This window comes from Streptomyces sp. NPDC002232, from assembly GCF_042890295.1.
GTDB lineage: Bacteria > Actinomycetota > Actinomycetes > Streptomycetales > Streptomycetaceae > Streptomyces.
In genome coordinates this window covers 455288-511099 of record NZ_JBIARV010000003.1, presented here as the reverse complement: position 1 = coordinate 511099, position 55812 = coordinate 455288, and the positions used below count along the sequence as shown (strand labels likewise).

Annotated in this window: 50 protein-coding genes and 1 riboswitch (2 of these 51 only partly in view); of the genes, 28 read left to right on the top strand and 22 right to left on the bottom strand. The window is 73.7% G+C overall.

Going from position 1 to position 55812, the window contains the following annotated elements:
* From ACFYXU_RS14845 to ACFYXU_RS14835, 3 genes are all read right to left on the bottom strand, one after another.
* Positions 1 to 700: the 5' portion of a response regulator gene (locus ACFYXU_RS14845; RefSeq protein ID WP_389457914.1), read on the bottom strand. The gene continues 2 nt to the left of window position 1, outside the view; only the first 700 of its 702 coding nucleotides appear in the window; it begins with the start codon at positions 698 to 700; the stop codon is cut by the window's left edge — 1 of its three bases falls inside, at position 1.
* The gene (locus ACFYXU_RS14840; protein ID WP_384567117.1) at positions 697 to 1875 is read right to left on the bottom strand and encodes a sensor histidine kinase; all 1179 of its coding nucleotides are present in this window, start codon (positions 1873 to 1875) and stop codon (positions 697 to 699) included. Before ACFYXU_RS14840 ends, ACFYXU_RS14845 begins: the two co-directional genes overlap by 4 nt.
* A gap of 122 nt (positions 1876 to 1997) precedes the next feature.
* The gene (locus ACFYXU_RS14835) at positions 1998 to 2726 is read right to left on the bottom strand and encodes a hypothetical protein (protein ID WP_389457911.1); all 729 of its coding nucleotides are present in this window, start codon (positions 2724 to 2726) and stop codon (positions 1998 to 2000) included.
* A 244-nt stretch (positions 2727 to 2970) separates the two neighbouring features.
* Between ACFYXU_RS14835 and ACFYXU_RS14830 the strand changes: the two genes are divergently transcribed.
* Positions 2971 to 3507 (top strand): hypothetical protein, encoded by a 537-nt coding sequence (locus ACFYXU_RS14830; RefSeq protein ID WP_361405763.1) that lies wholly within the window; start codon positions 2971 to 2973, stop codon positions 3505 to 3507.
* Positions 3508 to 3681: 174 nt separating this feature from the next.
* Here the strand turns inward: ACFYXU_RS14830 and ACFYXU_RS14825 are convergent, their stop codons facing one another.
* On the bottom strand, positions 3682 to 4902 hold the full coding sequence (locus tag ACFYXU_RS14825) for a damage-control phosphatase ARMT1 family protein (protein ID WP_389458491.1): 1221 nt from the start codon (positions 4900 to 4902) through the stop codon (positions 3682 to 3684).
* 320 nt (positions 4903 to 5222) lie between these two features.
* A complete protein-coding gene (locus tag ACFYXU_RS14820) occupies positions 5223 to 5909 on the bottom strand; it encodes a hypothetical protein (RefSeq protein WP_389457909.1) in 687 nt (228 codons plus the stop codon).
* A gap of 285 nt (positions 5910 to 6194) precedes the next feature.
* Here ACFYXU_RS14820 and haaT point away from each other — a divergent pair, with 285 nt between their 5' ends.
* The 4 genes from haaT to haaN all read left to right on the top strand — a co-directional run bounded on the left by haaT (position 6195) and on the right by haaN (position 11018).
* Positions 6195 to 8966, top strand: a complete 2772-nt coding sequence (gene haaT / locus ACFYXU_RS14815; protein WP_389457907.1) for a cyclophane-containing RiPP biosynthesis TPR protein HaaT — start codon at positions 6195 to 6197, stop codon at positions 8964 to 8966.
* Positions 8967 to 9102: 136 nt separating this feature from the next.
* On the top strand, positions 9103 to 9282 hold the full coding sequence (haaA, locus tag ACFYXU_RS14810) for a HaaA family cyclophane-containing RiPP peptide (protein ID WP_389457905.1): 180 nt from the start codon (positions 9103 to 9105) through the stop codon (positions 9280 to 9282).
* A 13-nt stretch (positions 9283 to 9295) separates the two neighbouring features.
* The gene (locus ACFYXU_RS14805) at positions 9296 to 10456 is read left to right on the top strand and encodes an FxsB family cyclophane-forming radical SAM/SPASM peptide maturase (protein ID WP_389457903.1); all 1161 of its coding nucleotides are present in this window, start codon (positions 9296 to 9298) and stop codon (positions 10454 to 10456) included.
* Positions 10457 to 10541: 85 nt separating this feature from the next.
* Positions 10542 to 11018 carry a cyclophane-containing RiPP N-acetyltransferase HaaN gene (gene haaN / locus ACFYXU_RS14800; RefSeq protein WP_389457901.1) on the top strand — a complete coding sequence of 159 codons (477 nt, stop codon included), beginning with the start codon at positions 10542 to 10544 and terminating at the stop codon, positions 11016 to 11018.
* 118 nt (positions 11019 to 11136) lie between these two features.
* Here haaN and ACFYXU_RS14795 read toward each other — a convergent pair whose 3' ends face one another.
* Genes ACFYXU_RS14795 through ACFYXU_RS14785 form a run of 3 tightly spaced genes read right to left on the bottom strand, consistent with a single transcriptional unit; the run spans position 11137 to position 13516 of the window.
* Entirely contained in the window at positions 11137 to 11640 is a 504-nt protein-coding gene (locus tag ACFYXU_RS14795; protein ID WP_389458489.1) for a hypothetical protein, read from the bottom strand.
* Between the two features lie 2 nt (positions 11641 to 11642).
* Complete coding sequence (locus ACFYXU_RS14790) at positions 11643 to 13085, bottom strand: hypothetical protein (RefSeq protein ID WP_389457899.1); 1443 nt, start codon at positions 13083 to 13085, stop codon at positions 11643 to 11645.
* A gap of 50 nt (positions 13086 to 13135) precedes the next feature.
* Positions 13136 to 13516: a hypothetical protein gene (locus ACFYXU_RS14785; protein ID WP_384567088.1), complete on the bottom strand. Its 381-nt coding sequence runs from the start codon at positions 13514 to 13516 to the stop codon at positions 13136 to 13138.
* A gap of 612 nt (positions 13517 to 14128) precedes the next feature.
* Here ACFYXU_RS14785 and dhaK point away from each other — a divergent pair.
* The 10 genes from dhaK to ACFYXU_RS14735 all read left to right on the top strand — a co-directional run bounded on the left by dhaK (position 14129) and on the right by ACFYXU_RS14735 (position 23599).
* On the top strand, positions 14129 to 15121 hold the full coding sequence (gene dhaK, locus ACFYXU_RS14780) for a dihydroxyacetone kinase subunit DhaK (RefSeq protein WP_376516549.1): 993 nt from the start codon (positions 14129 to 14131) through the stop codon (positions 15119 to 15121).
* Positions 15122 to 15146: 25 nt separating this feature from the next.
* Positions 15147 to 15767, top strand: coding sequence for a dihydroxyacetone kinase subunit DhaL (dhaL, locus tag ACFYXU_RS14775; protein ID WP_389457896.1), 621 nt, complete (start codon positions 15147 to 15149; stop codon positions 15765 to 15767).
* The gene (locus ACFYXU_RS14770; RefSeq protein ID WP_389457894.1) at positions 15764 to 16186 is read left to right on the top strand and encodes a PTS-dependent dihydroxyacetone kinase phosphotransferase subunit DhaM; all 423 of its coding nucleotides are present in this window, start codon (positions 15764 to 15766) and stop codon (positions 16184 to 16186) included. Before dhaL ends, ACFYXU_RS14770 begins: the two co-directional genes overlap by 4 nt.
* 50 nt (positions 16187 to 16236) lie before the next feature.
* Positions 16237 to 16471: riboswitch (cobalamin riboswitch) on the top strand.
* 27 nt (positions 16472 to 16498) lie between these two features.
* Positions 16499 to 17197 carry an energy-coupling factor ABC transporter permease gene (locus ACFYXU_RS14765; RefSeq protein ID WP_329852795.1) on the top strand — a complete coding sequence of 233 codons (699 nt, stop codon included), beginning with the start codon at positions 16499 to 16501 and terminating at the stop codon, positions 17195 to 17197.
* A complete protein-coding gene (locus tag ACFYXU_RS14760; RefSeq protein ID WP_389406556.1) occupies positions 17194 to 17766 on the top strand; it encodes an energy-coupling factor ABC transporter substrate-binding protein in 573 nt (190 codons plus the stop codon). The genes ACFYXU_RS14765 and ACFYXU_RS14760 overlap by 4 nt, the downstream gene beginning before the upstream one ends.
* Before the next feature lie 6 nt (positions 17767 to 17772).
* The gene (cbiQ, locus tag ACFYXU_RS14755) at positions 17773 to 18522 is read left to right on the top strand and encodes a cobalt ECF transporter T component CbiQ (RefSeq protein ID WP_376516558.1); all 750 of its coding nucleotides are present in this window, start codon (positions 17773 to 17775) and stop codon (positions 18520 to 18522) included.
* Positions 18519 to 19382: an ATP-binding cassette domain-containing protein gene (locus tag ACFYXU_RS14750; protein ID WP_389457892.1), complete on the top strand. Its 864-nt coding sequence runs from the start codon at positions 18519 to 18521 to the stop codon at positions 19380 to 19382. The genes cbiQ and ACFYXU_RS14750 overlap by 4 nt, the downstream gene beginning before the upstream one ends.
* A gap of 173 nt (positions 19383 to 19555) precedes the next feature.
* Entirely contained in the window at positions 19556 to 21571 is a 2016-nt protein-coding gene (locus ACFYXU_RS14745) for an FAD-dependent oxidoreductase (protein WP_389457890.1), read from the top strand.
* 46 nt (positions 21572 to 21617) lie between these two features.
* Positions 21618 to 22190, top strand: a complete 573-nt coding sequence (locus ACFYXU_RS14740) for a PadR family transcriptional regulator (RefSeq protein ID WP_329852790.1) — start codon at positions 21618 to 21620, stop codon at positions 22188 to 22190.
* 23 nt (positions 22191 to 22213) lie between these two features.
* Entirely contained in the window at positions 22214 to 23599 is a 1386-nt protein-coding gene (locus ACFYXU_RS14735; RefSeq protein ID WP_389457888.1) for an NAD(P)/FAD-dependent oxidoreductase, read from the top strand.
* A 33-nt stretch (positions 23600 to 23632) separates the two neighbouring features.
* Here ACFYXU_RS14735 and ACFYXU_RS14730 read toward each other — a convergent pair whose 3' ends face one another.
* On the bottom strand, positions 23633 to 24973 hold the full coding sequence (locus ACFYXU_RS14730) for a DUF2252 domain-containing protein (protein WP_376516567.1): 1341 nt from the start codon (positions 24971 to 24973) through the stop codon (positions 23633 to 23635).
* A gap of 183 nt (positions 24974 to 25156) precedes the next feature.
* Between ACFYXU_RS14730 and ACFYXU_RS14725 the strand changes: the two genes are divergently transcribed.
* The gene (locus tag ACFYXU_RS14725; RefSeq protein WP_376516570.1) at positions 25157 to 25924 is read left to right on the top strand and encodes a GntR family transcriptional regulator; all 768 of its coding nucleotides are present in this window, start codon (positions 25157 to 25159) and stop codon (positions 25922 to 25924) included.
* A 54-nt stretch (positions 25925 to 25978) separates the two neighbouring features.
* On the opposite strand, the gene ACFYXU_RS14720 is transcribed toward ACFYXU_RS14725, so the two are convergent.
* A complete protein-coding gene (locus ACFYXU_RS14720) occupies positions 25979 to 27511 on the bottom strand; it encodes an amino acid permease (RefSeq protein ID WP_361405709.1) in 1533 nt (510 codons plus the stop codon).
* Between the two features lie 68 nt (positions 27512 to 27579).
* A complete protein-coding gene (locus ACFYXU_RS14715; protein ID WP_361405706.1) occupies positions 27580 to 28554 on the bottom strand; it encodes a hypothetical protein in 975 nt (324 codons plus the stop codon).
* Between the two features lie 302 nt (positions 28555 to 28856).
* Between ACFYXU_RS14715 and ACFYXU_RS14710 the strand changes: the two genes are divergently transcribed.
* The 5 genes from ACFYXU_RS14710 (at position 28857) to ACFYXU_RS14690 (ending at position 33990) form a co-directional block, all read left to right on the top strand.
* Positions 28857 to 30326 (top strand): FGGY family carbohydrate kinase, encoded by a 1470-nt coding sequence (locus tag ACFYXU_RS14710; protein WP_389458487.1) that lies wholly within the window; start codon positions 28857 to 28859, stop codon positions 30324 to 30326.
* Between the two features lie 206 nt (positions 30327 to 30532).
* Positions 30533 to 31900, top strand: coding sequence for an FAD-dependent oxidoreductase (locus ACFYXU_RS14705; protein ID WP_389458485.1), 1368 nt, complete (start codon positions 30533 to 30535; stop codon positions 31898 to 31900).
* Positions 31897 to 33102, top strand: a complete 1206-nt coding sequence (locus ACFYXU_RS14700) for an FAD-dependent oxidoreductase (protein WP_389457885.1) — start codon at positions 31897 to 31899, stop codon at positions 33100 to 33102. Before ACFYXU_RS14705 ends, ACFYXU_RS14700 begins: the two co-directional genes overlap by 4 nt.
* Positions 33103 to 33220: 118 nt before the next feature.
* Positions 33221 to 33697, top strand: a complete 477-nt coding sequence (locus ACFYXU_RS14695; RefSeq protein ID WP_376512106.1) for an NUDIX domain-containing protein — start codon at positions 33221 to 33223, stop codon at positions 33695 to 33697.
* Positions 33698 to 33759: 62 nt separating this feature from the next.
* Positions 33760 to 33990: a hypothetical protein gene (locus ACFYXU_RS14690; RefSeq protein WP_361401817.1), complete on the top strand. Its 231-nt coding sequence runs from the start codon at positions 33760 to 33762 to the stop codon at positions 33988 to 33990.
* Between the two features lie 10 nt (positions 33991 to 34000).
* Here the strand turns inward: ACFYXU_RS14690 and ACFYXU_RS14685 are convergent, their stop codons facing one another.
* A complete protein-coding gene (locus ACFYXU_RS14685; protein ID WP_389458483.1) occupies positions 34001 to 35206 on the bottom strand; it encodes a cytochrome P450 in 1206 nt (401 codons plus the stop codon).
* Between the two features lie 104 nt (positions 35207 to 35310).
* Positions 35311 to 37200: a potassium channel family protein gene (locus ACFYXU_RS14680; protein WP_376512176.1), complete on the bottom strand. Its 1890-nt coding sequence runs from the start codon at positions 37198 to 37200 to the stop codon at positions 35311 to 35313.
* A 341-nt stretch (positions 37201 to 37541) separates the two neighbouring features.
* Here ACFYXU_RS14680 and ACFYXU_RS14675 point away from each other — a divergent pair, with 341 nt between their 5' ends.
* Positions 37542 to 38807, top strand: a complete 1266-nt coding sequence (locus ACFYXU_RS14675) for a D-alanyl-D-alanine carboxypeptidase family protein (RefSeq protein WP_389457883.1) — start codon at positions 37542 to 37544, stop codon at positions 38805 to 38807.
* Between the two features lie 250 nt (positions 38808 to 39057).
* Positions 39058 to 39666: a DUF6058 family natural product biosynthesis protein gene (locus ACFYXU_RS14670; RefSeq protein WP_376512110.1), complete on the top strand. Its 609-nt coding sequence runs from the start codon at positions 39058 to 39060 to the stop codon at positions 39664 to 39666.
* Positions 39667 to 39919: 253 nt separating this feature from the next.
* Here ACFYXU_RS14670 and ACFYXU_RS14665 read toward each other — a convergent pair whose 3' ends face one another.
* A complete protein-coding gene (locus tag ACFYXU_RS14665; RefSeq protein ID WP_389457881.1) occupies positions 39920 to 42307 on the bottom strand; it encodes an ATP-binding cassette domain-containing protein in 2388 nt (795 codons plus the stop codon).
* A gap of 115 nt (positions 42308 to 42422) precedes the next feature.
* Positions 42423 to 42668 (bottom strand): DUF5133 domain-containing protein, encoded by a 246-nt coding sequence (locus ACFYXU_RS14660; RefSeq protein WP_376512113.1) that lies wholly within the window; start codon positions 42666 to 42668, stop codon positions 42423 to 42425.
* 144 nt (positions 42669 to 42812) lie between these two features.
* On the opposite strand from ACFYXU_RS14660, the gene ACFYXU_RS14655 reads away from it, so the two are divergent.
* Positions 42813 to 43850, top strand: coding sequence for an NAD-dependent epimerase/dehydratase family protein (locus ACFYXU_RS14655; protein WP_361401806.1), 1038 nt, complete (start codon positions 42813 to 42815; stop codon positions 43848 to 43850).
* A gap of 113 nt (positions 43851 to 43963) precedes the next feature.
* Here the strand turns inward: ACFYXU_RS14655 and ACFYXU_RS14650 are convergent, their stop codons facing one another.
* Positions 43964 to 44827 carry a glutathione S-transferase C-terminal domain-containing protein gene (locus ACFYXU_RS14650; protein WP_376512115.1) on the bottom strand — a complete coding sequence of 288 codons (864 nt, stop codon included), beginning with the start codon at positions 44825 to 44827 and terminating at the stop codon, positions 43964 to 43966.
* A gap of 157 nt (positions 44828 to 44984) precedes the next feature.
* On the bottom strand, positions 44985 to 45137 hold the full coding sequence (locus ACFYXU_RS14645; protein ID WP_361401804.1) for a hypothetical protein: 153 nt from the start codon (positions 45135 to 45137) through the stop codon (positions 44985 to 44987).
* Between the two features lie 140 nt (positions 45138 to 45277).
* Here ACFYXU_RS14645 and ACFYXU_RS14640 point away from each other — a divergent pair, with 140 nt between their 5' ends.
* The 4 genes from ACFYXU_RS14640 to ACFYXU_RS14625 all read left to right on the top strand — a co-directional run bounded on the left by ACFYXU_RS14640 (position 45278) and on the right by ACFYXU_RS14625 (position 49063).
* The gene (locus ACFYXU_RS14640; RefSeq protein WP_329852773.1) at positions 45278 to 45733 is read left to right on the top strand and encodes an Rrf2 family transcriptional regulator; all 456 of its coding nucleotides are present in this window, start codon (positions 45278 to 45280) and stop codon (positions 45731 to 45733) included.
* Positions 45734 to 45891: 158 nt separating this feature from the next.
* On the top strand, positions 45892 to 47253 hold the full coding sequence (locus tag ACFYXU_RS14635; protein ID WP_389457879.1) for an acyl-CoA dehydrogenase: 1362 nt from the start codon (positions 45892 to 45894) through the stop codon (positions 47251 to 47253).
* A 139-nt stretch (positions 47254 to 47392) separates the two neighbouring features.
* On the top strand, positions 47393 to 48265 hold the full coding sequence (locus tag ACFYXU_RS14630) for a universal stress protein (protein WP_329852771.1): 873 nt from the start codon (positions 47393 to 47395) through the stop codon (positions 48263 to 48265).
* A gap of 138 nt (positions 48266 to 48403) precedes the next feature.
* Positions 48404 to 49063: a CAP domain-containing protein gene (locus tag ACFYXU_RS14625; protein ID WP_389457877.1), complete on the top strand. Its 660-nt coding sequence runs from the start codon at positions 48404 to 48406 to the stop codon at positions 49061 to 49063.
* Positions 49064 to 49068: 5 nt separating this feature from the next.
* Here ACFYXU_RS14625 and ACFYXU_RS14620 read toward each other — a convergent pair whose 3' ends face one another.
* The 5 genes from ACFYXU_RS14620 to ACFYXU_RS14600 form a co-directional block, all read right to left on the bottom strand.
* Positions 49069 to 50553 carry a sigma-70 family RNA polymerase sigma factor gene (locus ACFYXU_RS14620; protein ID WP_376512121.1) on the bottom strand — a complete coding sequence of 495 codons (1485 nt, stop codon included), beginning with the start codon at positions 50551 to 50553 and terminating at the stop codon, positions 49069 to 49071.
* A gap of 87 nt (positions 50554 to 50640) precedes the next feature.
* Positions 50641 to 50934 (bottom strand): hypothetical protein, encoded by a 294-nt coding sequence (locus ACFYXU_RS14615; protein WP_329852768.1) that lies wholly within the window; start codon positions 50932 to 50934, stop codon positions 50641 to 50643.
* 118 nt (positions 50935 to 51052) lie between these two features.
* Complete coding sequence (locus tag ACFYXU_RS14610; protein WP_389457875.1) at positions 51053 to 53272, bottom strand: NADP-dependent isocitrate dehydrogenase; 2220 nt, start codon at positions 53270 to 53272, stop codon at positions 51053 to 51055.
* A gap of 43 nt (positions 53273 to 53315) precedes the next feature.
* Positions 53316 to 54389 carry a phosphatase PAP2 family protein gene (locus tag ACFYXU_RS14605; RefSeq protein WP_389406549.1) on the bottom strand — a complete coding sequence of 358 codons (1074 nt, stop codon included), beginning with the start codon at positions 54387 to 54389 and terminating at the stop codon, positions 53316 to 53318.
* A gap of 253 nt (positions 54390 to 54642) precedes the next feature.
* Positions 54643 to 55812, bottom strand: the 3' portion of a protein-coding gene (locus ACFYXU_RS14600; RefSeq protein WP_389457873.1) for a glycoside hydrolase family 15 protein. Its footprint extends 672 nt past the window's final position; 1170 of the gene's 1842 nt are visible here — the last part of the coding sequence; the start codon falls outside the window, past its right edge; its stop codon occupies positions 54643 to 54645.

Sequence of the window (55812 nt, the reverse complement as noted above, 5' to 3'; positions counted from 1 at the left end):
AGGACGAGGGGTCGGTCAGTCCGTGCCGCCGGGCGTAGTGGGCCGCCGCCACGCGGTCCCGGCAGCCGGTCTTCGCGAAGATCCGGTTGATGTGGGTCTTCACCGTGTTGTTGCTGAGGAACAGGGTCGCGCCGATCTCCCGGTTGCTGAGGCCACGGGCCATCAACGCCAGGACCTCGCTCTCCCGGGCGGTCAGCCCGTCCGGTGAGGGGCCCTCCCGCAGCCCGGCACGGGCGGCCCGCTCGCCGTCCGCACCGGCGAGCAGCGCCCCGCGCGCCCTCGGGTCGAGCACGGCGAGGCCGCTGCGCGCGGCGTGCAGGGCGGCGGCGATGTCCGCCCGGTCCGCGTCCTTGCTGAGGTACGACCTCGCCCCGGCCCGCAGCGCGGTCAGCACCGAGGTGTCGTCGACGTAGGTGGTCAGGACGACCACGGCGACACCCGGATGCTCGCGCGCCAGTCGACGGGTCGCCTCGACCCCGTCCAGTCGCGGCATGTGCAGGTCCATCAGCACGGCGTCCGGTTGGTGCCGCCCGACCTGGGCCAGGGCCTCCTCGCCGTCGGCGGCCGTGGCCACGACCTCGATCCCGGGCAGCAGGTCCAGCATGATGGCGAGCCCCTCGCGGATGCTCGCCTGGTCGTCGGCGACGACGATCCGCAGCGGGTCGGCCTCGGCCGGGCCGTGCGCGGGTCCGCCGGTCACCGGGGCACCTCCGCGGTGAGGGTCCAGGCGCCGTCCGCGCTGTCCGTACGCAGGCTGCCGCCCAGCAACGCCAGCCGCTCCCGGATGCCGGTGAGCCCGTAGCCCCCGTCGACGGTCACGACCGTCGGCCCGGCAGGCGGCGGGGCGTCGCCGGGCCGACGCAACGGGTTGGAGACGGTCAGCGCCACGTGGTGCTCCTGGTAGTCGAGGGTGACCGCGACCGGCTGGCCCGGGGCGTGCTTGGCCACGTTGATCAGGGCCTCCTGCGCGGTCCGCAGGAGGTGAAGGTTCTGCTCGGGATCGAGCGTGGCACCCACCTCGCCGCGCACCTCCAGCCGCGCGGGCGCTCCATGACGGGACCGGTACTCCGTCACGGCCGCCGCGAGCCCGTCCGGCAGCGGAACGTCGCCGCCGCGCAGCGCGTGCACGGCTCGGCGGGTCTCCACGAGCCCCTCGGAGGCCATCCGCTGCGCCCGTTCGAGCACCTCCGGCAGACGGGGGTCGACGGCCGGGCCGGATTCCTGGGCGGCCAGCGCCCGGGCGAGCTGGATCTGGATGCCGAGCGCCCCGAGCGAGTGCGCGAGCACGTCGTGGATCTCCCGGGCGATCCGGGCACGCTCGTCCAGGACCGCCGTGCGGCGCTGTTCCGCCCTCAGTTCCTCCGCCCGCTCCAGCAGCAGGTCCGCCTGCTCGGCGCGGATGCGATGGGTCCGTCTGTTGTGGCCCGCCAGCAGGGCCACGGCGAGCAGCAGCGGATAGCCCAGGAACACCCCGTGCCCCGCGCCCGACACCAGGGCGCCGACCTGGACGGCGAGCACCCCGACCGCGGCCACGGTCCAGCCCGCGGCGAGCGGCAGATCGCTTCCCGCGGCGATCACCACGAGAGCGGCCAGGCCCACCATCGTCCCGGCCCCGGGCTCCGCGCAGGCCACGCCGGAAGCGGCGGCCACCGTCGCCAGCAGCACCGGGACGGCCGGCCCCCGTACCGGCTCGTCCTCGGGCCGACGCAGGTCCAGCACCGCCCAGACCGCCAGGCAGGCGCCGCAGAGCAGGTACGCGCCGACGATCGCCGCCCGGCCCGTGCCCTCGGGAAGGCCGGTGGACCGCACGAAGGTGTCGAGGCCGATCAACGCGAAGGCCAGGCCGCGGATCGCCCAGGAGACGAGGCGGAGCACAGCTCCACGATAAGCCGCCGCACCGACCGGGGAGAGGCACCCCGGACCGGCCACCGGCGCGCCGTACACCCACCACGGGACGTCGGCCTGCTCCACCGGTCCCGGCACCTCGGCCACCCGCGTCACCGGGCACCACCGCGACGGCGCTCGCGACGGACGCCGGACGACGTCCGTCGTCCGCTCCCGCGTCCGGCTCGACGGTCGGGACCAGTGCCCGCTTCCCGACCGAGCCTCCGCCGCTCGCGCCCGCGCCCCGGGTCCGGCGATGCGGCAGCCGAGCGTCCATCCACCGGAGGGTGCCCGGACCGGGACCCGGACCAGCCCGTCCGCGCCGGTGCCCCGCGGCCTTGCGCCGTCGCAACGGCGTCAGCGGCCGGCACCCCGGTGGCACGCGCGCGCGGGACCAGCGCCACCGCCTGCCCGAGCCGGTTCACCCCGAGCAGCAGCACGACCGTCGCACTCGACGCGGCGACCGGCGCGCCCAGCCCGGGCCCCACCAGGGACATCGCTCCTCTCAGTCCGGCCAACAGCAGCCACCACCCGAGCCCGGCCGACGGCATACGCGTCCACAACACCCCGCCCCGGGTCTCCAGCCTCAAGGTGCGGCCCTGGCCCACACCGACCGCCGCCACGGCGGCGGCTCCCACCAGCAGCAGCGCCACGTCCGCCGGCCCCAGTGCGCGCACCGCCGCCAGGCCGCCGAGGCCCACCCCGGTGAAGAGGCCGATGCCGACCAGCGCAACCGGCGCCGACAGAACGCGCCGCAGACGCAGTGGACTCCCCCGCCCTTGCCGTACGACCACGGCGGCGACCACGGCCACCACCGTCAGCACACGCAACAGAGTCGGCATCAGTCGTTCCTGACTGTCGGGGCGACGCCGGAAGGCCGCCGGAGAAACAGCCACGCTAGGAACGCACCCCCCGGTGGGGCGTCACCCCGTGCGGCGACTTGGGGGTGACGTGTCGGGTGACCTGTCGGGTGACGTCGTGCCGGCCGCTTCCCTCACCCCGGAGCTCACCGCAAGGGGTGACGCCCCAGTGGGCCACCGCAGGGACCGTGGACGGCATCGACCACCCCGCCCCGGAAGGAAGCCCGTGTCTCCCACCACCCAGGCACTCGTCATCAACGCCGCCGTGCTGCTCGCCATCCTCGAGGCCGACCTCGGACCGCACCGCAAGATCGGGCCGTTCCGGATCCTGCGGCCGATCCTCGCGGCCGGAGCCATCGTCCCTCTCTTCGTGAAGAACCCCGCGACCTCCGGCGCCGGACTGTCCCTGGAGATCGCCGGAGTCGTCGCCGGACTGCTCGGGGGCGCGCTGGCCGCCTCGACCTTCCGCGTCTACCGCAGCCCCCGCACCGGCAGGCCCGTGACCCGCGCCGGCTGGGCGTACGCGGCCGTGTGGACCGTCATCATCGGCGCGCGGGCGGCCTTCTCCTACGGTTCGACGCACTGGTTCGCCGCCCCGCTCGGCGGCTGGATGCAGGAGAACCGCATCTCGGGCGACGCACTGACCGACGCCCTGCTCCTGATGGCCGTCGCCATGATGGTCACCCGCACCGCGGTCCTCGCCACCCGCACCCGGAACGTCCTCACCGCGGAAGGCGGCTCTCCCGCCCTCCAGCCGCGGTGAACCCGTTCGCGGCGGTACCGGCGGCGCCCCCCTCACCGCCGGGGACCGGCGCGAAAGCACCCGCTCGGAATCAGCTTCCATTGCAATGCCACTGAGGTGTTCACTGCCGGCCCGCGAGGCGCTGGGGGGTGTCCGCAATGTCGATCGGTCGTAGCTCCGTTCGTGGTGCGTGGTCTACGGGCGCGCTTGGATCAGCGCGTGGGTGCCGCTCGTGCGCCAGGCCTCCCCGGCCCGTTCGAGGGTGTCCAGCGTTCCCTGCTCCAGGCCGACGATGACGTCGGACTTCAGGGTCCGGAGTGCCGCGACGGGCCCAGGGAAATGGGCCGTGCGCTCAGCGAACGGCACGGTCGGGTGCCACAGCCGGTCGCCCACCAGGCGACGGTAGTTGAGGTCACCCTTCAGGATCGTGAGCGCGGCATCCGCGAACTCCTTCCGCAGGTCTTCGGGCATCTCCTCGTACGGCAGCGGAGCGCAGAAGAACGGGTGGGTGCGGGCCTCCAGGCTTCCGGCGGCCATGGCCTTCCAGAGTCGGCCGCCGATCCGGCCTGCTTCGCCGGGCGCCTCGGTGAGGCGGCGCAGGCAGTCGACCACGTCCGCGGTCATCGCGTCGGAGACGTAGTACGGGTAGGGCTTGACCTGAAGTACGACCCGCTCGGCGTGCCCGTGTGCGAGGAGGTGGTCGATGAGGACGAGGTCGGGAATCAGCTCACGTCCCGCGTTGTCGGCCACCACAGCGATGGTGGCCGAGGCACCGGCGGGCAGGAGCTGCCACAGCGTGGCGCTGTCGTCGGCGACCAGCGCCGCGATCGCTGCGTCATCCACTGCCGACTCGCCCGCCGAGACCTGGAAGCCGAGGTCCGCGCGGTTGCCCCAGAGCGAGGCGTGCAGGAGGGCCGTGGCCCGCTCGTCGGCCGGGGCGCTCGCGAGCGCGTCAAGGCCCCGCAGTTCCCCCTCCACCGCGTCGCCTCGCAGTTCGGCCTGCTTGAACGGCGCGAAGGGATCGACTCCCTGCCAAGGGCCGGTGCCGAAGTACCCGACCGCGCCGAGAAGCCTGCGGTAGAAGTAGCTCTCCGCCCACAGGAACGGGGCGTCGTACCAGGAATGCCCGAAGTGCTGCCGCCCCCAGGCCTCCCAGCGCTGGTGGTCGTGCTCCGCGGGGGCGAGTGGTCGGACGACACCGTCGGTGATCTCGTCCCGCAGGGCGTCGAGGGCCTCGTGCTGCCGGCGGCCGTACGGGAAGGCGTCCCGCACCTGTCGGATGAGAGCGGGGTGGCGCTGGGCCAGCACCCCCCGGGCGAACGAGCCGGGCTCGCTGCCCAGGACGATCGGAGCACCAGCTGTGCCGGCGTCGCTGACAGCCTCGTCGCCCGAGGCACGGGAGGACTTCTCTGTCATGGTGTCCGGGCCCTTCGCATGGTCACTCATGTGACCATGATCCCCGTGGGCATGCTCGCTGTCAGTCCAGCCCGCCGGTGCCTTGGCGGTGGGTGCGAAAGGTGGCTACGAGCCGGGGGCGGGGGACGTGAGGGACGAGCGCGTCGGGCAGGTCGGCTTCCAGGCCCGATTCCGTAGGGAAGGTGATGCTGCTGCGTCCGGTGTGACCCCTCCCCACAGCCACCGGACGAACTCCGCTGCGGCAAGGGGCGTGCACTCCTCGACGGCCATGTCTTTCGGGGACAGGTTGGCCATGGCCCTCCAGCTCTTCCTGCCGTTCGTCAAGGTGCGCATCGCGCATCAGCGCGATGGCTGGTGAGGTGCTGTTCCCAGCCCTCTTCCAGCAGCCAGGCGGCAGCGCTGATTCTCTCCAGTGCCTCATCGGCCGCTTCGTCGTCGAAGTCCCACGTGGCCGGGTGGTCTCGCCACTGGGGGTCGACGTCGTCGATGAGACGGTGAGCGAACGAGTTGCGGCGCTCCCTCAGCCACGACACGTGATCTTCGAGTTCCTGGCAATCGACGGTGTCCTGCCAGCGCTCCGCGAGCACTCGGGCTTTCCGGGTAAGACCCGCTCTGTGGAGATCCTCGTCGCCCGGTCGGTCGAGCAGCCGATTCATCAGGGACTCGAGTGCGGCGACGGCAGCCACGACGATGACGCCGGCGCTGATCTGGCGTGTGCTTGTGTCGAGTACGTACGTTGACTCGTCGAGCATCATGTCGCTCTCCCCTTCCCACCCGGCGACCCTGTGGCTCCCCTTCGCCCGCGCCTCACGGAGCTCGGTCAGTTCCGCATCGATGCTCTTCGCGATCTTGCTGCTCAGCCACGCGAGAGAGGAGAGGCGGTACTCGAAGTCGACGAACTCGACGCGATTGCGCCGACTGACGAAGTACTCATCGCCGTATGCGAGGAGATACCAGCCAGCCTTGGTGTCCTCGCCTTCGTGGCTCTCAAGTTCTGCCTCGGTCATCTGCGTGAACCTCTCGTACGGACGTGACACAACTGATCAGCCTCTCACGCTGAAGCCGATCGGCCCCAGGGATTTCAGGGCGGGCTGATGTCATGATCTCGCAGGATCCGGACGCGTTGTGGCGCTTCGGTGACCTTGACCGAGGCTGCCTCCGCTGGTCCCCTTGGGCAGTTGGGCGTCGAACTCGGGGGGCTCTGTGAATGGTCCTGATCTTGGAGCGCTGTGTCGCGTGAGTGGCGTACCAGCGGACGAGACTCGCTCTCCGAACGAGTGGGCGGATCACGCATGAGATTTCGACACGGGATCTCGATCGCCGTCGTGGCCGCCGGCGGGGTCGTGACGACCATGCTCGTGGGGCTGGTCACGAACGCGGTGTCCGAGTCGGAGTGGCCGGGGTGGTTGGGGTGGCTGCAGAGGCATGCATGGTTCTCGTTCGTGCTGCTCGGCGGGCTACTCGTGGTGATGACGGTGTTGGCCGCCCTGTCGGATTCAGGGACGCCCGTGCGACAGCCCGAGTCGGCGCCCCGGAACGAGGCCGAGCCGCCGGGGGCCGCGCTCGTGTTGCGGGCACTGCCGCGTGACACAGTGGCGTTCACGGACCGGGGCGCTGAGCTGGCGGCGCTCGTGGGGTCGGTGCGGGCTGCGCAGGAGAGCGGTGAGGCGCTGCCGGTGCACGTGATCGACGGGATGCCGGGAGTCGGAAAGACGGCGTTCGCCGTGCACGCCGGGCACATGCTGGCGGAGCGCTTCCCGGACGGGCAGTTGTTCGTGAACCTCAACGGGCACACGACCGGGCGGAGCCCTGTGCAGGCCCGCGAGGCGTTGGCGTCATTGCTGGCGGCGACCGGAGTGCCTGCAGGGCGTATCCCGGCCGGGGACGACGTGGGGGCGGTCACCGAGGCCAGGGCCGCCATGTGGCGGAGCGGGCTCGCCGGGAAGAAAGCGCTGCTCATCCTCGACAACGCGGCCAGCTACCGGCAGCTGGAGCCGCTGCTTCCCGGCGCGGGCGACTGCCTGGTGCTCGTGACTAGTCGGAAGCGGCTGGCGGCGCAGGAGGAAGTGGTGCTGCCCGTGGAGGCGCTGCCGGCGGATCACGCTGTCGATCTGTTCGTACGGCTCAGTAGGCGGCCGGCGGCATCGCTCGACCGGAACGTGGTCGCGGAGCTCGTCGGACTGTGCGGGTATCTGCCGCTGGGGGTGTCCCTACTCGCCGCGCGGCTGCGGCACCACCCGTCGTGGGGCACGGAGGATCTCCGCGAGCGCCTGTTGGCCGCGCGGGATCGGCTGGGCGAGCTGCGGGCCGGGGAGCGGGCGGTGGCGGCGACGTTCGAGCTGTCGTACCAGGACATGGAGGAGGAGCACAGACGCTTCTTCCGCGGGCTGGGCTTCTACCCTGGGACTGACCTCGACGCCTATGTCGGTGCCGCGCTCGGTGGGGTGACCATGGCGGAGGCACGACACCAGCTCGACGCGCTGTACGACGCCCACATGATCGACGAACATCCGGGAAGCCGGTACCGGCTTCATGATCTGTTACGTGAATTCGCCCGTGGTCTCGCCGACGAGGAGGGCAGCAGTGTTGAGCAGACCCAGGCCGTTCAGCGAGTGTGCCTCTACTACCTGGCGGCTCTTGCCGCCGCGAACCGCCACCTAGTCCGAAGAGGCGCGGTCGCACCGACACGGCCCGACGAAGCTGCGTCGATGGAGACCCCGTGCATGGAGTCCCGTGCGGCGGCCCTCGGCTGGCTGGAGAACGAGCGGGCCAACGTCCTCGCCTGCATCCGGCGCGCGAGCGGTCTCGCCCTGCACGAGCTCGTCATCCGCATGGCCGCCGCCATGGCTCCGTTCCTGCGGCAGGCCGGCCCCTGGGATCAGGCCGTCGGGCTCCATCGGACAGCCGCCGACGCCGCCCGGCACACCGGCGACCGCAAGGCCCTCGCCGGGGCGCTCGCGGAGCTTGGAGTCGTACGGCGCTTCATGGCCGCCTACCCCGAGGCGGTCGAGGCGCTCAACGAGGCGGTGGAGGAGTACGAGGCCGCGGGCGACCGGCGCGGCAAGGCCGACGCGCTGAACCAGGCCGGCATCGTCTGGCTCATGACCGCCGACAACGAGGCTTCCGCGCGTGCCCAGACCGAGGCTCTCGCTCTCTACCGCGAGGTGGGCGACCGGCTCGGGCAAGCCAACGCGCTCGCGGATCTCGGCATGGTGCGCCGGCAGACCGGACGGTTCGACGCCGCCGTGGAGGCCCAAAGCGAGGCGCTGTCGATCTACAGGGAGCTCGACGACCGGTACGGGGAGGCGAACTCCCTCAGGGACCTCGGCGTCGTGCACCGACTCACGGGCGAGTACGAGCAGGCGGAGCGCCGACACCGAGAGGCGTACGACATCTATGTGGAGCTCGACGACCGGACCCACCAGGCCTACGCACTCAACGAGCTGGGCGTCGTGAGGAGGCTGACGGGCGACGTCGTCGGCGCCCGGGAGGCGCACGACCAGGCGCTGGAGCGCTTCACCGAACTCGGGGAGCGGTTCGGACGCGCGAACAGCATTCGCAACCTGGGGGCGCTGGAGCGCGTGTCAGGGAGCGCCACGGAAGCGGTCCGGGTACTGGAGGAGGCTCTGAGCGCGTTCCGCGATCTCGGCAGCCGCGGTGGGGAGGCCGCTTCCCTGAGCGAGCTGGGCGCCGCCCGATGGATGCTCGGCGAGTGGGATGAAGCCATTGAGGCGTTCCAGCGCAGTCTGGACCTCCACCGGGAGCTAGGGGACCGGTGCGGCGAGGCCGAGGTACTAAACCACTGGGGGCCCTTGGTACGCGCCTCAGGGGAGACGGAAATTGCGCGGGCATACTTCGAAGAGGCCCTCGCCCTGGCTCGAGACATCCGCTCTCCGCTGGAGGAGGCGCGGGCCCTGGAAGGGATCGGCCGCTGCGACTTGATCACGGCCGGGGTGACGCGGGCCGAAGGCTATCTGCGGAACGCGACCGTCCTCTACCGGCGGCTTGGAGCCGACGCGGCGGCGCAGGAGCTCGAAGAACTGCTCGCCCCACGAGCCGGATAGCCCGGTCGTCACCTGGCCGGAATCCGTATGCCGCCGACGACAACAGCACTGCTACGGTGCCGAGTCGGTCTGTCGCTTCAACCGCCGTCGCACGGTGCCGGTCCGCTATCGGCACCACCACCCCGAGGAGCGTTGAATGTCGTCACGTACGCCTGTGCTCGCGCCGCCCACCTGCCCTGACTCCATCCACGGCAACGCTGTCCTGGAACGGATCGCCACCCGCGTACAGCAGCGACTCGACGAGGAAAAGTCCGAGGCGGACGGCTTCGCCGAGGGGCCTCACGCGGCGTCTCTCATCTGGCCCTGGTGGTTCTGAGCATCGACTCTCGATGACCTCGCTCGAAGAGACCGCCCCTTTTCGGACCTTCATCCTCAAGGTCGCGAACCGCTGCAACATCGACTGCGACTACTGCTACGTCTTCAACTCCAAGGACCAGTCGTGGCAGCACCTGCCCGTCCGGTTCGGCGTGGACGTGGCGAGGGAGGCAGGCCGGCGCATCGGCGAGCACGCCACGGCGCACGGCCTGCCGGCCGTCCATGTCGTCCTGCACGGTGGGGAGCCGATGCTGGCTGGCCGCCGCCACGTGACCGAGCTCATCGACGCCGCACGCGAAGGCGTCCCGGCGGAAGTGAAGGTCCGCTTCGAGCTTCAGACCAATGGAACGATCCTCACGAAGGCGTGGCTCGACCTGTTCGAGAAGTACGGGGTGGTCGTCGGCGTGAGCCTCGACGGGCCCCCGACCGCTAATGACCGGCACCGACTGACCCACACCGGTCGGTCCAGCTCGGCGGCCGCCGTGCGCGGCATCGAGCTGCTGCGGGAGCGGCCGCACCTCTTCGCTGGTCTCCTCGCAGTCGTGGACCTGGCCAACGACCCTGTCGAAGTCCACGACTACCTGGCGTCCTTCGAGCCGCCGGTCATCGACTTCGGTCTACCGCACGCCACCCACGACGACCCGCCGCACCGCGACAACCTCGACGTGCCCGAGTACGGGCTCTGGATGAGCCGGGTGTACGACGCCTGGCTCTCCCGGCCCGAGCACCGGCACAGCATCCGGATGCTGGAGGACATCGTGGCGCTCAGCTCTGGCGTGCGCGGTGCGGTGGAGACACTCGGCCTGGCCCCGCCAACGAGTGTCGTGATCGAGTCCGACGGAACGATGGAAGCCGTGGACACGCTACGCTCCGTCGAAGAGGGCGCCTCCCGGCTCGAGCTCGACGTCTTCCAGCACTCCTTCGACGAGGCGTCGCGGCACCCGAAGCTCCTGCACCGGGCAGACGGCAGGGCTGCGCTCGCCGAGAAGTGCCAGAGCTGCCCTCTGGTCGAGGTCTGCGGAGGCGGTTACCTCCCGCACCGCTTCAGCGCTGCCCACCGCTATCGGAACCCCTCCGTCTACTGCGCGGACTTAGAGTACCTGATCCGCCATGTCCAGGACTCGCTGCGCGCAAGCGGGTGGGACGCGTACGCGCCGACCGCGCAGTCTCCATGAGACGGCGGGCCGTAGCGCCGCTGAGGCGTCGAGCGTTGGAGCAGGTGAGCGAAGTGAACGACGACCGAGGAAAGAGGAGTTGTACATGACGGTGACGATCCGACCTGCCGAGCAGCGGGACATCCACGCGGTGGCCGAACTGATCGAGGAGATCGAGCGGTTCTACGGATCGACCGAGATCCAGACCTTTGAGGAGCGGCGCGCGCAGGTGGAGGAGGCCCTGTTCGGCGCCCCGCCGCTGGCCTCCGCACTCTTGGTCGAGGACGAGGCCGGGGACATCGTGGGGCTCGCCGCGTACTCCTTCCTGTGGCCGGCTGCCGGCTCCACTCACTCCCTGTTCCTCAAGGAGCTGTACGTTCGCGACACCCTGCGCCGCCAGGGCATCGGTGCCCAGCTCATGGACGAACTCCGGGCCTTGGCCGCCGCACGCCCGGGGTGCGGCCGTGTCGAGTGGATGACGGACCGCGACAATCCCGTCGCCCGCGCGTTCTACAAGTCGCTCGGGTTCGCCGAGTTCGACGGGAAGATCGTCTACAGGATCCAAACGACCGACACGGTGTAAAGGGACGCGGGGCTGTGAGGGAAGACCGCCAGCACCCCGGCCCCACACCACCCAGCCGCTCACGACCCGACCCCCACGCCGGCAGAGGCGAGGAGGTAACCGGCACCGGGGAAGGCGATCAGAAGGCGTGGAGGTACACCCTCGCTCTGCCGCCCGCCATGTCGTACACGTAGACGTCGATCCACTGGACGCTGTCACGGCGGTGGTCCTTCACGCATGGCGGGCACACCCCTGCCCAACGGGCACCCTTCAGCGTCTGCGGCTCTGGCAGCCCCAAGTGCCCGAAGAGTTCCCGATCCGGCGGGAGACTCACTGCCTTGGTGCGGAGCGGCTTCTCTGTGCCAAGGTCTTCCGCGATCCGAACGGCCGTCTGCGCGTCGGTGACGAAGGAGAGGAGGTAGATGTCCTCCTGCGGGTTCGCCTGTACCGCGCCGCTCGCTTCCGTCGCACCCGCCGGCATCTCGACCTTCATGAAGTCGGCGGCCTCGGGTACTCCGGCCTCCTGCTCCCAGTACGGGTAGGGGTCGCGTGTGGCTCGGTCTCGATCGGATGTGGAGCAGGAGCTCAAGAGCAACGAGGCGGCCAACACCATCAGTAGGCGTCGAGTGGTCTTGTCCGGCATCTTCACCTGTTCTCTTCATCGCCTCGCGAGACGTCCCCGCGGCCGCCGTCGCGACCGGGGTCTGAAGGGTTCACCGTAGGCGGTGTGTCGCTGTTCAGATCGTGGTTGAAAGGTGAGCTGCTGCCTCGCATGTCGAATTCCTGAGCGAAGCCCACCTTGTGCAACCGGCCCATCTCGTCGTCCGAGATGTTGACGAGACCGCCGGCGAAGGGCGTGGACTTGCCCTTGTCCCAGTTGTAGCGGTCCCAGACGTTGACCTGATAGTCGAGGAAGATGGTGGGCTTGCCGTCCGCGCCTGGGCTGACGGTGACCATGCCGGAGATGTTCTGTTCGTGTGCGCCGACCGCGTGATACCACTCGTCGTTCGTGAAGTCGGTACCCTCGTGGTCACTCTCGACCGGGATGACGACCGTCTTGTTGCCCCCGGCCTTCGCGAAGGCGTCGAGCGCCTGCTTGCGCCACGCCTCCTGATTGTCGGCGATGTGGTTCGCTTCGATCTCAGCCTTGAAGTGGGGGTCGTTGTGCAGGATTCGGTCCACGTCGAGGTTCAGTGGCTCACCAGAGGCATGTAGGTAGTGCAGCATGTTGCGGGAGGCCGCGTTCTCTCCGGCGGCGTCACCGACCGTCGCAATGGCCAGGGCCCGGGCGTGGAACCACAGGTCCTGGGGTGTGGGATCTTCCACGTTGAACTCGCCGGATCCGGGGTCGGGGGAGCGCCACTGGTACAGCGAATCCATGACGCCGGCAGCTCGGAGTTCGTCGCCCTTATCCTTCAGGAGGATGCCTCGGGTGACCGGGTCGAGGCTGCGCCACCAGGCGGGGACGTCCTTGCGGTCCTTGGGCATGTGGGCGGCTTTGCCGGCCTCCTCCAGGGATGGGTAGGGGCTGACCTGGGGGTTCCGGTTGAAGCCGTTGAAGGTGCCGTCCATGGGGTCGGAGTCGAGGACCGCGGCGTCGAGGGCGAGACGGATGCCGTCGTCGGCGTCGGTGACCGCCTTCACCGCTAGGGCGAGTCGTTCCGCCCACTCGCTCGCCTGGGTGCGGCCGGCCTGCGACAGGTCGGGGTCGTGGGTATAGGCCGTGCGCTCGGTCTGGGTGAGCCTCTCCGTGTCGAAGGCGACCGTGCCCTGGTCGGAGACGCGCATGCCCGCCTTGACCGCCTCGTCACGGATCGCCTTGAGCCGGTTGCGCAGGTCGGCGAGCTGGGTGTGCGCGTCGCGCAGGATGCGTGCGACCGCCGTCGCCTCCTTCCGCGCTCCTTGGAGTTCCTTGAGCGTGACGGTGAACCTGGCGTTTGCGGCGTTCGCACTCAGCCCGATCCAGGACTCGCCGAGCGAGACGCCGTGGACGTCCTTCTCGTACCGGTCCTCGAGCGTCTTGAACTTGGCGGCCATCTCCTCCCACTTGCCCGCGGCTGCGGTCAGCGTGGACAGGTCGGTGCTCATGGCTTCGTGATAGGTCGGCATGACTCCCCTGAGACCGGTCTGCCGGCCCGTCAGATGCCCTGGATCCGCGACTGGCGGGCCAGTCGCGCGGCGATGTCGAGTTCGTTGTCCTGCATGCTGATGCCGGTCGCGCTGAGGGCCTGCTTCTCCGAGGAAAGGCGCCCGAGCAGCATCTTGACCTGCTTCTCCCACGTCTCGTGGGCTCTCCTCAGCGCACCGGAGGTGTCCCAGCCATGGCCGTCCTTCGCCCCGAACGCCCCGACCGCGGCCTTCATGCTCTCGGCCGCGTGCCTGCCGTCCCTCGTGACCCCCGGCTCCAGGGTGTCGTCGATCGTCTTCGCCGCCGCCTTCTTGGCCGCTGGGCTGGAGGCCAGGTCCGGCTTGTCGGCACCGCCACCTCCCGCACTCGGCGCGAGCTGGTTCAGCCGCATCGGCGCAGACGGTTGGACTGCCCCGTTCGCCTTGATCCGCTCCCATTCATCCCAAGCCATGCATCTCCCCCATTGACAGCTCCTCAAGTAACTTACGGAACGGGAGCACGTACAGAAAGTGAGATCAGGTCAGCGGGCGCTGGAGTGGCTGAATCACGCCGCGACTGGCGCGCGCTCCTGAACTGTGCGGGTCGCGGGGCCAGGACCGAGTTGGGGTTTCCCGTGATCTCGGACGCTCGATGGTGATGTCGCGAGGGCGTGTTGGTGCCGCCGCCTGGTCTCGGCCGGGGTGAGGGTAGCGGGAAGATCTTGCGCTTGCGCAGGCGGCGGCAGCTACAGGAGGTCGCACTGAGCCACGACCTGGAGTGCCCTACGCCCCCGTGCACGCTCACGATCTCGGGTCGATAATTACGCCATGATGCGCACCCTTGAAGGCAGGACGTGATCCCTGACCTGATGGCCCATCGGGGAAGTCGGATCGAGCCGGTATCAATACCGCTCAGAACCGCCCCGCGTCGCCTCGAACCGCCAAGATCCATAACCGCCTCACCTGCCCTGACCTGCAAAGACCCTGCCCAGCAGCTTGCCTGCCCGTCTCACCAGGAGGTTCCCATGAGGATGCTGATCAACGTTCCCGAGACCGTCGTCGCCGACGCGCTGCGGGGGATGGCCGCGGCGCATCCCGAGCTGACCGTGGACGTCGAGCGGCGGGTCGTGGTGCGGCGGGACGCGCCCGTGGCCGGGAAGGTGGCGCTGGTCTCCGGCGGCGGGTCCGGGCACGAGCCCCTGCACGGAGGGTTCGTGGGGTACGGCATGCTGGCGGCCGCGTGCCCCGGAGAGGTCTTCACCTCCCCCGTGCCCGATCAGATGGTGCGGGCCGCGGCCGCGGTCGACAGCGGCGCCGGGGTGCTCTTCGTCGTCAAGAACTACACCGGCGACGTGCTGAACTTCGAGATGGCCGCGGAGCTCGCCGAGGACGAGGGCATCCGGGTCGCCAAGGTCCTCGTCGACGACGACGTGGCCGTGACGGACAGTCTGTACACGGCGGGCCGGCGCGGGACCGGGGCCACGCTGTTCGTGGAGAAGATCGCGGGGGCCGCCGCCGAGGAGGGCGCCCCGCTGGAGCGCGTGGAGGCGATCGCCCGCCGGGTCGACGAGCGGTCCCGGTCCTTCGGGGTGGCCCTGAGCGCCTGCACCACGCCCGCCAAGGGCAGTCCGACCTTCGACCTGCCCGAGGGCGAGCTGGAGTTGGGCATCGGCATCCACGGCGAACCGGGCCGGGAGCGGCGGGCCATGATGACCTCCCGCGAGATCGCGGACTTCGCCGTGGACGCCGTCGTCGAGGACCTGCGCCCGTCCGGGCCGGTCATCGCCCTGGTGAACGGCATGGGCGCCACTCCCCTCCTGGAGCTGTACGGCTTCAACGCCGAGGTGCAGCGGGTGCTCGCCGAGCGGCGGGTGCCGGTCGCCCGGACCCTGGTCGGGAACTACGTGACCTCGCTCGACATGGCCGGATGCTCGGTGACCCTGTGCGAGATCGACGAGGAACTGCTGCGGCTGTGGGACGCTCCGGTGCAGACACCTGCGCTGCGCTGGGGCCGGTGAGACGGGATCGGGCATGGGGAGCGACATGACGGAGACGATCGACGCCGGATTCCTGGTGCGCTGGCTGGCCGCGGTGGCCGAGGACGTCGACCGGGAGGCGGACCGGCTCACCGAGCTGGACTCGGCCATCGGCGACGCCGACCACGGGGCCAACCTCAAGCGGGGCTTCGCCGCCGTGACGGAGATCCTGGCCAAGGAGCCGCCGGAGACCCCGGGCGCGGTGCTGACCGCCGCCGGGCGGCAGCTGATCTCCACGGTGGGCGGCGCCTCGGGGCCGCTGTACGGGACGCTGCTGCGGCGCGCCGGGAAGACCCTGGGCGAGGACGCGCGGGTCACCCGGGTGCGGCTGGCGGAGGCCCTCGGCGCCGGCGCGGCCGCCGTGGCCCAGCTGGGCGGCGCCCAGGCCGGGGACAAGACGATGCTGGACGCGCTCGTCCCGGCCGTCGAGGGGCTCCGCAGCTCGTACGAGGCGGCCCGGACCGCCGCGGAGGACGGGGCCCTGGCGACCGTACCCCTCCGGGCCCGCAAGGGCCGGGCCAGTTATCTCGGGGAGCGGTCGGTCGGGCACCAGGATCCGGGGGCGACCTCCTCGGCCCTGCTGTTCGCGGCGCTCGCCGACACCGCACGCGCCGAGGGCGCCCGATGAGCGCCGCGCCCGGGTCCGCCGCCCCGGTCGGCATCGTGCTCGTCTCGCACAGCGCGGCGGTCGCGACGGCGGTGGCCGAGCTGGCGCGCGGTCTGGCGGGCGGCGGCGAAACGGCGCCTCTGCTGCCGGCGGGCGGGCTCCCGGACGGCGGTCTCGGGACGAGTTCCGAGCTGATCCGCGCCGCCGCGGAGGCCGTGGACCGGGGGGCCGGGGTGGCGCTCCTGGTCGACCTGGGCAGCGCGGTCCTCACCGTGAAGGCACTGCTCGCCGAGGGCGACGAACTGCCGGAGGGCGCCCGCCTGGTGGACGCGCCGTTCGTCGAGGGAGCGGTCGCCGCGCTCGTCACGGCGAGCGCCGGCGGGGACCTCGACGCGGTGGCCGCGGCGGCCTCGGAGGCGTACTCCTACCGCAAGGAGTGAGCTCCCACGCCGTGTGCGGGGAGTGATCGGCGGGCCGCGCCGGGTGGCGGCCGTGTTGTGATCCAGCAGGTCAACCCACTAATGTCGCAGGGCCTTGGTGTACGGGAAACCGGTGCAGTACCGGTGCGGCCCTCGCCACTGTGATCGGGAGGTCCGGCTCCATCCCCGGGGGGAACACCTCGGGGAGGCCACTGGACCGGCGCGGGAGACCGCGGCGGTGTGGGAAGGCGGAGTCGGGCCGTATGACCGTCAGCCAGGAGACCGGCCGGGGTGCGTTGTCCATCCACGAGGTGCTGGAGAGGTCTCCCGACCATGCATATAGCCGAGGGGTATCTGCCCCCTGTGCACGCCGCCGCCTGGAGCGTCGCGGCCGCGCCGTTCGTCGCCCACGGGGTGCGCGCGCTGACCCGCGAAGTACGGTCCAACCCCGAGTCCACGCTGCTACTGGGCGCCTCCGGCGCCTTCACGTTCGTCCTGTCGGCGCTCAAGCTCCCGTCCGTCACGGGAAGTTGCTCCCATCCGACGGGTACGGGTCTGGGCGCCATCCTCTTCCGGCCCCCGATCATGGCGGTCCTCGGGACGATCACCCTGCTGTTCCAGGCGCTGCTGCTGGCGCACGGCGGGCTGACCACCCTCGGGGCGAACGCCTTCTCGATGGCGATCGTCGGGCCCTGGGCCGGGTACGGGACGTATCTGCTGCTGCGGCGCTCCGGTGCGCCGCTGATGGTGGCCGTCTTCTTCGGCGCGTTCGTCGCCGACCTGTCCACGTACTGCGTCACCAGCGTGCAGCTGGCCCTGGCGTTCCCCGACCCCGCCAGCGGTGTGCCCGGCGCGCTGGCCAAGTTCGGCGGCATCTTCGCCGTGACCCAGATCCCGCTCGCGGTGAGCGAGGGCCTGCTGACGGTGCTCGTGATGCGGCTGCTCACCCAGTCCAGCAAGGGCGAGCTGCTCCGGCTCGGCGTCCTGGGCCGGTCGAAGGCGGAGCGCCAGGAGGAGGTGGCCGCGCGATGAGCCGGAACGCGAAGATCAACACGCTGCTGCTGCTCCTCGTCGCCGCGCTGGCGGTCCTGCCGGTCGCCCTGGGCATGGGCGACCACAAGAAGGAGCCGTTCGCGGGGGCGGACGCGGAGGCGGAGACCGCGATCACGGAGCTCCGTCCGGACTACGAGCCGTGGTTCAGCCCGCTGTACGAGCCGCCGTCCGGGGAGATCGAGTCGGCGCTCTTCGCCCTCCAGGCGGCGCTGGGCGCCGGCGTCCTGGCCTACTACTTCGGGCTCCGGCGCGGCCGCCGCCAGGGCGCGGCCCGCGCGGCGGCCGAGACCGCCGGAGCGGTGCGGACGGAGGGCGCGGGGACCGAGGGCGTCGAGGGCGTGCGGACGGAGACCACCGGGAGGGTACGTACGGAGAGCGCCGAGGCCGTGCGCGCGGAGACCGCCGGAGCGGTGCGTACCGAGAGCGCGGCGAAGGAGGGCGGGGCCGACGGCCTCGGAGGTCCCGGGGCGGCGGGCGGCGGTTCCGCCGACGCCGGGGTCCCGGCGGCCGACGACGGCTCGCGCCCCTTCGACGGCACGGGCGCGTAGCCGCCGATGCTGCCGATCGACGCGGCGGCGCACAGCAGCCGCTGGCGCCGCCGCCATCCCGCGGAGAAGGCTCTCCTCGGCTTCGGCCTGACCCTGTGCGCGGTGACCCTGCCGCCGTGGCCCGGCGCGGTGCTCGTGGCGGCGGCCACGCTCGCGGTGCTGCTGGGCCCGGCCGGAGTGCCGGGTCGGCAGCTGTGGCGGGCGTTCCGCATCCCGCTCGGCTTCTGCGTCACGGGCGCGGTCCCGCTGCTCTTCGCGGTGGGCGGGGCGCGGGGGCCGGTGGCCCTCGCCCCCGACGGTCCCGCGCACGCCGCCGAGTTGCTCCTGCGGACCGCGTCGGCCTCGCTCGGGGTGCTGCTCTTCGCCTTCACGACTCCGGTGTCGGACGTGCTGCCCCGGCTGGTCCGGGCGGGCGTCCCGGCGCCGGTGGTGGACGTGGCGCTCGTGATGTACCGGATCATCTTCCTGCTGCTCGACGCGCTGACGAAGATCCGGCAGGCGCAGGCGGCCCGGCTCGGCCACACCACCCGGGCCGCGACCTGGCGTTCGCTCGCCGGTCTCGGCGCGACGACCTTCGTCCGGGCCTTCGACCGGGCGCAGCGCATGCAGTCGGGGCTGGCCGGACGCGGTTACGACGGGACGCTGCGGGTGCTGGTGCCCGCCTGTGCGGTCTCCCGGCGGTTCCTCACGGCGACGGGCCTGCTCCTCGCGGGTCTCGTCGCCCTCACCCTCGTACTGGAAAGGTTTCTTCCGTGACGTCTCCGACCCCCGTCGTGGAGCTGGTGAAGGCGGGATTCGCCTACGAGGACGGCCCTCCCGTCCTCGCGGGCGTGGACTTCGCGGTGGCGGAGGGGCACGCGATCGCGCTCCTCGGCCGCAACGGCAGCGGCAAGACGACACTGCTGCGGCTGCTCAGCGGGGGGCTGCGCTGCGGGAGCGGGGCGCTGCTCCTGGACGGGGCGGAGGTGGCGTACGACCGGAAGGGGCTGACCCGGCTGCGGACCACGGTGCAGCTGGTCGTCCAGGACCCGGACGACCAGTTGTTCGCCGCCTCGGTGGGTCAGGACGTGTCGTTCGGGCCGATGAACCTGGGCCTGCCGGAGGAGGAGGTGCGGCTCCGGGTGCGGGAGGCCCTGGAGGCGCTGGACATCGTGGCGCTGGAGGACCGGCCGACGCATCTGCTGTCGTACGGGCAGCGGAAGCGGGCCGCGATCGCGGGCGCCGTGGCGATGCGGCCCCGGGTCCTGATCATGGACGAGCCGACGGCCGGGCTGGACCCGGACGGGCAGGAGCGGCTGCTCGACACCCTGGAGGGGCTGCGGGCGACGGGGACGACGGTGGTGATGGCGACGCACGACGTGGACCTGGCGCTGCGCTGGGCCGACGGGGCGGCGGTGCTCTCCCCCGCCGGGCTGCGCACGGGTCCGGTCGCCGAGCTCCTCGCGGACGACGCCCTGCTGGCGGCGGCCCGTCTGCGCCGCCCGTGGGGGACCTCGGTGGCCCGCCTCCTGCGCGTCCACGGTCTGCTGGGCGCGGACGCGCCGGAGCCGCGCACCCCGGAGGCCCTGGACGCGTGGGTGGCCGCGGAGGCGCGCGGCGGGCGGCACTCCTCCTGAGCCCGGAGGCTTCGCGGGGCCCGCAGACCTGGCCCGCAAGCCTCCCCCGGACGCACCCAGCTTTGCTACCGAGTAGTAGACATCACGCTCCGATTCTTCTGCAACTAGTTGCAGAAGACGTCCGGGGTCCCCTAGAACTGAGGGCGACGACCCCCGCGCGAGGAGACGCCCCCATGAGCCCGTACCCGCACCTGCTGAGCCCGCTCGACCTCGGGTTCACCACCCTGCCCAACCGCGTGATCATGGGGTCGATGCACGTCGGCCTGGAGGAGACCGAGCACGGCTTCGCCCGCATGGCCGCCTTCTACGCGGAGCGCGCCCGGGGCGGCGCCGGCCTCATCGTCACCGGCGGCATCGCGCCCAACGAGGCCGGCCGGCCCTGGGACGGCGGCGCCAAGCTCACCACCGCCGAGGAGGTCGCCGAGCACCGTCTGATCACGGACGCCGTGCACGCCGAGGGCGGGCGGATCGCGATGCAGATCCTGCACTTCGGCCGGTACGCCTACCACCCCGGCCTGGTCGGTCCCAGCCCCCTCAAGGCCCCCATCAGCCCCTTCGTACCGAACGAGCTGTCCGACGCCGAGGTCGAGCAGACCGTCGAGGACTACGCGCGCTGCGCCGAGCTCGCCCGGGAGGCCGGATACGACGGCGTCGAGGTGATGGGCTCCGAGGGCTACCTCATCAACGAGTTCATCGCCGCCGCCACCAACCACCGCGCCGACCGGTGGGGCGGCTCGTACGAGAACCGGGTCCGCTTCCCGCTGGAGATCGTCCGCCGGATCCGCGAGCGCGTCGGCGAGGACTTCATCCTGGTCTACCGCCTCTCCATGCTGGACCTCGTCCCCGGCGGCTCCACCCTGGAGGAGGTCGTCCGGCTCGCCCAGGAGATCGAGGCCGCGGGCGCGACCATCATCAACACCGGCATCGGCTGGCACGAGGCCCGCATCCCCACCATCGCGACCTCCGTGCCGCGCGGCGCCTACACGTGGGTGACGAAGAAGCTGATGGGCGCGGTCTCCGTCCCGCTCGTCACCTCCAACCGCATCAACACCCCCGAGGTCGCCGAGGAGATCCTCGCCGACGGCCGCGCCGACCTGGTCTCGCTGGCCCGTCCCTTCCTCGCCGACCCCGACTTCGTCGCCAAGGCGACGGCCGGCCGCGCGGACACCATCAACACCTGCATCGGCTGCAACCAGGCCTGCCTCGACCACACCTTCAGCCTGAAGATCACCTCCTGCCTGGTCAATCCGCGCGCCTGCCACGAGACCGAGCTGGTCCTCTCCCCCACCCGGCGCGCCAAGCGGGTCGCGGTCGTCGGCGCGGGCCCGGCCGGACTCTCCTGCGCGGTGTCCGCGGCCGAGCGCGGTCACTCCGTCACCCTCTTCGACGGCGCCGCCGAGATCGGCGGCCAGCTGAACATCGCCAAGCGGGTGCCGGGCAAGGAGGAGTTCGACGAGACGCTGCGCTACTTCCGCGTCCAGCTCGCCGAGCACGGCATCGACGTCCGCCTGAACACGTACGTCTCCGCCGCCGATCTGGAGGACTACGACGAGGTCGTCGTCGCCACCGGTGTCACCCCCCGCACCCCGGGCATCGCCGGCGAGGACCACCCGAGCGTCCTCAGCTACCTCGACGTGCTCCGGGACGGCGCTCCGGTCGGCGACCGGGTCGCGATCGTCGGCGCGGGCGGCATCGGCTTCGACGTCGCCGAGTTCCTCACGGACGGCGGCGAGGGCGCGAGCCAGGACCCCGAGACGTACTTCCGCCAGTGGGGCGTCGACACCTCCTACGAGAACCGGGGCGGGCTGCGCGCGCCCGAGCGGAAGGCGCCGCCGCGCCAGGTCCACCTGCTCCAGCGCAAGAGCACCAAGGTCGGCGCCGGCCTGGGCAAGACCACCGGGTGGATCCACCGCACCGAGCTCAAGCACCGGGGCGTCACGATGGTCGCGGGGGTCTCGTACGAGCGGATCGACGACGCGGGCCTGCACCTCACGATCGACGGCGAGCCGCAGCTCCTGCCCGTCGACACGGTCGTCCTCTGCGCGGGCCAGGAGCCGCGCCGCGACCTGTACGAGGAGCTGGTCGCCGCGGGCCGCCCGGCGCACCTGATCGGCGGCGCGGACGTCGCCGCCGAGCTGGACGCCAAGCGGGCCATCGACCAGGGCACGCGGCTCGCCGCCGCCCTGTGATCCTCGCCCCGTGAGCGGTGCGGCCGGCCGAACCTAGGATGCGAGCATGTCCCTCCCGCACGCGATCCTCACCGCGCTGCTCGAAAAGCCGTCCTCCGGCCTCGAACTGACGCGCCGCTTCGACAAGTCGATCGGCTACTTCTGGTCGGCCACGCACCAGCAGATCTACCGCGAGCTCGGGAGGCTGGAGCAGGCGGGGCACATCCGCGCCCTGCCCGCTCCGGTGCCCGCGCGGGGACAGAAGAAGGAGTACGAGGTGCTGCCCGCGGGCCGGGCGGAGCTGGGCGACTGGGTGGGCAGGTCCGAGGATCCCAAGCCGCTGCGGTCCTCCCTGCTGCTGCGGATGCGGGCGGCGGCGATGGTCGGCTCGGAGGGACTGCGGGCCGAGCTGGCGCGCCATCTGGCGCTGCACCGGGCCCAGCTGGACGAGTACCTCCTGATCGAGGCCCGGGACTTCCCGGCCGAGCGCCGCCGCGGCGAGCCCGACCGGCTGCGCCACCTCGTCCTGCGGGGCGGGATCGACCTGGAGCGGTTCTGGGTGGAGTGGCTGACGGGCGCCCTCGCCGAGCTCGGGACCGGCGACGGCGTCCCTTCCGACGTGGATACTGGTGAGTTGTAGGTCCACGACACGAAAGGGCGGGTATGGCCGACGACTTGGGGAGCCGTACGACACGTCACGCGGTGGTCATCGGGGGAAGCCTCGCGGGCCTGCTGGCCGCCCGGGTGCTCGCCGAGCACGCCGAGAGGGTCACGGTCGTCGAGCGCGACCGCTGCCCGGAGGGGCCCGAGGCCCGGCCGGGCGTCCCGCAGGGCCGCCACCTCCACGTCCTCGTCGCCGGCGGGCAGCAGGCGTTCGGCGAGCTGCTCCCGGGATTCCTGAAGGAGCTCGGGGAGCTCGGCGCGCCGAAGGTGGGCGTCCCCGAGGACATGGTCCAGTGGCAGAACGGCAGGTGGTTCCGCCGCAGCGCCGCGACCTCGCACTACTACTCCGGCGGGCGCCCGCAGCTGGAGTGGCTGGTGCGGCGGCGGGTCCTCGCCGACCCCCGCGTCGACGTCCTCGAGGGCACCGAGACCGTGGGCCTGACCGGCGACTCCGCTCGGGTGCGGGGCGTCCGGGTGCGGGAGCGCGGGGCCGGGAAGGAGGTCCGGACGCTGGAGGCCGATCTCGTCGTGGACGCCTCCGGGCGGTCGACGAAGGCCCCGGACTGGCTGGCCGCCATCGGCGCGGAGCCCCCGCACGAGGAGACCCTCGACACGGGCCTCGCCTACTCCACCCGCGTCTACCGCGCCCCCGTGGAGGACCCGCACAGCGACGCCCTCGGCTACTACATCGTGCCCAACCCCACCCAGCCGTACGGCGGTGTGGTGCTGCCCCTGGGCGACGGGCGGCACCTGGTCACCTTCTCCGGGCTGCGCGGTGACGAACCGCCCACCGAGGAGGGCGCGTTCGAGGAGTACGCGAAGCGGCTCCCGCACCCGGTGCTCGGCGAGTGGCTGTCGCGCGCCGAGCCGGACTCCCCGGTGTACGGCTTCCGGCAGACCGCCAACGTCCGGCGCAGGTACGACCGTCCGGGGCGCCGTCCGGCCGGCTTCCTCGCCACCGGGGACGCGCTGTGCGCCTTCAACCCGATCTACGGTCAGGGCATGGCCGTCGCCGCGCTCAGCGCGGTGGCGCTGCGCCGGGCCCTGTCCGACCCGAAGCGCACGCCGACCACGCGCGCGGTGCAGCGGGCGCTGTTCGACGCCTCGAAGCAGGCCTGGGACATCTCGGCCGGCGCCGACAAGAAGATGCCCGGTGCCAGGGGTGACGCGGCGCGGCCCGGTCCGCTGGACAAGGTGACCGGCTGGTACCTGGGGCGGGTCGCGGAGCGGGCCCCGGGCGACCCGCTCGTGGGGGGAGCGTTTCGCGCTGCGCTCACCCTGTCCGCCCCGCTGACGGCCGTGTTCGCCCCGGCGGTGGCCCGGGCGGTGCTCTTCGGCCCGGTGGCACAGACCCCGCAGGAGCCGCCGCTGCGCCGGGACGCCTAGCCCGTACGGGTGACGGCGTCCCCCGGGCGCGCCTCAGGCGCCCGGGGACGCCGTCACCATGCCGGCCGCTATCGCCGCGCCCAGCACCGCGTAGTCGTCGCCGTTCTGCCCCGCGTAGGAGACGGCGAAGTCGGCCACGGCGCGGTCGAAGACGTCCGCACCGCCCAGATAGGAGGCGATCGCGACGCGGTCGCCGGAGCGCGCGTGGGCGCGCGCCAGGGCTCTTCCGCAGAGCCGTGCGTAGTCCCTCAGGGTGGCCGGGGACATGCTCTCCACCTCGGCGGAGCCCTTCATGTCCCGCAGCTGCCGCCAGTAGAAGTGGCGCTGCTCGGGGCCCGTCATCCAGCCGAGGAAGATGTCGCTCGCGGCCTGGGTGAGCCGCTGGCCCGCGACGACGCGGCGGCCCTGGTGGGGGTAGGCGGTCGGCGACAGGTACGGCTCCAGGGCGGAGCGGCCCGCCTCCTTGATCTGGAGGATGAGCGGGTCGCCGTCGTCCCGGCCTTCCAGGAGGAGGACGAAGCAGCGCGTGCCGACGCTGCCGACGCCGACGACCTTCCGGGCCGCGTCGAGGAAGTGGTACCGGTCGAGCAGGACGCGGCGTTCCTCGGCGAGGGAGCTGCGGTAGTCGCTGAAGATCTTGCCGAGGGTGATCCGGTCGACGTCCGTGGCGCGTTCGAGGAGCGGCGGGTCGTCGACGATGTGCCGGTGCCCGGAGCCGTCCTTCTCGGTGAGCTTGGAGAGGGCCTGGAGGCTCGTGCGCCGCCGGGCGTTGGCGAGCCGCTTGGTGAGGCGCGCGCGGTCCTCGCCGCGGACGACGTGGAGGATGTCGTCGGCGGAGATCCGCTCGTACCAGACCTCCAGCTCGCCGAGACCGGCGAGGCGGCGCATGGTCGTGCGGTACGACTCGACGGCGACGAGTGCGGCCCGGTGGGCCTTGGGCTTGGTGCTGCCGTTCTGGAGGGCGGCGACGGTGACGCTGGCCGCGAGTCTCTTCACGTCCCACTCGAAGGGGCCGGGCAGGGTCTCGTCGAAATCGTTGACGTCGAAGAGGAGCGTCCGCTCCGGGGAGGCGTAGACGCCGAAGTTGAGCAGGTGGGCGTCGCCGCAGAGCTGGACGGTGAGTCCGGTGTGGCGCTCGGCGCCGAGGTCGGCGGCCATGACGCCGGCGGCGCCGCGCAGGAAGGCGAAGGGGGAGACGGCCATCCTGGCGTACCGGAGGGGGACGAGGTCGGGGAGGCGGTCGACGGACTCGCGCTCCAGGACCGTCAGCGGGTCGGGGCGCTGTGACCTGGGTATCCAGCGGCCGTGGGAGGCGCGGGGGACGTGTTTGCGGGCCGCTTTGCCCAGCGCGGCGCGCTCCGACGGTGTCGTCATCCGGCCTCACCCGCCTTTCCCCGCCGACCTGGTCTCGGCGCGGTCACCTGGAACTCATTACAGGGCGCCTCGCTCGTTTCGGCCACTCTGCCCGACCGGCCTAGCGAAATGGTTTAGACCAATGATAGGAATTGATCACCCGTACGACCCATGCGGTCACGCTGAGCGAAGAAAGGGTTGATCATGGCCGAGCCCGAATCCGAGGCAGCGGCGGACACGCCGCTCTATCTCCGGGTCGCCGCCGCACTGCGCGAGGACCTCGTCCAACGGCGCATCTGCCCCGGCAGACGGCTCCCGTCGGAACGATCGCTGACCCAGCGCTACCACGTCAACCGGCAGACCGTCCGCAGCGCACTCCAACTCCTCCGGGAGGAAAGACTCGTGGTCACCGATCGGCGCGGCACCTTCGCCGCCGACGCGGACCCCGGGGCCGGCGCCGGGCCCGAGCCGGCCGCCCCGCCCCTCGCCGCCCGCCGTCCCACGTTCCCCGGCGGGCCGCGGGCGGCGGGGGCGCTGGTCCGGGCCTCGCTCACCTGGGAGCCCGCACCCACTCCCCTGGCGCCGCGGCTCCTGCTGACCCCCGGCGAACCGACGCTCGTCCACCGGCACACGGTGCTCGGGCCGCACGGCGGAGCCCTCCAGCGGGCGGTCTCGTGGTTCTCCCGGGCGGCCCTCGCCGAGATCCCCCAACTCTCCCGCTACCGGCGGGGCCGGGACGGACGGCAGCAGCCCGATCTGCGGCTCCTCTACCACTGGATGCACCAGGCGGGGCTGCGGATCACTCACCGCGAGTCGGTCGGCGTGCCGCCGGGACCGGCCACGGCGGCGGGCGGGGCGGCCCGGCTGGTCGTCCACCGGGTCGTCAGCGATCAGCACGGGCACGCCCTGGAGATCACCGACATCGACTTCTCGGCCCAGTCGGCGGCCTGGACCTACGAGTTCAGCGCCTGACGGCGGCCCGGGCTCCCGTCCAGGACAGGGGACGGGAGCCCGGGCCGCGAGGGGTCAGACGATGCCCTCGGCGATCTCCGCCTCCTCGCGGGCGGTGCCGTACGCGGTCGGCGTGCCGTACGAGCGGCGGGCGACGTACCACCAGACGCTGGCCAGGACGAGCACGACGGCCAGCGCGATCGCGGCGTAGTTCATGGTGTCGACGTTCACCGGCGACTTCTGCGGGAGGCAGAAGAGGACGGTCACGAACGCCACCCAGACCACGGCGATCCAGCCGATCGGCCTGCTCCAGCGGCCGAGGCTCCACGGACCGGGGACGAAGCGGTTCCCGGCGCGCAGCCGCAGGTAGATCGGGATGGCGTACGCGGGCGTGATGCCGATGACGTTGATCGCGGTGACCGCGCCGTAGGCGGTGGCCGAGTAGAGCGAGGGGACGGCGAGCAGCGCGGCCACGGCGACCGCGAGCCAGACGGCGGGGACGGGGGTCTGGGTGCGCCCGCTGACCTTGCGCCAGAGCGCCGAGCCGGGCAGGGCGTTGTCGCGGCTGAAGGCGAAGACCATGCGGCTCGCGGCGGCCACCTCGGCGTTGCCGCAGAAGAGCTGGGCGACGATCACCACGAGGAGCAGGACGGCGGCGCCGCGGGAGCCGAGCGCGTCCAGGAAGATCTGGGCGGGCGGGACGCCGGTGGCGCTGTTCTGCGTGGCCGCGTAGTCCTGGATGGCGAAGGTCAGTCCGGCGAGGAGGGCGAAGCCGGCGAGCCAGGAGACCCAGATGGCCCGGACGATGCCCTTGGCGGCGGTGACGGAGGCGTTGGACGTCTCCTCGGAGAGGTGGGCCGAGGCGTCGTAGCCGGAGAAGGTGTACTGGGCGAGGAGCAGGCCGATCGCGGCGACGTAGAAGGGGTTCGCCCAGCCGGTGTCGTTGACGAACTCGGTGAAGACGAAGTCGACGGACTGGTGCCGGTCGGGCACGAACGCCAGCGCGCCGACGATGAGCGCGACGCCGACCAGGTGCCACCAGACGCTGATCGAGTTGAGGACGCTGACCAGGCGGACGCCGAAGAGGTTGAGACCGGCGTGCAGCAGCAGGATCGCGAGGAAGATCAGGAAGGTGGACTCCGGGGTGGGCGTGAAGCCCCACTGGAGGTTGAGGAAGGCTCCGGTGAACAGGGCGGCGCCGTAGTCGATGCCGGCGATGGCGCCGAGCAGACCGAGCAGGTTCAGCCAGCCGGTGTACCAGCCCCAGCGGCGCCCGCCGAGCCGGTCGGCCATGTAGTAGAGCGCGCCGGAGGTCGGGTACGCGCTGGTGACCTCGGCGAGGGCGAGGCCGACGCACAGGACGAAGAGGCCGACGCCGATCCAGCCCCACAGCATGACGGAGGGGCCGCCGGTGCCCAGGCCGAATCCGTAGAGGGTCATGCAGCCGGAGAGGACGGAGATGACCGAGAAGCTGATCGCGAAGTTGCCGAAGCCGTCCATGCGGCGGGCCAGGACGGGCTGGTAGCCGAGCTCTCTCAGCCGCGCCTCCTCGTCCTGGGGCGGGGGTGGCTTGCGTATCGCGTCGATCGGGGACTCGGTGCGGGACATGGGGACCTCCGGGGGACGGGGCGAGCGGGGGTGACGGTGGTGCGGAAGCGACGGCGGCGCGCCGTGCGTCAGCCGCTGAGACAGCGGGCGCGGGCGCGCAGGAAGACCTCTTCGGCGAGGCCTCGGTCGTCCGGATGGGCGGTGCGGTAGGCCCACGGAAGGGTCGTGTAGTACGGGCCGAGGGCCTCGAAGACCCGGGCCGCGTCCGCGAAGCGGAGGGCCCCGAAGAGGGCGTGCGCCAGGTGGTTGAGGTCGAGGAGCGAGGCCTCGTCGGTGGCGCAGAAGAGGAACCAGGTGTCGAGGGCGCGCTGCGCGTCCCGTACGGCGTCCTCGGCGACCCAGTGCAGGTCGAGGGCCTTCTCGTGGCCGCGCTCGCGCCGGTAGCGCTCCACGCGGACGTAGAGCGGAAGGGCGTGCAGGGCGGAGCCGACGGGTGCCTGGCCGGCCGCCCAGTGGGCGTAGTTCACGGCCTCGGAGAGGGGGCCGGACCGGCGGGCGTACACGAACTGGAGCATCCGGTGGTGGGCCTCGCGGTTGTGCGGGTCCCGCTTCTCCACCTCGGCGAGCAGCCCCCAGGGGCCGGGCTGAAGCATGGGCGCCGGCGGGGTGACCCGGTGCTCGGCCATGCGCCGGCGTCCGTCCAGGGCGGCGAGGGCGATCAGGCCGATCCAGGGCACGGGATCGGCGGGCGAGCGGTCGGCGGCCTCGCGGCACGCGGTCCAGGCCTCCTGCCAGAGCTCCCGGGTCCGGGCGTGGCCGGCGCGGTGGGCGCGTACGGCGCGCTCCACGGCCACCCGGCTGTGCATCACGGCGACGGCGGGGCTCTCGGGCTGCTCGGCCCGCCAGGTGGGGACGACGTCGGTGCCGGCCGCGACGGCGGCGAGGACCTGGGTGCGCCGGGTCCAGGCCTCCCAGTCGGAGGTCTCGTCGAGCAGCCGGGCCATCGACACCCAGCGCCCGGTCCGTAAGTCCTGGACGGCGTTGCGCAGGGCGTGGTCGTGGCCGGCCGGATGGTAGACGGGCCGGAAGCCGTGTCCGGCCATCAGGGGGTGGGGCGTGGTGTGGATGACATGGGTCCTCGGTGGATGGAGGGGGTGGTCAGTCCCCCGGCGGGCGTCCCGGCCGTTGATCGGCGATCACTATAGAGGGCGATGGATGCGACCGGTCCACTTTCTTTCGTGACGAGAACTATTAAGCCAACGACCAAATTTGACTTACTGTCAGGTATGCCGTGCGACCTGACGTCGTCGCCCGTCGAGGCTTGACGAGGGCCTCCGGCGGCGGCACCCTGGCCCTTTTCGGTGACCGGATGATCACAGAGCGGTCGGGCGACGGGAGCGGCGGGATGACGGGCGGAGCGGTACTCGCCGTCGATCAGGGCACGTCGGGCACGAAGGCCCTCGTCCTCTGCCCCGAGCGCGGTGTCCTCGGCACCGGGACGGCTCCGGTCCGGCCCCGGTACCTCCCCGGCGGCCTGGTCGAGGTCGACCCGCGTGAGCTGTACGACTCGGTCGTCGCCGCCGGGCGCGCGGCGCTCGCCGAGGCGGACACCCGCGTCGTCGCCGTGGGCCTGGCCAACCAGGGCGAGACCGTGCTCGCCTGGGACCCCGCCACCGGGGAACCGCTCACCGACGCCCTCGTCTGGCAGGACCGCAGGGCGGCCTCCGTCTGCGCGGGGCTCGACGCCCACGCCGAGGAGCTGCGGCAGATCACGGGCCTCCCGGTCGACCCGTACTTCGCCGCGCCGAAGATGGCCTGGATCCGCCGTCACGCCACCGGCGCGGGCGTGGTCACCACCAGCGACGCCTGGCTCGTCCACCGTCTCACCGGCGCGTTCGTCACGGACGCGGCGACCGCGGGCCGGACCGGTCTCCTCGACCTGGACACGGTGGCCTGGTCGGACACCGCCCTCGACCTGTACGGACTCGGCGGCGAGGCGCTCCCCCGGGTCGTGGACTGCGACGCCCCCGTCGGCACCACCACCGCGTTCGGCCCGGCGCTGCCGCTCACCGGCCTCCTGGTGGACCAGCAGGCCGCGCTGCTCGCCCAGAGCGCCGACGACCCCGCCGCCGCCAAGTGCACCTACGGCACGGGCGCCTTCCTCCTCGCCCGGACCGGGTCCGAGCCCCGGCGCACCGCCTCCGGCCTGGTGAGCTGTGTGGCCTGGCGGCTCGGCGGCCGCGTCACCCACTGCCTCGACGGCCAGGTGTACACCGTCGCCTCGGCCGTGCGCTGGCTCACCGACCTCGGCGTAATCGCCGGCGCCGACGCGCTCGACTCCGTGGGCGGCGGTGTCCCGGACAGCGGCGGCGTCACCTTCGTCCCCGCCTTCGCGGGGCTCGCCGCGCCCTGGTGGCGGGGGGACGTGCGGGGTTCGCTCACCGGCCTCGGTCTCGACACCGGTCCGGGCCATCTGGTGCGCGCGCTGTGCGAGGGCATCGCCGCGCAGGTCGTGGAGCTCGCCGGGGCCGCCGCCTCGGACCGGGGTGCGCCGCTGACCTCGCTGCGCGCCGACGGCGGCCTGACCCGCTCGGCGCTGCTCATGCAGACCCAGGCCGATCTCCTGCAACGGCCCGTCGAGGTGGCCTCGTTGCCCGACGCCACGGCGCTCGGGGTCGGCGCCGCCGCCCGGCTCGGCCACCTGCCGGGACTCTCGCTCCGCGAGGCCGTACCCGAGTGGAAGCCCTCCGCCGTGTACGAGCCCCGGATCCCGGCCGACGAGGCGGCGGAGCGGCTGGGTCGCTTCCGCGCGGCGGTGTCGGCGCTGGTGGAGCGGACGGAGGACCCGACGGCCGCCGTCGGCGGAGCGGCGTGAGCGCGACGCGGAAGGGACGCGCCTCGGGCTCGCGACCGGCGGAGGCGGCGGGGGCGACGCGGAGTTCCTCCGGGGTGGCCGGGGCCGTCTCGGACGGAGGCGCGCCGCACCCCGCCGGGCGGACCGGTGACGTCACGCACCGGCCGCACGGCAACGTCACGCGTGGAGGGCCGCTTCCCGCCGGGGAGGACGGGGCGTACGACGTCGTGGTCGTCGGCGCGGGGGTCGTCGGTTCCGCGATCGCCCGCGCGCTGGCCCGTCACCCCCTGCGGATCGCGCTCGTGGAGGCCGCGAACGACGTCGGCGACGGGACCTCGAAGGCCAACACGGCCATCCTGCACACGGGGTTCGACGCCGTGCCCGGCACCCTGGAGGCCCGGCTCGTCCGTGAGGGGCACCGTCTGCTCGGCGCGTACGCGCGGGAGGCGGGCATTCCGGTGGCGCCGCTCGGCGCGCTGCTCGTCGCCTGGGACCAGGAGCAGCTGTCCACGCTCCCCCGCCTCGCCGCGAAGGCCGTACGCAACGGCCACGACACCACCCGGATCCTCGGGTCCGCCGAACTGGCCGTCCGCGAACCGCACCTGGGTCCCGGCGCGCTCGGCGCGCTCGACGTGCCGGGCGAGTCGGTGATCTGCCCGTGGACGACGACCCTCGCCTACGCCACCCAGGCCGTCCGCTCCGGGGTCGACCTCCACGTGAACGCCCGGGTGGAGAAGGTGCGTCCGGGCGATCCGTACCACCGGCTCGTCACCCGGCGCGGAGTGCTGCGGACGCGCCTCCTCGTCAACGCCTGCGGTCTGTACGCCGACGTCTTCGACGCGCTGGTCGGCCGGGAGGACTTCACCGTCACCCCGCGTCGCGGCCAGCTGCTCGTCTTCGACAAGTTCGCCCGCGACCTGGTCCGGCACATCCTGCTGCCCGTCCCCGGGCCGCTCGGCAAGGGTGTCCTCGTCTCGCCGACGGTGTACGGGAACGTCCTGCTCGGCCCCACCGCCGAGGACCTGCGCGACAAGACCGCGACGGGCACGACGGCCGAGGGGCTCGCCGGGCTGCGGGAGCAGGGCGGCAGGATCCTTCCCGCGCTGCTCGACGAGGAGGTCACCGCCGTGTACGCGGGTCTGCGGGCCGCCACCGGACAGGAGGACTACCGGATCGCCGCCCATCCCGCGCTGCGGTACGTGACGGTGGGCGGGATCCGTTCCACCGGGCTCACCGCGTCCCTGGCCGTCGCCGAGCACGTCCTCGGGCTCCTCGCCGACTGCGGCCTCGACGCGGGGCCGGCCCGGCCGCTCGCCCCCGTGCGGATGCCCAACCTGGGCGAGGCCTTCCCGCGTCCGTACCGCGACGCCGGACTCATCGCGCGGGACCCGGAGTTCGGGACGATCGTCTGCCACTGCGAGCGGGTCACCCGCGGCGAGATCCGGGCCGCGCTGGCCTCGACGATCCCGCCCGGCGGCCTCGACGGGCTGCGGCGCAGGACGCGCGCGCGGGGCGGGCGCTGCCAGGGCCACCACTGCGGCGCGGAGGTGCGGGCGCTGTTCGAGGCGCGGCCGCGCGCGGAGGGGGCGGGATGAACCGGACGGTCGACGTCCTCGTCGTGGGCGCGGGACCCGCCGGGCTCGCCGCGGCGGAGCGGCTCGCGGCGGCCGGCGCGGGCCGTGTCGAGGTCCTGGAGCGGGACGCCGCGCCGGGCGGGGTGCCGCGCCACTGCGCCCGGCCCGGGTTCGGCGCGGACGCCCGGGGGCGTGCCCTGGACGGACCGGCGTTCGCCCGGCGCGCGGTGCGCCGGGCGCTGCGGGCGGGGGCGACCGTCCGGACCGGGGTCAGTGCCACCGGCTGGGCCGGGCCCCTCACCCTGGACGTGACCGCGCCGACGGGACTCGAACGCGTCCGGGCCCGCGCGGTGGTCCTCGCCACGGGCGCCCGCGAGCGCCCCCGAAGCGCCCGGCTCGTCCCGGGCACGCGACCCGACGGCGTGCTGACCACCGGTGAACTCCAGCGGCTGGTGGCGCGGTTCGGGACGCGCGGGGAGCGCGTCGGGCGCCGGGCCGTGGTCGTCGGCGGCGCCCCCGTCGCCCGGGGCGCGGTGCGGGCCCTGCGCGCGGCCGGCGTGGACGTGGTGGCCGTCGTCACCGAACTCGTCGCTCCCGCCGTCGTCTTCGCCGGTGTGCCGGTACTCCGCGGGAGCGTCGTGACGGAGCTGCTCGGGCGCGGCCGGCTGACCGGGGTGGCGGTCCGGAGCGGCGACGGGCGGGTGACCGTACTGAAGTGCGACACCGTGGTGTTCACGGGCGACTGGATCCCGGAGCACGAGCTCGTGCGCACCGCCGGGCTGGCCCTCGCCCCGGGCACCCGGGGCCCCGTGACGGACGCGGGCTTCCGTACCGCCGAGCCCGGCGTGTTCGCCGTCGGCAACCTCCTGCGCGGGGTGGAACCGGCGCTCGTGGCGGCCGCCGAGGGACGGTCGGTGGCGGACTCCGTGCTCGAACGGCTCGCGGGCCTCCCCTGGCCCCGGGCGGGTGTGCCCGTGACGACGGCCGGTCCGCTGCGGTGGGTGGCGCCCGGGCTCCTCGGCCCCGGTCCCGCGCCGCTGCTGCTCCGTCCGGAGCGGCGGCTCGTGCGCCCGGTCCTGACCGTCTCCCAGGACGGCGCCGTACTGCGGCGGGAGCGGCTGGGCGGCACGCTGGTCCCCTGGCGTTCGGTGCGGCTCGGGGCGTGGTGGACGTCCGGTGCGGCGCTCCCGGGCGGTCCGGTGACGGTCGGCGCGGAGGAGTAGGAGGTGTCCCGTCGATCGGGCCGGGCTCGCGACGCCCCGCCCGATGGACGGGACACCCCCAGGGGTGAACCCGCGCGGGGGAGCTGCGGCGGCCGCTCCCCTCGGCCAGACTGGACGCATGCCGGACAAGCGCAGTGCGGGTCTCCTGGTGTTCCGCCGTACGACGGACGGTGGCGTCGAAGTCCTCATCGGTCACATGGGCGGGCCCCTGTGGGCCTCCCGCGAGGAGTCGGCCTGGTCGATCCCCAAGGGGGAGTACGAGCCCGACGAGGCCCCGGAGGCGGCGGCGCGCCGCGAGTTCCAGGAGGAGCTGGGCCTTCCCGCCCCGGACGGCGCGTGGTTCGCGCTGGGCGAGTCCCGCCAGCGCAGCGGAAAGCTCGTCACCGTGTGGGCCGTGGAGGGCGATCTGGACCCGGCGGCGGTGGTGCCGGGGACGTTCTTCATGGAGTGGCCGCCCCGGTCCGGGGTCCGGGGGGAGTTCCCGGAGATCGACCGGGTGGGCTGGTTCGCGCCGGAGGCCGCCGCTCCGCTGCTCGTCTCCGGCCAGCGCGTGTTCCTGGAACGGCTGGCGGCGCACCTCGGCGGGCGGGCCTGAGGCCGATTGTCAGACCCGTGCGAGAGGGTGGTGAGCGCCGAACTGTCGAGAGGGAGCCCGACATGACCACGATCACCGCCACCGAGCGCGCGGCCGCCCAGGCGTACCTGCGGCTGCTCGAGTCCACCCAGGCCGTGCTGACCGACCCGCGGCTCGCCCCGTACGCGGGGGTGATGCTCACTCATCCGATGGCGGAGGCGGACGAGGCGCTGCGCGCCGCGGGTCTCGCGGGGAACGAGGACCGGCTGCTGCGCCTCGTCTCCGCCCTGCGGACCTCTCCCGCCTCCGCCTGATCCGTGGCCGTCAGCCGCCCGGGCGGACGGGCAGGGCGTGGACGCTGTTGCCGACGAAGCCGGCGTGGGGGGTCAGTTCCGCCTCCGGGACGGCGAGGTCGAGTGCGGGGAAGCGGGTGAAGAGCGCCTCCAGGGCGATCGCGGCCTCCGCCCGGGCGAGCGGGGCGCCCAGGCAGTAGTGGGGGCCGTGGCCGAGCGAGAGGTGCTTCGCCTTCGTGGTCCGGGTGATGTCGAAGCGGTCCGCGTCCGGGCCGTGCGCCGTGCTGTCGCGGCCGGCCGCGGAGTATCCGGCGAGGACGGGCGTGCCCCGGGGGATGAGGGTGCCGTCGACGGTGAGGTCGCGGGTGGGGTAGCGGAACGGGAAGTAGCTGACCGGGCTGTCCCAGCGGAGCGTCTCCTCCACGACGTCCTCCCAGCGGGCGCGGCCCTCGGTGACGAGGGCGAGCTGGTCGCGGTGGGCGCAGAGCGCGCGGACCGCGTTGGTGACGAGGTTCAGGGTGGTCTCGTGGCCCGCGATGATCATCAGGAGCAGGGTGCCGATGAGCTCGGGGCGGCTGAGCCGGTCGCCGTCCTCGTCGTGGGCGGCGATGAGGGCGCTGGTGAGGTCCTCGCCGGGGGCGGCGGCCCTGGCCGCGGCGATGGCCCCGAGGAGTTCGACGAGTTCCCGGTTGGCGGCGACGGCCCGTCCGGGCTCCGTGTCGGTGGCGACGACCAGGCTGGACAGGTGGTGCAGCCGGTCCTGGTGGGCCGGGTCGACGCCGAGGAGCTCGCAGATGACTCCGAGCGGCAGCGGCAGCGCGTAGTGGCGGCGCAGGTCGGCGACGCCGTCGCCCTCGCGGGCGGCCTCCGCGAGCCCGTCGAGGAGTCCGGCGGTGACCGCCTCGACGCGCGGGCGGAGCGCCTCGACCCGGCGGGCGGTGAAGGCGCTGCTGACCAGGGTGCGCAGCCGCCGGTGGTCGGCCCCGTCGGCGGTGGTCATGCCGGGCACGGTGGCGAAGGTCCGCAGGGGCCAGCCGTCGGGTATGCGACCTTCGGCGAGGGCGGTGAAGTGCTGGGGTCCCTTGGCGACGTCGGGGTGGGAGAGGAAGTCGCGCAGCGCGTCGTGGCCGAGCACCGCCATGCCCTCGATCCCGCCGGGCAGCAGGACGGGGGCGACGGCGCCCTCGGCGAGCATGCGGGCGTTCGCCGCGTGCGGGCAGCCGCCCACCGCGTCCATGAGGTGCGGTGTGCGGGCGGCGTCCGGGGTGGTGTGCGAGGTGTTCAACGTGGGGACTCCTGACTGCGGAAGCGACGCGATCTCGGCACGGGGGCGGTCAGATCCTACGGTCGGCCGCGCTCCGTCCGTACGGAGTCGTCGGGAGTCCCACGCTCCTCCCGGCCGCCTCGGCGCAGGAGTTGGGCGAGGCCGCGGCGGGTGGCGGCCACCACCACCCGGTCCTGGGCCCCGAGGAGCCGCTCCGGGTGCAGGCGCCAGCCCTCGCCTGAGCCGCCGGGGCCGTCCAGGGCGATGACCCGCCAGGCGCCGGGGCGAAAGGCCTCGGCGACGGTCCGGCCCTCCAGGAGCGGATGGTCCGCGACGTCCACGGCGGCGAAGAGGAGGACGCGGCGCTCGACGGGCACGGCGCCGAGGACCTCGCGGCCCATCATCGCGCCGGCGAAGGCCGGCGCGGCGAGGTGGGAGACGCTGCGGCTGCGGGTCAGGGCCCCGGGGTGGGCGGTGCGCAGGGTGCGGAACACGGCGGTGGCGAAGTCGTCGTCGAAGAGCCGCAGGACGACCCGCAGTTCGGGGGTGACGGCGCGGGCGGAGAGTGCGGCCTCCAGGTTGGTGATGTCGATGCTGGTCAGGGCGAGCAGGGCGTGGGCGCGGTCGATGCGGGCGGCCTCCAGGACGCCCTCCTCGGTGACGTCGCCGATGACGGTGGGGACGCGGAGCCTGCGGGCGACGGCGACGCCCCGGGCCTCCGGGTCGGACTCGACGCACACCACCGGGATCCCGAGCCCGCGGAGCCGGGCGAGGACGCGCGTGCCGACCTTGCCGAGGCCGAGGAGGACGACGTGCCCGGAGAGCCCGCGCGGCGGGCGGCGGAGCGAGGTCGCGGTGCGGAACGTGCCGAGGCCTTCGAGGAGGGCGGCGACGATCACCGGGAGCAGCAGGAGTCCGACGAAGCCCGCCAGGATCTGGAGGACCTGACGGCCGGTCGGTTCCCCGACGGCCGGGTCGCCGATGGCGAAGATGTCGAGGAGCGTCAGATAGGCGGCGTGCAGGGGGTGGTCGCCGGTGGTGAAGGTGGAGGCGAGGGCGAGCGCGACGACGGCGGCGACGGCACCCGCGAGCGACCAGCGCAGGCGCGGGGAGAAGAGCGAGGCGACGGGCAGCGCCGAGGCGGCGATGCGGGCCGGGTGCGGGGCGGGGCCCGCGGGGGTGACCGCTTCGAGGGTGACCGCGGCCCGTCCGGTGGCCGCGGCGACGGTGCGGTCGTCGGGCAGCAGCCGGGGGCCCGCGTCGCCGCTGTGCTCCGATCCCTCGCAGCCCGCCGGGTCGCCCGCGGTGGCGGACAGCAGGGCGAGCGTGCAGAGCCCGGGGTCGGGGGCCTGTCCCGCGACGGGCGGCCGGTCGACTGCGTGCAGCAGCAGTCCCCCGGCCTGGACCACCTTGCTGGTGCCGGCGACGGCGGCCGCGGCGAGACCGGGGGCGGCGGTGTCGACGTCGGAGAGGACCGTGGTGGCGGCGTCGAGCTTCTCGGGGTCGAGGCCGGGTTCGGCGACGGCGGCGGCCTGGTCGAGGAGGGTTTCGAGGTGCTGGCCGAGCTTGCGGTTGTAGAGGCGGATCACCAGGCGCAGCCGGGGGTTGAGCCGGCGGGCGGTGAGGGCGGCCCGGATGTTGGTCTCGTCGTCCTCGTGGACGAGGGCGAGGGCCGCCGCGCGGTCCGCCCCGGCCTCGGTGAGCGCCCGGTCGTCGGCCTCGGCGGACTCGACCACCCGCGGGGCTCCGGCGGGGTCGGCGCCGTCCCCGGGGGACGCGGCGCCGGTGGTGCGGGTGACGGCGGCGGTCACCCGCCCGAAGAGGGCGAGCGCCCGGCCGGCGCGGCCCTCGGGCGCCTGGGGCGCCCCGGGCGGCACCGGCACCAGGAGGGTGACCTGCTCTCCGTACACCTCGTGGAGTTCGCGCGCGAGCCGGTGGGCGAGGGCGTCGTCCCCGCACACGATCATGTGCCCGTCGGGGGCGCCGCGGGACGGCTGTGCGGTCCGGGGAGCGGACGCGCCGAAGGGGCCGGCGGGCGTCCCGCCCTCCCGTGCGGGGCCGGGGACGGACCGTGCGGGCGGCTCGGTGGCGGCCGCTCCGGTCGCCCGGGGCGGAACGACGCTGTTCTGGTCGGGGTGTGAGGGCACGTCACAAGGATGCCCTGCGCCACCGACAGCGGGCCGGGAGCCCCGGGGCGCGGTGGGGACCACCCGGGCGGACGCACGACGCGCCGCCGTACGCCGCACCCGCTACGCCGGTCGGCGCACTCCGATCTGCGCGCTCGCCGCAGCCTTCCTACGGTGACTGAATGATCGTCACGTCAGCTGTTCGTCATGCCGCCGCCGGATCCGCGGCGCTGCTGTTCGTGCTGCCCGTCCCGGCGGCCGCGGCCTCTCCCGCCGGCCCGGTGCCGCGCGCCGATTCCTCCGTCGGGGAGCCCACCCCGCCCGCCCGTCGGCACGTCGACCCGGCGCGGCTCGGCCGACAGGGCACCCAGGTGCAGCGCCTGTCGGGAGCGCCCGAGCTGCCCTCGGTCTCGGCGCTCTCGTGGGTGGTGGCCGACGCCTCCACGGGCGAGGTGCTCGCCGCGCGCAACGCGCACCGGAAGCTGCCGCCGGCCAGCACGCTCAAGACGCTGTTCGCGCTGACCGCGCTCCCCCACCACGGGCCGTCCGAGCAGCACACCGTGGCCGACGCCGAGCTGGAGGGGATCGGGGCCGGCAGCAGTATGGTCGGGGTGAAGGAGGGGTACACGTACAAGGTCTCGGACCTGTGGAACGGCGTCTTCCTCAGCTCGGGCAACGACGCCGTGCACGTGCTGGCGGAGATGAACGGCGGCTGGGAGTCGATGACCCGGCAGATGCAGGAGAAGGCCCGGTCCCTGGGCGCCGAGGACACCCACGTGGTCTCCCCCGACGGCTACGACGCCCCCGGTCAGGTGTCCTCCGCGTACGACCTGGCGCTCTTCGGGCGGGCCGGACTCCAGGACCCGGCCTTCGCCCGGTACTGCTCGACGTCGTACGCGGACTTCCCCGCGGGCTCCTGGTCGTACGGCATCGCCAACACCAACCGGCTGCTGACGGGCGCGGACGGGGTGGAACGGTATCCGGGGCTCCTCGGGATCAAGAACGGCTACACGAGCAACGCGGGCAACACGCTGGTGTCGGCGGCCCGGCGCGGCGACCGGACGCTCGTCGTGTCGGTGATGAACCCGCAGGAGGGCGGCGGGCACGCCGTGTACGAGGAGGCGCGGTCGCTGCTCGACTGGGGCTTCGGGGCGGCCGGACGGGTGGAGCCCGTCGGGTCCCTCGCGCCGGTGCGCGCGAAGGCCGCGGCCGACCCGGGGGCGCGGACCGTGTCGGTGGCCCGTGACGGGCAGGCCAAGGCGGCGGCTCCCGCACGGGCGGCCGGGGCGGGGGCGGATCCGGCGACCTCGCCGGCGCCGAAGTCCGCGAGGGCGGAGGCCGAGACCTCCGGTCCCTCGGCCGGCCTGCCCCTGGCCCTGGTGGCCTCGGCGTGTGCCGCCGCGATCGCCCTGTGGGGGTGGCGACGCCGAACGGCCCGCCGCGTCTGACGTACGGACGGGGTGCGGCGCCGATCGGGCCCGCCGCGACTGACGTACAGACGGGGCTCGGCCGCCGATCGGGCCCGGCCGCCGATCGGGCCCGGCCGCCGATCGGGCCCGGCGGCCGGGCGGGTCGACGGGGCCGGCCTCGCCCCGGCCCGGACGGTGACGGTTCGGCGGGGGCCGCACCGTCCGGCTCCTAGCCTGCGGGAGCACCGTCCGGGACCGGCCCGGACGGCCTGCCCCGAGGAGTGACGCGATGACGGACACGACACCGGCCGCACGGATCGCCGAGCGGTTCCGCGAGGTCAACGGCGCGCATCCGATGACCGCCGAGGACGACGCGTACGTCACCGGGGTGTTCGTCCCGCTGGACGCCCTGTGCGGGGCACTCGGCCGGGACCCCGACGAGGTCAGGCGGCTGATGCTCGCCGCGCTGCTGCCGCTGCCCGGGTACCTGCGGTCGGACGGCGCCGAGATGGTGCCGCGCGATCTGTTCGCGCTCGCCGACGCGGCGGGCGGCGTCGGGCGGCTGCGCGACTGGTTCACCGGCCACTGGGAGGACCGGGGCCGGGGCGAGGCGGAGTGGGCGGCGTACCTGAGCGGCCAGTACGTCTGCCTGCGCGAGGTGACCCCGGCGAACATCCGCAGGAAGGACGCGCTGACGGCGGAGATCGGCGCGTGTCTCGCGGAGGCCGGGGCCGATCCCTCGCCGGAGTGGCGCGCCGCGCTCCACGCGCGCGTGGACGCGCTCGACGCCCTGGAGCCGGAGTTCACCGCGTACGACCGGCTGCGCTTCGGCGGCCCGACCTCGCGGGACACCTGCGTGGACGCGCCCCGGGCCCGCTTCCCCCGCGCGGGGGGCTGAGCGGCGAACCCGGGAGCCGGGCGGAACGGCGACTCCAGCGCGGGGCCGAGCAACGCCCCCGAGCGCGGGACCGACCAGCCGCCCGAGCGCGAAGCCGAACAGCCACCCGAGCGCGAGGCGCGAGCGACGCACCCCCCGGGCGCAGCCACCTGAGCGACGCCCTGGGAGGGCGCGGGCGGTCCCGGGGCGCCGACGGCGGGGGTCAGCCGACGGTGGGGCTCAGCCGTCGGTGGGGCTCAGCCGACGGCGGGCGTCAGCCGCCGACGTACTCCGCGAGGTGCTCGCCCGTGAGGGTCGAGCGGGCCGCGATCAGGTCGGCGGGCGTGCCCTCGAAGACGATCTTGCCGCCGTCGTGGCCCGCTCCGGGCCCGAGGTCGATGATCCAGTCGGCGTGCGCCATGACCGCCTGGTGGTGCTCGACGACGATGACCGACTTGCCGGAGTCCACGAGCCGGTCGAGGAGGCCGAGGAGCTGTTCCACGTCGGCGAGGTGGAGGCCGGTGGTCGGCTCGTCGAGGACGTAGACGCCGCCCTTGTCGCCCATGTGGGTGGCCAGCTTCAGCCGCTGCCGCTCGCCGCCCGAGAGCGTGGTGAGCGGCTGGCCGAGGCTCAGGTAGCCGAGTCCGACGTCGGCGAGCCGGGCGAGGACGCGCTGGGCGGCGGGCGTCTTCGCCTCGCCGGAGCCGAAGAACTCCTCCGCCTCGGTCACGGACATGGCGAGGACCTCGCTGATGTCCCGGCCGCCGAGGAGGTATTCGAGCACCGAGGGCTGGAACCGCTTCCCCTCGCAGTCCTCGCAGGTCGACGAGACACCCGCCATCATCCCCAGGTCGGTGTAGATGACGCCCGCGCCGTTGCAGGTGGGGCAGGCTCCCTCGGAGTTGGCGCTGAACAGCGCCGGCTTGACGCCGTTGGCCTTGGCGAAGGCCTTGCGGATCGGTTCGAGCAGCCCGGTGTAGGTGGCCGGGTTGCTGCGCCGGGAGCCGCGGATCGGGCTCTGGTCGACGGAGATCACCTCCGCGCCGGAGGGGATCGATCCGTGCACGAGCGAGCTCTTGCCGGAGCCGGCGACGCCGGTGACGACGGTCAGCACCCCGAGCGGGATGTCGACGTCGACGTCGCGCAGGTTGTGGGTGGAGGCGCCGCGGATCTCCAGGGCGCCGTCGGGCGTGCGCACCGACTTCTTGACCGGGGCCCGGTCGTCGAGGTGGCGGCCGGTGACGGTGCCGGCGGCGCGCAGCCCGTCGACGGTGCCCTCGAAGCAGACGGTGCCGCCGGCCGTACCGGCGCCGGGGCCGAGGTCGACGACGTGGTCGGCGATCACGATGGTCTCCGGCTTGTGCTCGACGACGAGCACGGTGTTGCCCTTGTCGCGCAGCTGGAGGAGGAGGTCGTTCATCCGCTGGATGTCGTGCGGGTGCAGGCCGACGGTCGGCTCGTCGAAGACGTACGTGACGTCGGTGAGCGAGGAGCCCAGGTGGCGGATCATCTTGACGCGCTGGGCCTCGCCGCCGGAGAGCGTGCCCGAGGGCCGGTCGAGCGAGAGGTAGCCGAGGCCGATCTCCACGAACGAGTCGAGGGTCAGCTGGAGCGCGGTGAGCAGCGGCGCCACGGACGGCTCGTCGAGGCCGCGGACCCAGTCGGCGAGGTCGCTGATCTGGAGCGCGCAGGCGTCGGCGATGCTGACCCGCTTGATCTTCGAGGCCCTGGCGCCCTCGCTGAGCCGGGTGCCGTCGCAGTCGGGGCAGGTGGTGAAGGTGACGGCGCGCTCGACGAAGGCCCGGATGTGGGGCTGCATGCCCTCCTTGTCCTTGGCGAGGAAGGACTTCTGGATGCGCGGGATCAGACCCTCGTAGGTCATGTTGATCCCGGCGATCTTCATGCGTTCCGGCTCGTGGTGGAGGAAGTCGGCCAGTTCCCTCTTGGTGTACTTCCGGATGGGCTTGTCCGGGTCGACGAGGCCCGACTCGGTGTACAGCCGGTAGTTCCAGCCGCCCGGCGTGTAGCCGGGGATGGTGAGCGCGCCCTCGGCGAGGGACCGGGTGTCGTCGTAGAGCTGGGTGAGGTCGATGTCGGAGACGGTGCCCCGGCCCTCGCAGCGGGGACACATGCCGCCGGTGCGCTCGAAGGTCGCGCGCTCGGTCTTCTTGCTGCCCCGCTCGACGGTGATGGCGCCGCTCGCGCGGACCGAGGGGACGTTGAAGGCGTAGGCGCTGGGCGGGCCGATGTGCGGCTTGCCGAGCCGGCTGAAGAGGATCCGCAGCATCGCGTTGGCGTCGGTCGCGGTGCCGACGGTGGAGCGGGGGTCGGCGCCGAGGCGCTGCTGGTCGACGATGATCGCGGTCGTCAGGCCTTCGAGGACGTCGACCTCGGGCCGGGCGAGGGTGGGCATGAAGCCCTGGACGAAGGCGCTGTACGTCTCGTTGATCAGCCGCTGCGACTCGGCCGCGATGGTGTCGAACACGAGGGAGCTCTTGCCGGAGCCGGAGACGCCGGTGAAGACCGTGAGGCGGCGCTTCGGGATCTCGATGCTCACGTCCTTGAGGTTGTTCTCGCGCGCGCCGTGCACGCGGATCAGGTCGTGCCGGTCGGCGGCGTGGGGTACGGACGCCTGCTCGTCCGCCCTCGGGGCCTTGCTCATCGTGTCTCCAGCGTTCGCGCGGGTCGTGACGGTGGGCCTTCGCGTCCGCGGCCGGCCGCGCCGGACACGTCGCGTGCGGCGCGCGCGTCGGACACGTGCGCGAAGGTCATGACGGTCACGCTAGTGGCGGTACGGCGGCGACGCTTCTCGATTCCTGATCTCCTCCGGTCCTCACGTACCGCTCGGCGGCGAGGACCGCCGCGGAGGCGGTGCGCTCTCCCATCAGGACGCACAGGGTGTACGCCGTGTCCTCGAAGCGACGGCGGGCCGACAGGTCGCACGGTCTGTCCAGCACGGTCCGCTCCTGGGCGCGGAAGTGGCGGAGCAGCCGGTCGACGGTGTTCCTGTCGGGCAGCAGCATGGCCTTGTCTCCTGTCTCCTGATGCGCTCCATGTTCCCGGCCGTGGGCCACCCCCGCGAACCGTACGGACACGGTGGGTGACCGGGCCGGTCACGGGGGTCCCCCGGAGTGCGCTCGCGCCGCCCATGGCGGAGGGTCGGAGACATGAACCCGAGCACGCTTTCGCGCGTCGTCGTCACGGGCGCCACCGGCAACGTGGGTACGAGCCTGGTCCGGGCCCTGGCCCGGGATCCGGGCGTCGGTTCGGTCCTCGGGCTCGCCCGCCGGCGGCCGAAGCTCGACGTCCCGGGGGTGGAGTGGGAGGAGCTGGACCTGTCCCGGGAGGGGGACGAGCCCCGGCTCGCCCAGTACGTGGCGGACGCGGACGCGGTGGTGCACCTGGCCTGGCGGTTCGGGCCGACGCACGACCCGGTGGAGACCTGGCGGACGAACGTCCTGGGCGCGGTCCGCGTCTTCGAGGCGGTGGCGGCCGCCCGGGTGCCGGTCCTGGTGCACGCCTCGTCGGTGGGGGCCTACTCCCCCGGCCCCGAGGGCGGCGCGCCGGTGTCCGAGGCGTGGCCGACGCACGGCTGGCCGGGGGCCGCGTACACCCGGGAGAAGGCCTATCTGGAGCGGGTCCTCGACACCTTCGAGCGGGACCACCCGCAGACCCGGGTGGTCCGGATGCGTCCGGCGTTCCTGTTCAAGGAGGAGTCGGCGAGCGGGCAGCGCAGGATCTTCGCCGGACGGTTCTTCCCCGGGCAGCTGGTGCGGCCCGATCTGCTGCCGCTGCTGCCGGAGTTCGACGGGCTGCGGTTCCAGGTCCTGCACACGGACGACGCCGCCGACGCGTACCGCAGGGCGCTGCTGAGGGACGTGCGGGGCGCGTTCAACCTGGCGGCGGAGCCGGTGATCGACGGTGCGGTGCTGGGCGAACTGCTGGGCGCCCGGCCGGTGCGGGTGCCCGCGGGCGCGGTACGGGGCGCGGTGGCGGCGGCCTGGAGGCTGCGGCTGGCCGGTGCCTCCCCGGGGCTGTTCGACGCGCTGCGGCACCTGCCCCTGCTCGCCACCGAACGGGCCCGGCGGGAGCTGGGGTGGGAGCCGGCGACGAGCTCGCTGGAGGCGCTGGAGGCGTTCCTGCGCGGGGTGCGCTCGGGTGCGGGCGACGACACGGGCCCCTTGGCGGGGCACCGCATCGGCTGACGTCCGGCGGGTCGTCGCATCGGCCGACGAGGCGGATCGTCGCCTCGGCTGACGCGCGGGGCACCGCATCGGCTGACGTCCGGCGGGTCGGCGCCGGGCACCGGACCGGCTGATCAGCGCCCGGCGGCGGACCAGTCGACGATCCGTATCCCGGCACCGGCGGCCTCCCGGCCCCGGCAGTGGGCGCGGTGGCGGCGCAGGACGGCGTCGATGTCGAGGTGGCGGGCGAACTCGGGGCGGGCGGCGAGGCGCTGGGCGTAGGCCCACAGCGCGGGGTGTGCGGCGACCCGGTCCATGGCGGCGGCGTCCAGGTGCCAGCGGTGGACGGTGTCGAGCTGGACGAGGGTGACCCAGACGTGCACGTCGGCGGCGGTCGGCGCGTCGCCGAGGACGTACGGGTGGTGGGCGAGGCGGCGTTCCAGGGAGCCGAGGGCGGAGAGGAGCACGGTGAGCGGGTCGCGGTGGGCGGCGTCGCCGTCGAGTCCGAGTTCGCCGGCGCGCTGGGCGGCGCGGTTGACGCTCCGCTCGCAGAGGTCGGCGACGGCGTCGATGGCCGCCCGATGCTCCTCGGGCAGCAGGTCGGGGCCGTCGCCGCGGAAGCGGAGGGCGAGGTCGCGCAGGATGTCGGGGACGTGGGTGCTGACGATCCGTCCGGTCCATCCGTCGCTGAGCACGGGGGCGGCGGGCGGCCCGGTGTAGAGGTGGGCGCTCGCCTCGTACAGCGGCCGGAGCACGGCGTACCCGCCGTCGGGCGTGTCGGGGGTGCCGGGGAGGACGGTGAGCGGGAGCGTGTCGTCGAGTCCGAGCAGGCCGTGGGTGAGGGCGATGCTCAGACACCGGGGGTCGGACGGGTCGACGTGGAGGCGGTAGCGGTGCGGCACGGCGTAGTGGCCGCTGTTCGCGTCGCGCCCGATGCGGCCTCGGAAGGCGGGCGTGGCGGAGGCGGGCAGGAGCGAGGACGGGACGACGACGGACATGCTTCTCCCTCGGGGGTGCTCGGTGCTGGGCCGGGCGGCGCGCGGGGCCCGGGTCACGGCGGTGTGACGCGGGGGTCGCGCGGGGCCCGGGGGCAGCAGAGGTACGGGAAGAGGAGACGGGCGGACCGCTGCGGGCGTCCGGGGCCGGTGCGGTGGATCAGGCCTCGGCGGACGGGGGGACGCCCGGGCGGGAGCGGCGACTCGCGGCGCTGCAGACCCGCAGCAGATCGATGTGCCGGCGGGACGTGAGGGGCAGCGAGCGCGGGAGGGACGCGGCGGGCGAGGTGTCCCTCCGGCCGGTGCGTCCCATGGTTTCCTACCTGTTCGCTCGGTTTCCCGTCCCTGAGTGTCCGGCCGGTCACGGGTGACGTCAAGGGTGCGGTACGGCTCTTCCCGCGCGGCGGGGCCGGGCTCGCGGATCCCGTCCCACCCGTGCGGAATAATGCGCCCATGCGCATTTCAGCCAGGGCCGACTACGCGGTGCGGGCCGCCCTCCAGCTCGCCGCGGCCCAGGACACGGGGCCGCTGAAGGCCGAGGCCATCGCGGTGGACCAGGACATCTCTCACAAGTTCCTGGAGGGCATCCTCGGCGACATGCGCAAGGGCGGTCTGGTGCAGAGCCAGCGCGGCGGCAACGGCGGCTACTGGCTGGCGCGGCCGGCCGAGACGATCTCCGTCGCGGACGTCATCCGCTGCGTGGAGGGCCCCTTGGTGTCGGTGCGCGGGGAGCGGCCGCCGGACCTCTCGTACACGGGTCCCGCGGAGTCGCTGCTCACGTTGTGGATCGCGCTGCGGGCGAGTGTCCGCGGTGTGCTCGGCGTGTCGCTCGCGGAGCTGGCAGCGGCGAAGCTCCCGGCGGGGATCGTGGCGCTCGCCGACGACCCCGAGGCGTGGACCAACCCCTGACCGCGCGGACCAACCCGCCCCTACCTGCGCCGATCTGACGCCGTCTCGCCGACCGGTACGGCCTTGTCCAGCCCGTGGACGCCCCTTGGGCTCCGGTGGCCCCCTCTGCCACTATCCCTACTATTCCAGTGGGGATACTAGGGATCGGGTGAGGTGACGTGAGTACGCCGAGGAGATCGCCGAGGAGACCAGCGACACGCACCGCCGCCGCACCGCCCGGCCGGCGCGCGGACCGGCCCGTCGACCGGTCCGCCGACGACGAGATCTGGCCCCGCGTGACCCGCGAACTGGCCGACGACCTGGCCGTCGACGCCCTCACCCGGGACCGGGCCGGAAAGGCGCCCTTCGACGAGGTCGCCCGGCTCCAGGAGGCCGGCCTGCCCGCCCTCCTCACCGCGCCGGGACCGAGCCGGCGGGGCGCGGACCTGCGGGCCGCCTGCGCGGTCGTGCGGGAGATCTCCGCCGCCGACAGCTCCGTCGGCGAACTCCTCGCCCACCACTACGCCCTGTCGTGGAGCAGCCGCTTCTTCGGCCCCGCGCACGACACGGGCGACACGCGCTCCCCCCGCGCGCTCTCCCTCGACGTGTGTACGGCCGAGGAGCGCTGGCTGCTCGCGGGCGGCGTCGAACCCCCGCGCGCCGAGTCCGGCCCCGGCCTGGTGCTCACCCCCGCCGACGGCCCCGGCGGCGGCTGGATCCTCGACGGGCGCCGCACCTTCGCCTCCGGGGTGACCGTCGCCGACCGGCTCGTCGTCGGGGCGCGCCCCGGCGGCACCGGGGACCTGCTCGTGGTCCTCGTGGACCCGGCCCACCCCGGGGTCTTCACCGACGCCGGTACGGACCGGGTCGGCCAGCGGCTCGCCGGGGCCGGCACCGTTACCTTCGACCACGTCCCGGTGGACCCCGGGCACGTGCTCGGGGTCCTGCCCCACGACGAGCACGCCGTCGCGCCGTTCACCACCCTCGCGCCGCTCGTCCTGCGGCTGCTCCTCGTCCAGGTCGGCCTGGGCATCGCCGAGGGGGCGCTCGCCGAGGCCCGGGACATCAGCCGCGCCGGGCAGGCGGGGCCGGTCCCCGGCGACCCCGCGGAAGGCCCTTCGGCCGCGGGCGCCGCCGCGCCGCTCGGCACGGGGGACGATCCGTACCTCCTGCTCGCCTACGGGGAGCTGGCCACCGCCGCGCACGCCGCCGCCGCGGTGGTGGAGCGGGCCACCGACGCCCTCTCCCGGGGGCTGCTCGCCGAGTGGGCGCTCGGCCTGGAGGAACGCGCCGACATCGCCGTGCTCGTGGCGGCGGCCGAGACCGTCACCGGGCGGGCGGCCGTCCACATCACCACCCGCATCCTCGAACTCGTCGACGGCACGGAGGGCGCCGACGCCCGGGGCGGCGGGCCCGGCTTCGACCGCTTCTGGCGCAACGCCCGCGCGCTGACCGCGCCCACCCAGGCGGCGCACCGGCTGCGGGACATCGGGGACCACTACCTCAACGGCACGCACGCCCGCCTCACCCTGCTGGCCTGAGCACGCCCGGGGGAAAGGGACGGACGGTCCGGCATGTCGGGACGTCCGGCCCTCTCCCGGGGCTGCCGATGGGCCCAAGCTGGACCCAGGAGGGCCGGCCGTCCGGCGGGCCCGTCACCGCACCGACGGAGGCAGCCCGATGAGTCGTGAGATCGTCGCAGGAGTGGACGGCTCCCCGGAGAGCCTCGCCGCGGCCGACTGGGCCGCCCGCGAGGCCCTGCGCCGGGACCTGCCTCTCCGGCTCGTGCACGCGTGGCGCTGGGAACCGCTCGACCTCCCCCTCGTCCAGGACCCGGAGGAGCAGCAGCGCACGGCGTACGCCGTGCTGCGCGCCGCCGAGGCGACCGTCGCCGAGCTCCACCCCGGCGTGACGCTCACGGCCGAGGTGCTCCCCGACACTCCGGTCGCCGCGCTGCTCGGCACCGAGGAGCGGGCCGAGATGCTCGTCCTCGGCTCGCGCGGCCACGGCGCCGTGACGGGCTTCCTGCTCGGCTCGTACGGACAGCAGATCATCGCCGGCGCCGGCCGTCCCGTCGTCGCCGTGCGCTCCCGCGACGGCGAGGCGGCCGAACCGCCCGCGGGATACGTGCTCGTCGGCCAGCACGGCAGCCCGGAGGACAGCGCGGCGGCGCTCGGGTTCGCCTTCGAGACCGCCGCCGCGCGCGGGGCCTCGGTGCGGGCCGTGCGCGCGTGGAGCCTGCCGCCGCTCTTCGCCTACAGTCCGGCCTCGATGCGGCTCGCGGACGAGGCCGGCGGACTCGTCCCGTACGAGGAGAAGGCGCTGCGCGAGGCGCTGGCGCCGTGGCGCGAGCGTCACCCCGACGTGCCGGTCGCCGAGCACGTCGAGCTGGGCAGCGCGGGGCAGGTGCTGCTGTCGGTCTCCGGCGGCGCGCAGCTCCTCGTGGTCGGCCGGAGGGCCCGGCGCGGGGCGGTCGGCCCCCGGATCGGTTCCGTCGCGCACGCGGCGCTCCACCTGGCGCCGTGTCCGGTGGCGGTGATCCCGCAGGGCTGACAGGCTCGGAGCCGGGTTGACGCGCCGCGTTGACGAGGAGTGTCGGGGTGGCCGGGGCCGGAAAGTCTTACCGCCGTCGCCCCGGTGGCTCTCCCAGCGCCGGACCGTCCGGCGACCTCGGCGAGAGAGCGGAGCTCCATGCGGCACCACGACCGTCCCGGCCACTCCGAAGCACCTGGACACCCCTCCCCCTTCGCGGCACCCCGGCAGGCCGGGCGCGCCGCGGGCCGGCACCGCAGAGCGGGCGGGAGGGGGCGGCCGCGGCTCTCCTTCCGTACCGCCGTCACCCTCGCCGGGGCCGCAGCCGGGGTGCTCACGGTGCTGACCGGGATGTACGTGGCCACGCCCGCGACCGGTACGACGGCGGCCGCCCCGGACGCACCGCACCGGGCACAGGCCGCCACCGGGAAGGACCCGAGGTACGTCCGGGACGTCGTGGCGCTCGCCAACGCCGAGCGGGAGAAGGCCGGGTGCGGCCCGCTGCGCTCCGAGCGGCGGCTGCGGGCCGCCGCGCAGGCGCACGCCGACGACATGGCGGCCCGCGACTACTACGAGCACCACAGCCCGGAGGGCCGGGACGCCGGTGACCGGATCAGCGGCGCCGGGTACGCCTGGTCGACGTGGGGGGAGAACATCCATCGCGGGCCGAAGACCCCCGCGAAGGCCATGGAGGACTGGATGGACAGCCCCGGCCACCGGGCGAACATCCTCAACTGCTCGTTCAAGGACATCGGGGTGGGGGTGGCCCTCGCCGCCAACGGCCCCTGGTGGGTGCAGGACTTCGGCGCCCGCCGCTGAGCGCTTCAGGAGGCGGGCGCGGCCAGTTTCTGCACCCAGAGCCTGCCGTCGGGACCGGGCACCGTCGCCACCCCGGTGTCCCGGTACCGGCAGTCGAGCATGTTCTCCTCGTGCATCGACCCGTCCCGCCAGTCCTCCACGACGGTCTCCGGGTCGGCGGCGCCGCGCGCCAGGTTCTCGGCCCAGGCGCTCCAGTCGTACCCGGCGGCGGTGATCCTGGCGTCCGCGAAGTCGCCCTCGGGGCTGCTGTGGCCGTAGTAGCCCCGGGCGGCCATGTCCCGGGCGTAGCCCCGGGCCGCCGCGACCAGGCGGGGGTCGGTGCGCAGGGGTGCGCAGCCGGCCGCCGCCCGCAGCCGGTTGACGAGCGCGGTGACCCGCTCCCCCGGATCCGGGGCCGGGGTGGGGCGCGGGGTGCGCCGGGGCGTGGGGCGCGCGGTCGTCGGGGACGGGGCGGCGACGGTGGCCGTCGGGCGCGGCGGGACGGTGGCCGGCGCGGTCGTCGTCGGGGGCGCGGCGACGGGCCGGTCCGGCGTGACGTGCGCCTCCGGCTCCGGCGGTACGAGGAGGGCGACCGCGCCGAGGACGGCGACGGCCGCGACGCCGGCGGCGGAGGCACGCCGCAGCGGGCTCCACCGGCCGGCGGTATCGGGTCCGCCGGGTGCCGGGGAGGTATGGGCGGTGTACTCGACCGCCGGTCCTTCGCCGCCCGAGGCCGCGACCGTCAGGGGCGGGACGAGGCCGATGCCGACCAGGAGGCCCTCGACCGGGGCGAGGCCCCGGCGGCCCGCCGCGCGGGAGGCGCAGTCGGAGCAGGCGCGCACATGGCGGGCGATCCGCTTCCGCCAGAGCGGGGAGGGCAGGCCGTCCCAGGTGGAGACGGTCTCGGTGAGGTCCGTGCACGGCGGGAGCGCGTCGAGGGCGCGGACCACGGAGCGGCCGGTGTCCAGGCGCTCCTTCATCCGCTGGACGCGGACGGCGGCGTGCTGCGGCGTGACGCCGAGGCCCTCGGCGAGCTCGGCGCGGGTGAGTTCGCCCGCGGCCTCCAGCCACCACAGGGCGAGGAGCTCGTGGTCGTCCTCGTCGAGCCAGCGGGTGGCGCGGGCCACGTCACGGCGCTGGCCGGAGAGGCCGAGGCGGAGGATGGTGAGCTCGGTGAAGTCGCCGGCCGGGTCGGCGAGGTCCGCGGCCCGGTCGAGGCCGGGGACCGGCGCCCGGCGGTGCTCGTGCCAGCGGCGGCGTATCCCGTTCATCGCGATGGCGACGAGCCAGGACCGGAAGCGGGACGGGTCGCGGAGGCCGGCGAGCCCGTCGAGGGCGCGGACCATCGTCTCCTGGACGATGTCGTCCGTGTCGGCGTGGCCGTCGAGGGCGCGGCCGACGATGTTGTGGACGAGCGGGAGATGGTCGCGGACCAGCTCTTCCCTGGCGTCCGCGTCACCCGCCCTGGCCGCCTCGACCAGGGCGGTGGTGCGTCGCTCGTCGCTGTCCATGGGTCTGCTCCCTCATCCCTGGTCCGAGTCCCCCGGAGGGGGAGACCCGCGGGCTTGGGAGGGATAACACTTTTCTGCCGGACGCGGCTACACCGGCGGTGCCGCGGGCAGGGTCGGGACCGTGGCCCCTTGCCCCTCCCGGACGGCGGCCACGACGGCGTCGTGCAGGTCGCGGCTCTCCTCCTCCGATCCGCACGGAACGGGACTGCCCGACATGGTGAACCAGTCGGATGCGCCGCTGTACTGCACGGCCACGCGTGCCTCGCGCTCGACGAACGTCGTGTGCACGGTCAGATCGCCCGTGACGACGCCCGCCTCGTCGGTCAGCACCCCACCTCGCCCGGTGTAGACACCGGCGGTCGTCCAAGATGCCCAGCTCATCCATCCAGGTTCACACCCGGAGGTGAGATGCGCCACTGACGGGACCGCCCCGGCCGGAGGGACTCCGGCCGGGGCGGTGCGGGCCGCCCGCCGCTGCCGACGGGGGCCGCGCGGCGGATCAGGCGAGGGACGCGACGGCCTCGTTGAACGTGGCGGACGGGCGCATCACGGCCGCGGCCTTGGCCGGGTCGGGCTGGTAGTAGCCGCCGATCTCGGCCGGGGAGCCCTGGACGGCGACGAGCTCGTCGACGATCTTCTGCTCGTTGGCCGTGAGGGTCTCCGCGAGCGGGGCGAAGGCCTTCGCCAGCTCCGCGTCCTCGGTCTGGGCGGCCAGCTCCTGGGCCCAGTAGAGGGCCAGGTAGAAGTGGCTGCCGCGGTTGTCGATACCACCGAGGCGACGGGTCGGCGACTTGTCCTCGTTGAGGAAGGTGCCGGTGGCGCGGTCGAGGGTGTCGGCGAGGACCTGGGCGCGGCCGTTGCCCGTGGTGGTCGCGAGGTGCTCGAAGGAGGCGGCCAGCGCGAAGAACTCGCCGAGGCTGTCCCAGCGGAGGTAGTTCTCCTTGACGAGCTGCTGGACGTGCTTCGGGGCGGAGCCGCCGGCGCCGGTCTCGAAGAGGCCGCCGCCCGCCATCAGCGGGACGACCGACAGCATCTTGGCGCTGGTGCCCAGCTCCAGGATCGGGAAGAGGTCGGTCAGGTAGTCGCGCAGGACGTTGCCGGTGACCGAGATGGTGTCCTCGCCGCGGCGGATGCGCTCCAGCGAGAACTTCGTGGCCTCGACCGGGGACAGGATCTTGATGTCCAGGCCCTCGGTGTCGTGCTCCGGCAGGTACTGCTTCACCTTGGCGATGAGCTGCGCGTCGTGGGCGCGGTTCTCGTCCAGCCAGAAGACGGCCGGGGCGCCGGTGGCGCGGGCGCGGGTGACGGCGAGCTTGACCCAGTCCTGGATGGGCAGGTCCTTGGTCTGGCAGGCGCGGAAGATGTCGCCCTCGGCGACCTCCTGCTCCAGGACCACGTCGCCCTCGGAGTCGATCAGGCGGACGGTGCCGGCCTGGGCGATCTCGAAGGTCTTGTCGTGGGAGCCGTACTCCTCGGCCTTCTGCGCCATGAGACCGACGTTCGGTACGGAGCCCATGGTCGACGGGTCGAAGGCGCCGTGGGCACGGCAGTCCTCGATGACGGCCTGGTAGACGCCGGAGTAGCTGTGGTCCGGGAGGACCGCGAGGGTGTCGGCCTCCTGGCCGTCCGGGCCCCACATGTGGCCGGAGGTGCGGATCATGGCCGGCATCGAGGCGTCGACGATGACGTCGGACGGCACGTGCAGGTTGGTGATGCCCTTGTCGGAGTCGACCATCGCCAGGGCGGGGCCGTCGGCGAGCTCGGCCTCGAAGGATGCCTTGATCTCCGCCGCCTGCGGGAGGGACTCCAGGCCCTTCAGGACGCCGCCGAGGCCGTCGTTCGGGGAGAGGCCGGCGGTGGCGAGCTGCTCGCCGTACGCGGCGAAGGTCTTCGGGAAGAAGGCGCGCACGACGTGGCCGAAGACGATGGGGTCGGAGACCTTCATCATCGTCGCCTTGAGGTGCACGGAGAACAGCACGTCCTCGGCCTTGGCGCGGGCGACCTGCTCGCTCAGGAAGGTGCGCAGGGCGGCGGCGCGCATGACGGCGGCGTCGACGACCTCGCCGGCGATGACCTTCAGCGGCTCGCGGAGCTCGCTGACGGTGCCGTCGGCGGCGGTGAACTCGAAGCGGAGGGTGTCGTCCTTGGCGGCGACGACCGACTTCTCCGAGGAGGCGAAGTCGCCCTCGGACATCGTGGCGACGTTCGTCCTGGACTCGGCGGACCAGGCACCCATGCGGTGCGGGTGGTTCTTGGCGTAGTTCTTGACCGAGCCCGGCGCGCGGCGGTCGGAGTTGCCCTCGCGCAGGACCGGGTTGACGGCCGAGCCCTTGATCTTGTCGTAGCGGGCGCGGACGTCCTTGTCCTGCTCCGTCTTCGGGTCGTCCGGGTAGTCCGGGAGGGCGTAGCCCTGCGCCTGGAGCTCGGCGACCGCGGCCTTGAGCTGCGGGATCGAGGCCGAGACGTTCGGCAGCTTGATGATGTTGGCGCCGGGCGTCTTGGCCAGGTCGCCGAGCTCGGAGAGGGCGTCGGCGATGCGCTGGCCCTCCTCGAGGAACTCGGGGAAGACCGCGATGATGCGGCCCGCGAGGGAGATGTCACGCGTCTCGACCGTGACTCCGGCCTGCGAGGCGTACGCCTGGATCACGGGCAGGAACGAGTACGTCGCCAGGGCAGGCGCCTCGTCAGTGTGGGTGTAGATGATGGTCGAGTCAGTCACCGGGTGCTCCGCTCCACGTCTGCGTCTGCGAGATTGCTCGACATCAAGATATCTCGTGATCGTGGTCCTCGGTAAAGGGCCCCACGAGCTCTCCGTCGTGCGGGACGCCCGCGGCTTCGACGAAGGGCCCTCCGAGCCGGTACGCGGCCGGGGGGCCGTCCACGTCGACGCGGCGGAGCACGGCGAGCAGGGTCAGCCCCGTGGCGGCGACCACGCCCGCGGCCAGGGCCTGGCCGCAGCGGTGGGCGAGCCGGAGGTCGGCCGGGTCGTACGGGGCGGCGGCGGGCAGCGCGAGGGTGTCGCCGAGCAGCCAGAGCCCGGCACCGAGGCCGGCCAGGGCGAGGAGGGCGAGCGGGACCGTCGCGGGGAGTCCGGGCAGGGCGGGTCCGCGGGGCGGTCCGGGGCGGACCTTGCCCCTGCGGGCGATCACGGCGAGGAGTCCCGAGGTCACGGCGAGGACGACGAGGGCGGCGGCGATGACGTCGCCGGGCCGGTGGTGCCCGGTGGCGATGGTGTACGCGCCGACGGCGGCGGCCCACAGGGTCGCGGCGCCGACGGCGAGGGCCCGGTAGCGGTAGGGGACGACGAGGACCAGACCGAGGGCGACGCCGAGGGCGAGGGTGGTCTGGAGGCTGGGGAAGCCGCTCGGGACGAGGGCGCCCGCGGTGTCGACGGTCCGGGGGCGGGGGGCGTACCGCTGGAGCAGCCCGGTGACGGCGAGGGCGGTGACGACCCCTCCGGCGGCGGCGCCGGTGAGGGCGTACCGCTTGCGTATGAGACCCACCGCGATCAGGGCGACGCAGCCGAGGACCAGGGAGAGCGTGGTGAGCCCTGCGAGCGAGGGGTGGTCGCGGAGCACGGTGACGGCGACGGCGTCGGCGCGGCGGCCGGTCACGGCGGCGTCGCCCCAGCGGCGGCCGGTCGCGGTGAGCACGAGTCCCGCGTAGACGACGGTGAGGAGGAGGACGGCCCCGAGGCAGGCACGGCGGGTCCGGGTGCGGACCCGCGTGCTGAACGAGCCGGATGCCTCACCGGCCACGGCGGCGTACCACCAGGTGTCAGCGTTCTTCGGCGGCCTCGGGGAGCCGCCGGTGCGGAGCCTGTCGTAGGGAGCCATGCCCCGATTCGAACCCACGGGCGGCCGCGGCGCCCGCTGGAGGCACCCGAACGACACGCCCGGTCCGGAACCGGGAACGGGACCAGGGCCGGGCGGGCCGGGCCGGGGTGGGGTGGGCCGGGGTGGGGTGGGGCGGTGCGGAACCGGGAGCGGGACCAGAGCCGGGGTGGGGCGGTGCGGGCGGGCCGGGGCGGCTGCGGGAGCCGGATCCCGCCGGGCACGGCCGGGCGGCGCGCGCCGGAGGCGTCGCCGATCACGCCGCGGCGAGGTGCCGCGTACGGTCGCGGTCGTGGCGGCGGGTGCCGTACAGGGTGAACGCCGTGTTCACCAGCGCGACATGGCTGAGCGCCTGGGGCATGTTGCCGAGCTGGCGGCAGGCCACCGGGTCCCACTCCTCGGCGAGGAGCCCCACGTCGTTGCGGACGGCGAGGAGCCGCTCGAAGACGGTCCGGGCCTCGGCGGCGCGGCCGGTCATCGCGAGCGCGTCGGCGTACCAGAAGGTGCAGGCCACGAAGGTCCCCTCGGTGCCGCCGAGGTCGTCGAGGTCGTGGGTGCCGCCGTCCCGGACGTCGCCGTACCGGCGCAGGAAGCCGTGGTCGTCGAGCCTCCCCATCGCGCGGACGGTGCCGAGGACGCGCGGGTCGGCGGCCGGGAGGAAGCCGAGCCGGGGGATCAGCAGGGCGGTGGCGTCGACCTGCCGGCTCCCGTAGTACTGGGTGAACGAGCCCTGCTCCTCGCTCCACCCCCGGGCGCAGATCTCCGCGTGCAGTTCCGCCCGGAGGGCCTGCCAGCGCGCGACGGAGCCGCGCAGCCCGGCGACGCGGGCGAGGCGGACGGCGCGGTCGGCGGCGACCCAGGCCATCACCTTGGAGTGGACGAAGTGACGGCGCGGACCCCGGACCTCCCAGATGCCCTCGTCGGGCTCGCACCAGCGCTCGCCGAGGTACTCCAGGAGCGCGGCCACCAGGGACCAGGCCTCGGGGCCGAGACGGACCCCGGCCCGGACGGCCGAGTAGACGGTGCTGAGCACCTCGCCGTAGACGTCCAGCTGGAACTGGCCGCTGGCGGCGTTGCCGAACCTGACGGGGCGTGAGTTCTCGTAGCCCGGGAGCCAGTCGGCGTCGGTCTCGGCGAGCCGCCGCTGCCCCTCGACCCCGTACAGCGGCTGGAGGTCGGCGGGGTCTCCGGCGACGGCGCGCAGCAGCCAGTCGGTCCAGGCCTGCGCCTCCCCCCGGTATCCGCCGCGGAGCAGGCAGGAGAGGGTGAAGGTCGAGTCGCGCAGCCAGCAGAAGCGGTAGTCCCAGTTGCGGCCGCCGCCGATGGACTCGGGGAGGGAGGCGGTGGCGGCGGCGACGATGCCGCCGGTGGGGGCGTAGGTGAGGGCCTTGAGGGTGAGCAGGGAGCGGATGACGGCCTCGCGCGC

Coding starts and splice junctions, on each gene's coding strand:
- ACFYXU_RS14805 (WP_389457903.1), top strand. CDS start 9,296: ATGACCTCGCTCGAAGAGACCGCCCCTTTTCGGACCTTCATCCTCAAG.
- ACFYXU_RS14675 (WP_389457883.1), top strand. CDS start 37,542: ATGATCGTCACGTCAGCTGTTCGTCATGCCGCCGCCGGATCCGCGGCG.
- cbiQ (WP_376516558.1), top strand. CDS start 17,773: ATGCTGCCGATCGACGCGGCGGCGCACAGCAGCCGCTGGCGCCGCCGC.
- ACFYXU_RS14660 (WP_376512113.1), bottom strand. CDS start 42,668: ATGCTGCTGCCCGACAGGAACACCGTCGACCGGCTGCTCCGCCACTTC.
- ACFYXU_RS14640 (WP_329852773.1), top strand. CDS start 45,278: ATGCGCATTTCAGCCAGGGCCGACTACGCGGTGCGGGCCGCCCTCCAG.
- haaT (WP_389457907.1), top strand. CDS start 6,195: ATGAGATTTCGACACGGGATCTCGATCGCCGTCGTGGCCGCCGGCGGG.
- haaA (WP_389457905.1), top strand. CDS start 9,103: ATGTCGTCACGTACGCCTGTGCTCGCGCCGCCCACCTGCCCTGACTCC.
- dhaK (WP_376516549.1), top strand. CDS start 14,129: ATGAGGATGCTGATCAACGTTCCCGAGACCGTCGTCGCCGACGCGCTG.
- ACFYXU_RS14765 (WP_329852795.1), top strand. CDS start 16,499: ATGCATATAGCCGAGGGGTATCTGCCCCCTGTGCACGCCGCCGCCTGG.
- ACFYXU_RS14730 (WP_376516567.1), bottom strand. CDS start 24,973: ATGACGACACCGTCGGAGCGCGCCGCGCTGGGCAAAGCGGCCCGCAAA.
- ACFYXU_RS14700 (WP_389457885.1), top strand. CDS start 31,897: ATGAACCGGACGGTCGACGTCCTCGTCGTGGGCGCGGGACCCGCCGGG.
- ACFYXU_RS14710 (WP_389458487.1), top strand. CDS start 28,857: ATGACGGGCGGAGCGGTACTCGCCGTCGATCAGGGCACGTCGGGCACG.
- ACFYXU_RS14715 (WP_361405706.1), bottom strand. CDS start 28,554: ATGGCCGGACACGGCTTCCGGCCCGTCTACCATCCGGCCGGCCACGAC.
- ACFYXU_RS14735 (WP_389457888.1), top strand. CDS start 22,214: ATGGCCGACGACTTGGGGAGCCGTACGACACGTCACGCGGTGGTCATC.
- ACFYXU_RS14655 (WP_361401806.1), top strand. CDS start 42,813: ATGAACCCGAGCACGCTTTCGCGCGTCGTCGTCACGGGCGCCACCGGC.
- ACFYXU_RS14625 (WP_389457877.1), top strand. CDS start 48,404: ATGCGGCACCACGACCGTCCCGGCCACTCCGAAGCACCTGGACACCCC.
- ACFYXU_RS14720 (WP_361405709.1), bottom strand. CDS start 27,511: ATGTCCCGCACCGAGTCCCCGATCGACGCGATACGCAAGCCACCCCCG.
- ACFYXU_RS14650 (WP_376512115.1), bottom strand. CDS start 44,827: ATGTCCGTCGTCGTCCCGTCCTCGCTCCTGCCCGCCTCCGCCACGCCC.
- ACFYXU_RS14795 (WP_389458489.1), bottom strand. CDS start 11,640: ATGCCGGACAAGACCACTCGACGCCTACTGATGGTGTTGGCCGCCTCG.
- ACFYXU_RS14760 (WP_389406556.1), top strand. CDS start 17,194: ATGAGCCGGAACGCGAAGATCAACACGCTGCTGCTGCTCCTCGTCGCC.
- ACFYXU_RS14645 (WP_361401804.1), bottom strand. CDS start 45,137: ATGGGACGCACCGGCCGGAGGGACACCTCGCCCGCCGCGTCCCTCCCG.
- ACFYXU_RS14820 (WP_389457909.1), bottom strand. CDS start 5,909: ATGACCGAGGCAGAACTTGAGAGCCACGAAGGCGAGGACACCAAGGCT.
- ACFYXU_RS14690 (WP_361401817.1), top strand. CDS start 33,760: ATGACCACGATCACCGCCACCGAGCGCGCGGCCGCCCAGGCGTACCTG.
- ACFYXU_RS14695 (WP_376512106.1), top strand. CDS start 33,221: ATGCCGGACAAGCGCAGTGCGGGTCTCCTGGTGTTCCGCCGTACGACG.
- ACFYXU_RS14620 (WP_376512121.1), bottom strand. CDS start 50,553: ATGGACAGCGACGAGCGACGCACCACCGCCCTGGTCGAGGCGGCCAGG.
- ACFYXU_RS14615 (WP_329852768.1), bottom strand. CDS start 50,934: ATGAGCTGGGCATCTTGGACGACCGCCGGTGTCTACACCGGGCGAGGT.
- ACFYXU_RS14825 (WP_389458491.1), bottom strand. CDS start 4,902: ATGACAGAGAAGTCCTCCCGTGCCTCGGGCGACGAGGCTGTCAGCGAC.
- ACFYXU_RS14745 (WP_389457890.1), top strand. CDS start 19,556: ATGAGCCCGTACCCGCACCTGCTGAGCCCGCTCGACCTCGGGTTCACC.
- ACFYXU_RS14670 (WP_376512110.1), top strand. CDS start 39,058: ATGACGGACACGACACCGGCCGCACGGATCGCCGAGCGGTTCCGCGAG.
- ACFYXU_RS14685 (WP_389458483.1), bottom strand. CDS start 35,206: ATGGACGCGGTGGGCGGCTGCCCGCACGCGGCGAACGCCCGCATGCTC.
- ACFYXU_RS14725 (WP_376516570.1), top strand. CDS start 25,157: ATGGCCGAGCCCGAATCCGAGGCAGCGGCGGACACGCCGCTCTATCTC.
- ACFYXU_RS14605 (WP_389406549.1), bottom strand. CDS start 54,389: ATGGCTCCCTACGACAGGCTCCGCACCGGCGGCTCCCCGAGGCCGCCG.
- dhaL (WP_389457896.1), top strand. CDS start 15,147: ATGACGGAGACGATCGACGCCGGATTCCTGGTGCGCTGGCTGGCCGCG.
- ACFYXU_RS14740 (WP_329852790.1), top strand. CDS start 21,618: ATGTCCCTCCCGCACGCGATCCTCACCGCGCTGCTCGAAAAGCCGTCC.
- ACFYXU_RS14630 (WP_329852771.1), top strand. CDS start 47,393: ATGAGTCGTGAGATCGTCGCAGGAGTGGACGGCTCCCCGGAGAGCCTC.
- ACFYXU_RS14665 (WP_389457881.1), bottom strand. CDS start 42,307: ATGAGCAAGGCCCCGAGGGCGGACGAGCAGGCGTCCGTACCCCACGCC.
- ACFYXU_RS14790 (WP_389457899.1), bottom strand. CDS start 13,085: ATGAGCACCGACCTGTCCACGCTGACCGCAGCCGCGGGCAAGTGGGAG.
- ACFYXU_RS14680 (WP_376512176.1), bottom strand. CDS start 37,200: ATGATCGTGTGCGGGGACGACGCCCTCGCCCACCGGCTCGCGCGCGAA.
- ACFYXU_RS14785 (WP_384567088.1), bottom strand. CDS start 13,516: ATGCGGCTGAACCAGCTCGCGCCGAGTGCGGGAGGTGGCGGTGCCGAC.
- haaN (WP_389457901.1), top strand. CDS start 10,542: ATGACGGTGACGATCCGACCTGCCGAGCAGCGGGACATCCACGCGGTG.
- ACFYXU_RS14770 (WP_389457894.1), top strand. CDS start 15,764: ATGAGCGCCGCGCCCGGGTCCGCCGCCCCGGTCGGCATCGTGCTCGTC.
- ACFYXU_RS14835 (WP_389457911.1), bottom strand. CDS start 2,726: ATGCCGACTCTGTTGCGTGTGCTGACGGTGGTGGCCGTGGTCGCCGCC.